This window comes from Faecalibacterium taiwanense, assembly GCF_036632915.2.
Classification (GTDB): domain Bacteria; phylum Bacillota; class Clostridia; order Oscillospirales; family Ruminococcaceae; genus Faecalibacterium; species Faecalibacterium taiwanense.
The window spans coordinates 2522280-2579517 of the sequence record NZ_CP155552.1; the positions used below are offsets into that span (position 1 = coordinate 2522280).

The window sequence follows — 57238 nt, forward strand, 5'->3', positions numbered from 1 at the left end:
GCAACCTCACCCCGGAACAGAAAAAGTACCTTATCGGGAAACAGTATGAAGCCGAAACTCAAGCTCGTGGCTTTCAGGGAAATCAATACACCGTTTTGGTGAATGACACAATGCGTCATTCACCAAAAAACGAATTAACTTGCGAACGAATAGCAAATGAAGCGGGCGTGGGACGCACCTATGTTGTGAAAGCAAAGCAATACGCCAAAGGTGTAGATGCTGCCGAGGAAGCAGTTCCCGGAACACGCAGGAAAGTCCTTTCCGGCGAGGTAAAACCGACCGCAGCCGAGATTGCATCCGTTGCTCGCGCACCGCCCGAAGATCGTCCGGCACTTGTCGAAAAAATCTGTGCTCCCAAAGAAACAAAAAAGTCCAGCAGTAAATCAACATCCAAATCAAAGAAAGTTGAAAAGTCCACTACTTCTATCGCTCCATGTGAAGTCCAAGCAGAGCCAGCAGTCATTGAAGTCCCTCCTGAACCGATCATTCAGTCAAAGCAAAAACAGACTGCATTGCAAACGATTCGCACACTATCTACAAAAATGGAATCAGTTGAACAGGTGGCTGATGCCGAAGGAATGCTCAGCGAAGTGGCATCCGCAGCAGACAGCATGATCTATCGTCTAAATGTTTGCTTTGAACATTACCCAGAGTTCCTCAAAAACCCAAAAATCCGTCAGAAAGTCGTTGGACTTTTGCAGAAAGCAAAGGATTATATCGTAAAATTGGAAGGAGAATTTGCCTATGATTAAACTTGTTCATCACGAAATGGTCATCAACAGCAAGTTTCTGGAAGTTCCGCGCAGCTACTACCAGCGGAACCTCAATGCCAACCGTGTCAAGCGAATCGCCGCCGAGTTTGATGAGCGCATCGCCAATGCCCCCAAGGTCAGCTACCGGGACGGTCACTACTATGTTTTCGATGGTCAGCACACCATCGCCGCCCGCAAGCTGCTGAACAACAACTGCGACTTGAACATCGTCTGCAAGGTTTATTCGGGATTGACGGAACAGCAGGAAGCCTTGCTGTTTGCACAGCAGACCGGCGTTTCTGCCCCGCTGACCGCAGGCGCAAAAATGCGCGCCAAGATTCGCGGCGGCGACCCGGAAGCCATTGCATTTCTGAACGCCACCAACCGTGCAGGCTTTGGTCTGAGCTTTGCTCAGAGCCACGCAAAGTGGAAAATCGCCTGCATCGCTACGGCCTTTGCCGAGTATCGGAAACACGGTGCGCGCATTTACACCGATGCGCTCCGTGTGCTGGCAGAAGCATGGGAGGGCGATATTGATTCCCTCCGTGCCGAGGTATTGCAGGGCGTGACACAGTTTGTCGCTCTGTACGACCACGAGTATGACCCTATTCGCCTGATTCGGCAGCTCCAGCGCACCAGCCCTGTGGCGATTTATCGCAGCGGTCAGGCAATGACCGGGCCGAACTATCAGAAGTATATGCTCCAGATTCTGAAAGCCTACAACGGCTCCAGTCGCACAAAAAGCCTTCCCATCAAGCAGTAAGTCATTTCCCTGCTTATGGCAGATTTCCTTTTCACTGCAAAAGCCGTCCTGCTGGGCGGCTTTTGCTACATATTACAAAGGGGCTTGGTCGTTATCGTTTATGTGACAAGAAATTTCGGCTTCCGCCGTGGAGAAATCTACTTTGCCGATTTAGACCCACACTATGGTTCAGAGCAGGGCGGCAAACGTCCTGTTATTGTTATTCAAAATAATACAGGAAACAAATTTTCGCCGACTGTCATTGTAGCCGCAGTGACCTCTAAGATTTCCAAAAAGCCCAATCAGCCGACCCATGTTCTCATTGATAAGAACCCGGCGTTTAATCGTCCATCTGTTGTACTACTGGAGCAGCTTTTCACCATCGATAAAGAGCGCATCAACAATTTCATGGGGCTGACAAGCGACTGGGAAATGGCGCAAATAGAGAAAGCTCTGAAATGCAGTCTGGCACTGGATCAGGAAAATTTGGTCAAAAACGATTCCAAAACAGCATAACAGACGAAAAAATCACAAATGGTAAACTCGCAATTTTGGCATCCTTGCAATCATGGAGCAATCTGGATATCCTTGGAGCAGGATGGCATTCAATGGCATCTGGAAAGCAATCACTCATAATAGAAAAGAGGTACAATATGGCATTTGCAAGAACTGAAATCAAGGAACTGGAACCCATGGTCAAGTCGGGCAAGAAGCGTTTTGTCCGCTATCAGGAGGGTGCAGAACTCTACTCGATGGGTCTGCATACATTTGAACAGCTCGCAAAGGAAGCAGGAGCAATTTACAAGATTCGCCGCGTGGTGCTGGTGAATCTGGACATTTTTGATGAGTATCTGGACACCTTCCGTATGTGAGCATTTTGCACCTCCGGCGCACCGCCGGAGGTCTTACATAAAACCCTGTTACCTGTTCTTGTGATTCTGGGAAGATTAGAGTATAATGAACATAGTAACATTTGCTGAGATGGGAGGGTGCCGCATGGGCAGTTATCTGAATCCGGGCAGCAAGGGCTTTCAGGAAAGCCTGAACTCTGAGATCTATGTGGATAAGTCCGGGCTGATCGAAAAGACGAACGCTGTCATCAACACCCGGCAGAAGTTCATCTGCGTCAGCCGCCCCAGACGCTTCGGCAAGTCGATGGCTGCGGATATGCTTGCAGCCTACTACGACCGCGGCGAAGATACCGCATCCCTGTTTGACCCTCTGAAAATCAGCAAGACGGGTTCTTATCAGCAGCATCGGAACCAGTACGATGTCCTCAAGGTCAATATGCAGGAATTTCTGAGCATGACGCACAGCATGGATGAAATGCTGACCATGCTGCAAAAGTATCTGGTCTTTGACCTGACCGACCACTTTCAGGAAGTGCGTTTTCGGGATGAGAGCAACCTCATTCAGGTGATGAAGGACATCTACGCAAAAACAAAACGGTCGTTTGTGATCCTGATTGACGAGTGGGATTGCCTGTTCCGGGAATATCAGCAAAATCAGGATGCACAGAAGAAATATCTGGACTTCCTGCGGGCATGGCTGAAAGACAAGGATTATGTTGCACTGGCCTATATGACGGGTATTCTGCCCATCAAGAAATATGGCTCCCATTCTGCGCTGAATATGTTCACGGAGTATTCCATGACCGACCCCGGTGATCTGGCAGAATACTTTGGTTTCACCGAACAAGAAGTGGCTGCTCTCTGTGACAAGTATCAGATGAACTTTGAGGAAGCCAGAGCATGGTACGATGGCTATGACCTGATTGCCCACCGGCAGTCCGGCGATGTGCATTATTCTATGTACAGCCCGAAATCGGTTGTGGAAGCTATGCTGCGGCACAAGTTCGGCACCTACTGGAACCAGACCGAAACCTACGAAGCCCTGAAAATTTACATCCAGATGGATATGGATGGTTTGCAGGATGCTGTGGTCAGAATGCTTGCTGGCGAGCGTGTAAAGATCAACACCGGTACATTCAGCAACGATATGACCACTTTCTCCTGCAAAGACGATGTGCTGACGCTGCTGGTGCATCTGGGCTATCTGACCTACGATAGTTCAAGCGAAACCGTGACGATTCCCAACAAGGAAGTTTCGCAGGAGTACGTCAATGCCATCAGCACGATGAACTGGAAAGGAGTCATGGATTCCGTTGACGCATCCCGCAAGCTGCTCGAAGCATTGTGGGCAATGGATGTGGATGCCGTGGCCGCCGGCATCGACAAGGCACATGAAGAAGTCTCTATCCTGCAATACAACGATGAAAACTCCCTGAGCTGCACCATCAATCTGGCGTTCTATTTTGCGCGGGAGTATTACACGCTGGTGCGTGAACTGCCCGCAGGCAAAGGCTTTGCGGATGTGTGCTTTATTCCCCGCAGGCTGCATCAGGATAAGCCCGCTGTGGTGATCGAACTGAAATGGGACAAGAGCGCATCCGGCGCATTGGCTCAAATCAAGAACAAGAACTATGGGGATGCGTTGAAGGACTATCAGGGAAACCTGCTGCTGGTAGGCATCAACTACGACAAAACCACGAAGAAGCATGAGTGCCTGATTGAAAAGATTCAAAAGTAAATATTCCATACCGGGTCGCCGTTTCATTTGAAACGGCGATTTTTTTGTTTCCCAGAATCCGACATCCTTGCAATGATGGAGAACATAGAGTATCCTTGGAGCAGGACAGCAAAAAGTGATTGCAAAATCTCTGATGCAGTCCATCAGGATATGGCTGTTTTCCTCTAATCTGAAAATGAGGTGAGAAGAATGGCAACAAAAGCAAGAAAAGATTCCCGTGGATACGCTTTGAAAAAAGGCGAATCCCAGCGTAAAGATGGTCGCTATGTGTTCCGCTATACTACGATTCGCGGTGAGCAAAAAGCGGTCTATGCAAAGGAGTTGAGCGAACTAAGAAAAAAGAGGTCAAAATTCGCAGAGCAATCGAGGATGGTCTTGACCCCGACCGTGCAGAGCGCATTACGTTGAACGAACTGTTTGACGAGTACATTTCCCAGAAGTACGACCTGAAGCAATCCACCCTGACCAACTACAAATATATATACAACCACTATGTCCGTGTCGATTTCGGGAAACGGCGCATCAGCAAGATCAAATATACGGATGTGAAGAAGTTCTACTACTCCCTGATCATGGAAAAAGGCTTTAAGCCGAACAGCATGGAGATCGTGAATACTTTGCTGCATCCGACCTTTACAATGGCCGTCCGTGATGGACTGCTGCGTTTGAATCCTACGGAGGGCGTTATGACCGAAATCAAGAAAAGCCATAGTTGGGAAAAGAAAAAGCGTCATGCGCTTACCATTCCTGAACAGAAAGCCTTCACCAATTACATCGCCAACAGCGAGGAGTATCGCGGATGGTATCCACTGTTTACAGTAATGCTGGGTACTGGCTGTCGCATTGGCGAAGTATTGGGTCTGCGGTGGCAGGACATTGACTTCAAGAATCGAACGATCAGCATCAATCACAATCTGGTCTATCGCGTTCAGGAAGATGGCTCCTGCACGAATCATGTCAACTCCCCTAAAACCAGCGCAGGCATCCGTATCATCCCGATGCTGGATGATGTGTTCGACGCATTTCTGGAAGAATATCAGTATCAAAAAGTGATTGGATTCTCCACGGATGAAATTGATGGTTATTCTGGATTTGTGTTCTGTACGGGGGAAGGCAAGGTCTATCTGCCGGGAATGATCAATCGCACGATTCATGCAATCTGTGCAGACTACAATAAGGAGGAAGCAGCCAAGGCTGATGCAGAAAATCGTGACCCGATTCTCCTGCCCAACTTTAGCTGCCATCATCTCCGGCATACGTTCTGCACCCGCTTCTGCGAAAACGAAACCAACCTGAAAGTCATTCAGGAAATCATGGGTCATGCGGACATCACCACCACAATGGATGTGTACGCAGAAGCGACCCAAGAAAAGAAGAAAGCATCTATGACCGCATTGCAGAGTGCGCTGCTCGTGCGGTAAAATCGGATGCGATATAACCGAAATGTTCTCCTCTGCTGGACAAAGAAGCACATCTCGTTTATCACGGTTTGACAGTGACCAACACCCGTTGTCACGTTTTCCGTCACGCTCCATCAAAAAAGGGCCGTGACCAAAACTGTACACAACTTTCGTGGACGCTGTTGGAGCTTGTTGGAGGGTTCATTGAAAAGAGGGTTTACTTCGTGGACGTTGTTGGAGTCTGACGGACGATAACAGAGCCAGTTCTTGCCACATCCCCACGATGAAGCCGATTGAGCAGTAAATTTCCAATTTAAGCGAAACAAAGCCTGAAACTTCTTGATGTACCGAGAAGTTTCAGGCTTTTTCTTTTGATGAATTTCCAGTAAAAACTGCACCATACGCCAAACGTGGAGGACGAATACGGCAACACCCCGGCACAGCGGGCAGAGCTGGACTGGCTGCTCTACAACAAGCCCTTGGAGTATGCCCATCTTGTGCTGGGTGGGGAGATTGAGCATTATCTCTCGCTTGGTTGCGACCACGGCAGGCTGGAAGAGCAATAACATAACAAACACAGCCCCGCTTTGGCGAAGGAGAAGCCAAAGCGGGGCTGTATTCAATGAAGGAGAAATGAAAGGAATATCAGGTTACAAATTCAGCTCAAACTGTTCCACCGTAACAGTTGCTTTGCCGTCTGCGGCAAAGGTGATGCCGTCGGCAGACTGGGGGGTGTAGATCCATGCGGTCATGGTCTGTTCACCGTCGTTGGCGAAAACTTCGATGCTGTTTTTATCCAGCAGGATGCGGAGCTTCAGGGCACCGTTCTGGCTGCGCACCTTGCAGCTGCGGCGGTGAACAATGTCGGCACGGGAACCGGCATAGCTGCGATCCAGCGTCAGCTCGGAGGTGTAGGGGTCGTAGGTCAGGCTGGTGTAATGGTCTGCATCAGCAGCCAGCTTCAGGGTGAAGGAGCGGTATTCGCCGGGCTGCACCGTGACGGTCAGATCCGCCACACGGCCCTTGATGCCTTCCAGAGAAGTTTCGCTTTGCACCGTCACATTTTCGTGCAGGGTACGCTTGCCGTGGACGGCGTCCAGCTCCCGCACCGGGGCCTGAACAATACGTCCATCCTTGATGTGCAGCTCGCGGGGGCAGATGGTCTGCCCGAACCACTTGCAGCCCTGGGGCTTATCCTCGGTGTCCGACCATGTCTGCAGCCATGCGGTCATGATGCGGCGGCCGTCCGGGGCAAGGGTGGTCTGGGTGGCGTAGAAGTCGATGCCGCCGTCCATCAGCTGCACGTTTTCCTTGGTGAAGGTGTGGGTGGCTTCGTCGTAGCTGCCGATGAAGGCAATCACGTTGTGACCGTTGTGGAACTCGCCCTTGGGCAGCATCTCCATGGGGCCGAGCATCAAGACCTGCTTGCCGTCCAGCGGGAAGAAGTCCGGGCACTCCCACATTTTGCCGTACTGATTGTTGCAGCGTTCCAACACCGTGACAAAGTGCCAGTCGAAGCCGTCCTTGCTCTGGAACAGTGCCGCTGCGCCGCTGCCGTCCTCGGCCAGGCAGACGGTGACGGCGGAGTAGGTGCCGTCGGCCTCACGCCAGATCTTGGGGTCCCGGAAATCAAACTTGCTGAAGCCTTCCGGCAGGTCTTTCTGGGTCAGCACCGGGTTGCAGGCAGGCTTTTCGTAGTTGAGACCGTCACCAATGGCGATGCTCTGGGTCTGGATATCCCGCATCTCCCCATTGGGCTGCTTTTCTGCCACCACGCTGGTGTACATCAGCAGCTGCTTGCCGTCATCCATCTCGGTAGCAGAACCGGAGAAGCAGCCGGGGCCGTTGTCCGCCGGGGAATCCGGGGCAAGCGCACAGGGCAGATACTCCCAGTGCAGCAGGTCGGTGCTGACCGCGTGACCCCAGTGCATGGGCGCCCACCGCACATCGTAGGGGTTATACTGATAGAACTGATGATACTTCCCTTTATAATAAGAGAAGCCGTTGGGGTCGTTGAGCCAGCCCACATAAGGAGTCATGTGGTAAGCAGGGCGTTCCGCCGGGGAAATGGCTGCGCCGTGCTCGGCCTCGTAGGCACGGGCTTTTTGTAAAGTTAAATCGTTCATGGAATCCTCCAAGGGAAAGAATTCTTATGCGTAGTAAGCATCCAGATATTTCTGCATAATGCCCAGATAGTCGGACAGACCGTAGTCTTCCAGCTTGCTCAGATATTCGTTCCACTCTGCATCCTTCGTGCCGTTCATGATCCAGTCGGCCTTCTGCGTATTCATGTAGGTCTGCAGATCTGCCTGCAGGTTAGAGACCTGCTCGGTGTCCTCGCTGCTCATAAAGACATTGGGATAGACATAATCGTTGTTCATATCCGGGGTGTAGATCTCCTTGATCCAGTCCAGACGGTACTGTGCATCGTCCGGGCAGGTAACGTATACACCATAGTAATCATCCAGAACCGCCAGAGGTCCACTGACACACTGCGCTTCACGGACTTCCACGGGAGAAGCATCGCCCAGAGGAGCGTGCTTCAGCATGGGCTCGCCCTTATCGTTGGTGGACAGTTCAAAAATGTTAAAGCCTTCCGCATCGCCGTAAGTACCCCAGTTGTTCTGCGGAGACTGGAGGGGTGCGTACATCTGATCCAGCCATGCGCAAACCAGTGCAGGATTAGTCGCCTTTGCGGTGACAACGCATCTGCCGCGGGCAAAGCCGCTGGTGAAAGAACCGTTCTGCGGGGTGATATTGCGGGTATCGGCGGTCAGGGCGGGCAGCGGCTCCCAGTCGGTCAGGTTGTCAATGTTGGCAACATCCCAGCTGAAGCAGACACCATAGCGGCCAGCCTTGCCCTTGGAAACATAGGTGGACCACTCCTGCGTGAAGCACTCCGGGTCAATGAGCTTCTCGGCATACAGCTTGTGCAGCCAGTCCAGACCATCACGGTAGCCCTGCTGGGTGGCGGCACAGATGACTTTCCGGTCGTTGGTAACGGCGATATGGCGGTCTTTGTCTGCATCGCCGTAGCCTTCGCCAAAGCCATTGATGAGGATGCTGGGGTCCTGATCGCCGTTGTTGACGATGCAGGACATGGGGATGATGTCGCCGTCAATGCCATACTCTGCCTTGATAGAAGCGGCGTTATCACGGAATGCAATCAGCACCTGCTCAAACTCGTCCACTGTGGTGGGCATCGACAGACCGAGGAAGTTCAGCCACTTGGTATTGATGAAGCTCATGTTGCCAATGGTCTGGATGGCGGTCTTTTCCGAGCCGAGCTGCTCGATCCAGGGCAGTGCCCAGATGTGGCCATCGCTGTCGGTGCACATGGTGCGGTACTCCGGGTACTGCTCAAAGACCTTCTGGAGATAAGGCATATTGTTGTCAATGTAGTCTTCCAGATTGAGGATGACACCCTGATCTGCGTAGCGCAGCAGATTGCTGTCGGTAAAATCAGCAGTAAAAACGAAATCCGTCAGGGTGTTGGGGTTGGACATATTCAGGGTGATCTTATCGCTCCACTGGTCGGACTGGATGGCGGTCCAGTCGATGTGCACATTGGTCTGCTCTTCCAGACGCTTGAAGATGGTGCGGTTGTTCGGTTCGGGTTCGCTGCCCACAGGGAAGCTGGTCATACCGGTAAAGGTGACCTTTTCGGACAGCGGAAATGTAACGGCACCGGTCACGTCCACATCTGCGGCAGCAGAATTGCCGCTGCCGGTGGATTTGCCGCCACAGGCAGACAGAGCAGCGGCAGAACCCGCCAGAGCGCAGACTTTGAGGAAGTTGCGGCGAGAGATCAGCTTTTTCATGGTATTTTCTCCTTTTTCATGTTTCTTTTTTCGTGTAACAGATGAGCGTACCTGCTTATAAAATTCTGGAATATCCTCAGCCTTTAATGGAACCAGCCATGATGCCGGCATCAAAATACTTCTGGAAGAAGGGATACATCACCAGCAGCGGCAGACTGGAAATAATAATGGTTGCATATTTGAGCAGCTCTGCCATCTTGGCACGTTCGGCAGTGCTCTGGATATCTGCGATCATGCCGGATTCCGGCTGGCTCTGGATCAGGATGGAACGCAGCACCAGCTGCAGCGGCTGCTTCGATGCGCTGTTCAGGTAGATCATGGCGTCAAAGTAGCTGTTCCACATGGCCACGAACTGCCACAGGGCCAGAACTGCCACCACCGGCATACAGACGGGCAGCAGGATCTTGAAGAAGTAAAGCATCTCGCTGGCTCCATCCACATCCGCAGCTTCGCGCAGCTCACGCGGGATGCCTTGATAATAGGTACGGGCAATGATCATGTTCCACACGCTGAATGCTCCCGGCAGAATGACCGCCCACATGGAATCCAGCAGACCCAGATTGTTGATGAGCAGGTAGGTGGGGATCAGACCGCCGCTGAAAAACATCGTGATCACAAACAATGTGTTGAAGATCCCTTTGCCTTTGAAGTCCGGCAGCGACATGGGATAAGCGGCAAGCATCGTCACAGCTACCGAGATGATGGTGAAGATGATCGAGTAAAGCACCGCGTTCCTGAAGCCGACCCAGATCTGCTTGTCCGAAACGACACGCTGGTAAGCATCCAGACTCCACTTGCTGAAATCAAAGGAGATGCCCTTGTTTTGCAGAGTGACCGGGTCCATAAAGGACGCGATGACGATGTAGATCATCGGAACGATGATCGCCAGCAGGAACAAGCCCAGAAGTGCGTAGCCGCAGTACAGGATGATCTTATCTTGTCTGGTGTAGAGGGCCATTTTTGATTTTTTCTGTTTTGCCATGGTAAACCCCTCCTTACAAGCCCTTGCCATCGTTCATTTTGGCAACGATCTTGTTCACTGCGATCAGCAGGATGACGTTGACAACGGTGTTGAACAGACCGACTGCCGTGGAAAAGCTGTAATCGCCGTCCAACAGGCCCTTTTTATAAACGTACGTTGCAATGATCTCGGCAGTGTTCAGGTTCAGGTCCGTTTGCAGGGCATAGGCTTTTTCAAAACCGATGCTCATGATGTTGCCTGCCTGCAGGATAAACTGAATAACGACCATATCCTTAATGGCGGGCCACTCCACCGTCATGATCTGCTGGATCAGGTTTGCGCCGTCGATCATCGCAGCTTCCTTCAGATCTTTGCTGGCGTTAGAAAGGGATGCGGTGTACATGATGGATGCCCAGCCGGCACCCTGCCAGATGCCGCTGATGATGTAGATGGGGCGGAACGCTTCCGGCAGCGTCATGAAGTTGATGCTGGTGTGAAGCAGGCCGTTCACCGGACCGGTGACACTCAGCAGCACCCGGACGATGCCGCACAGCACGATGACCGAGATGAAGTTGGGCATATACAGCACCAGCTGCACCTTCTGCTTGATCTTCTTGCTCTCGATACGGTTGAGCAGGAATGCCAGCAGGATGGGGATCGGGAAGCCCCACAGCAGACCGTAGACGCTCAGCTTCAGGGTGTTGATCAGATAGCGCTGGAAGTCCGGCGAGGACATGAAGCGGGTAAAGTTTTTGAAGCCTACCCACTCGCTGCCCCAGATGCCCTTGAAGGGATTGTACTTCTGGAACGCGATCAGAACACCGCCCATGGGAGCGTACTTGAACACCAGCGTCAGCGCCACGGCAGGCAGCAGGAACAACAGGTAAAGCTGCCAATGCCGTTTGATGTAGACCCATGTGTTGTGCAGCTTGCGTTCTGCTGTCAGCACAGCCGTTTCCGGCGAGGCCGTCTTTGCTTTCATGAATCATTCTCCTCCTTTTTGATTTGCTTGCCGTTTGATTCGCACTTTACATTTGCACCTTTGAATTTTACGTTTTTCACTTCTATTGTGCAAATGTAAAATCCTTTGATTTATTTATACCACTCACGCAAGCGAATGTCAACGATAATTCATGGTATACATCAAAAATTATTGTGGATTTGTACAGATGCACAAATTCAAAAGTGCGCAAATATGCAAAATGATGATTTGCATTTTTGCATTTGACTAATTTGTGCATTTGCACTATACTGGAGTCGCAAAGAATAAGATCCGTCACCGGACTTTATCTATAAAAGAAAGAACACCCGCTCCTATTTATAAAGAAAGAGGATGACTTATGGCAACCAAAGTCACCATTCAGGATATTGCAAACGAACTGCAGCTTTCCCGCAACACAGTTTCAAAGGCCATCAACAACACCGGTGTGCTGGCAGATGCCACACGGGAGAAGATCCTGCGCAAAGCCGCCGAAATGGGCTATAAGCAGTTTGCCTATCTGCCGCTGTTTCAGGAAGACACTGCAAAAGCAGCAGAGCATTCCATTCTGCCGAGTGACAAACGGGAGATCGCCATGCTGACGACCCAGTTTCTGAGCAGCTCTCACTTTTCCTCCATGATGCTGGATCGTTTCCAGTCGGAAATCGAGCATCTGCATAGCTGTACGACCATTCATCGCATTTCTCCCATAGAGCTGAAAGAGAAAAAGCTTCCATCTTCTCTCAACATCCAGCGCACAGCCGGCATCATCTGCATTGAAGTATTCGACTATGACTACGCACAGATGCTGTGCGATCTGGATGTTCCGCTACTGTTTGTAGACACCCCTGTGATGGATATGCGTCCTCCCCTTAAAGCCGACCGCCTTTATATGGAAAACCGCATTGAGGTCCAGAATGCGGTGGCTCACATGGTCCAGCGCGGCAAAAAACGCATCAGCTTTGCGGGGGATAAAAACCACTGTCAGTCCTTCTTTGAGCGTTATATGGCTTATAAGGATGCAGTGGAGTACTTTGGTCTGACAGAAGGCCTGAGCACCTGTGCGATGCCATCTGGACAGCAGAACTATCCGGTATCCCTGTACGAAACCATACGTCGGTTCAAAACGATGCCGGATGCCTTTGTCTGCGCCAATGACTTTGTTGCCATGGATCTGGTCAAGGCATTGAATGAGCTGGGGTATTCGGTTCCCGATGATATCTGGGTCTGCGGCTTCGATGACAGTCAGGAGGCTTCCTACTTTGCCCCCCATCTGACTTCGATCCATATCCATGGACAGATCATGGGCTACACCGCTGCCAATCTGCTTATGACCCGCATCGAAGAGCCATCGCTGAACTATCGCACCGTCTATACGGAAACCAACCTGATCCTGCGCGAATCCACAGGAGATTGAGCGAAAGGAGAACCCCCATGCGTGACCTGTGCAATACGGACAAGCCGCTGTTTGCTGTGCTGACGAAATTGACTTACAGTGCTTACCTGAACATCTTATGGCTCGTGTGCAGCCTGCCCATCGTTACCATAGGAGCTTCTACGACCGCATTGTTCTACGTCACGCTCAAAATGGCGGAAGATCGGGACGATGGTCTGACCCGGATGTTTTTTAAGGCGTTCCGGGAAAATTTTAAGCCTGCCACAAAACTCTGGCTGATCCTGCTGGCAGTCGGCAGTTTGCTGGCTGTGGATGGCTTTGTGCTGCGCCGAATGTGGAGCGAAAACATTTTCTGGACGCTGCTCACTGCAGTGCTTATTGGTGCGGCAGTTCTGTACGGCATCGTTCTGCTGTATGCCTTTCCTCTGCTGGCACGGTTTGAAAACACCACCTTCGGCATCCTGAAAACAGCGTTTCTCGTGGGTGTCCGGTATCTGTTTTGCACCCTGCTGATGGCGGCGATCTATGGCATCATGGGGTACGTCATAGTGTTTGTGTTCACGCCTGCATTCCTGCTGGGCATGGGCTTCTGCGCAATGCTCTGCTCCTTTCTGATGCTTCGGATCCTCTATCTGATCGGTGGAGACCCTGATGCAGTACACGAGGAATACGACCATGACAAAAACTGACCGGGATACGCTCCGCTCCCTCCATGGGCGCAAAAAGTGGGAGCACATCTGGGCATATTACAAGCTGCCCATTGCGATCGTGCTCATCGTCGTCTATATCCTCGGGTATACAGCCTACCGTCATGTGACGAAAAAAGAGGATGTGCTTTACCTTGGTCTGGTAAATATCACTGCCGGGTCTGATCTGACGGAACAGCTTACCACCGGCTTTGCCGAGGCGCAGGGTCTGACCAAAAAGCAACAGGTCGATCTGCTGTCCGGCTTGCTGCTCAGTGAAAGCGAACGCGCAGAGGAGCAGTATGTATATGCTTCGGAGATGAAGCTGCTGGGTGCAGTCAGTGCCCAGCGGTTAGATGTTGTTCTGATGGACGAATATGCACGGGATCGACTGTTGGCAGATGATTATTTTCTCGATCTGCGGACACTGGATGCGTCTTTCCATGCACTGTCGGGTCTGAACGCCGGTGGGACCGTGCTGGATATTTCGGACACGCCGTTTGTCAGGCAGGCAGGTTTTTCTGGCAAGGTCTATCTTGGGGTAGTGCAGAATGCACCGCACCCGGAGCGTGCAGCCGCTTACATTCATTATCTGTTCCAGCGGTGACCGTTGGGTTTTAGCTTATAGGATAAAAATAAGGAGAAAACGCATGGACATTTTAACGATTGGTGAAGTTTTGATCGACCTGACCCAGACCGGCAAGGATGCGCGCGGCATCCCCCAGTTTGCCGCAAACCCCGGCGGTGCACCGGCCAATCTGGCTGTGGCTGCTTCCAGACTGGGCGCACAGACCGCCTTTATCGGCAAGGTGGGTGCGGATGCCTTTGGCCGCTACCTGAAAGAGGTTCTGGCAGAAAACAAAGTGGACGTTTCCGGCATGGCGGTGGATGCAGACCATCCCACCACCATGGCAGTCGTCTCGGTGGATGCCACCGGCGAGCGGGATTTCAGCTTCTACCGCAGCGCCAACGCTGACGTGATGCTGTGCAAGGAGGATATTTCGGACGAGGCTTTGAAAGCTGCCAAAATCGTCCACTTCGGCTCTGTCAGCCTGACCGCTGACCCCTCCCGCACTGCCACGCTGGATGCTGCCGCCCGCGCCAAAAAGCTGGGTGCTACCATCACCTACGACCCCAACTACCGTGCAAACCTCTGGAAGAACAAAGAGGATGCCATTGCCCAGATGAAAACGCCCCTGCCGCTGGTGGATATCCTGAAGGTGTCCGATGAAGAACTTCCCTGCTCACCGGCACCACCGATTGTGAAAGCGGCACGGCACAACTGGCACAGAACGGCATCCGGCTGATTTTTGTCACCTTGGGTGCAAACGGCGTATTCTACCGCTTTGGGGACAAGACCGGCCATGTGGCAGGTGTCCCCTGCAAGGTGGGTGATACCAACGGCGCAGGCGATACCTTCTTTGGGGCTGCCCTGTCCAAGCTCTGCAAGGAGAAGCTGGACACCCTGACCGTGGACAAGTTGGAAGGCATTCTGGCCTTTGCCAACAAAGCGGCCAGCATCACCACCAGCCGCCATGGCGCCATCCCCGCCATGCCCACCCTTGCAGAAGTGGAGGGCTGAACCATGGCAGCAAAACAGGAATTTGCATCCCGATTTGCCAAGCACAAGGACGAGCTGGAATGGCTGTTCATGGAACTGTACCACAACCGGGAAGGGCTGGAGGTTCTGGAGCGGGAGATGGCAGAAGCCTACAACGCCCGCAGTGCTGAGCTGAAAGCACTGGACAAGGCACGCTCTGCCGACCCGGAGTGGTACAAGCGGGGCAATATGTTCGGCATGACCATGTACACCGACCTCTTTGCCGGAAATCTGAAAGAACTGGCAAAGAAGCTGCCCTACCTCAAGGAGCAGAAGCTGACCTATCTGCACCTGATGCCCCTGCTGCAGATGCCCCATTCCCACAACGATGGCGGCTATGCGGTGGAGGATTTTGACACCGTAGACCCGGCCCTTGGCACCAACAAGGATCTGGAAAACCTGACCCGGGAGCTGCGGAAAGCCGGCATCAGCCTGTGTCTGGATTTTGTCATGAACCACACCGCCAGCACCCACCGCTGGGCCATGGCGGCAAAGGCAGGCGACCCGTGGTTTCAGGCCTATTACCACCTCTACGAGGACCGCACCATCCCCGACCAGTACGAGCAGACGGTGCCTCAGGTGTTCCCTAACACCGCACCCGGCAACTTTACATGGTGCGAAGAAATGCACAAGTGGGTACTGACCACCTTCCACGATTATCAGTGGGATCTGAACTACGCAAACCCGGCGGTGTTCGTGGACATGACCAAGAGCATCCTGCACCTTGCCAATCTCGGCGTAGAGGTGTTCCGCATTGATGCCGTACCCTATATCTGGAAGCAGCTGGGCACCACCTGCCGCAATCTGCCGCAGGTGCACACCATCGTGCGGATGCTGCGCATGGTGCTGGAATGCGTCTGCCCGGCGGTCATCCTCAAGGGCGAGGTGGTCATGGCTCCCAAGGAGCTGGCCGCCTATTTCGGCACCCCGGAAAAACCGGAATGCCACATGCTCTACAACGTGTCCACCATGGTCAACCTGTGGGGCGCCCTTGCCAGCCGGGATACCCGGCTGCTGAAGGCGCAGCTGGATGCCCTCCACGCCCTGCCGGACAACTGCTGGTTCGTGAACTATCTGCGCTGCCACGATGATATCGGCTGGGGTCTGGACGAGACGGTGGAAAAACGGCTTGGCATTGACCCGCAAAAGCACAAGGAATATCTGTACCACTTCTATGAGGGCAATTTCCCCGGCAGCTGGGCAAAGGGCGAGCTGTACAACTACGACCCTGCCACCGGCGATGCCCGGAGCTGCGGCACCACCGCAAGCCTGTGCGGCGTGGAGCAGGCACTGGAAAAGGACGATAAAACCGCACTGGACTACGCCGTAAAGCGTGACCTGCTGCTGCACACTGCTATGGCGTTTTTGCAGGGCTTCCCCATGCTGAACTGCGGGGATGAAATTGCACAGCTCAATGGCTGGGACTACAAAAACGACCCTGACCGTGTGGAGGACAGCCGCAATCTGCACCGCAGCAAATTCAACTGGGAGGACGCAAAGCAGCGCACCCGGAAGGGCACGCTGCAAAACCAGCTGTGGCAGGGCATGGAGCAGCTGCGCCAAATGCGTGCAGACCCCTGCTTTGCCCCGGATGCGTGGGTGACCACATGGGACAGCCATAACCCCGGCGTGCTGGCGCTGGTACGCAAGCGCGGTGAGGAAACGCTGGTGGGGCTGTTCAACTTTACCGAGTACCCGGCAGGGGCAAGTCTGGACGCTCTGGGCGGCGAGTATCACACCCCGGAGGGCACTTCCGTCTGGCTGGCGGATGTGGAACTGGAGCCGTATCAGGCACTGCTGGTAAAAACAAATAAGTAAAGCGGAATACTCCGGTAACTTTCTCTTGGTTGGAAAGTTGCCGGAGTATTTTTGTTTCGCGCAAACTGCAAGGTCACTGGATCATTGAAATGTCGGAGATGATTGCCACCGCCAATGCCACGCGTGCCTGCGCAAAAAATTCCCCCGATACCGGGTATCCGGTATCGGGGGGATCTGTCATTCTGAGGCTTTACGGAGGAAGCGCTCAGAGGTTACTTTTTGGGGAACGCCTTGTTCCAGATCTCAATGGTCTTGAACTTGGGCATCCAGCCGTCCGATTCAAACTTGCCTTCCCGTGCATCCAGCAGACCCTGCTCCACGCACCACTGAGCGGCCTTGGCCTGCTCGGCATCGGTGATGTCTGCAAAGGCGGGCTGTGCGGCAGGTTCGGGCTTGCCCTTCTCAGTCCAGATGAGCAGTGCCAGCTGGCCACGGTTTGCCGGGATGGCTGCGCCCTCGGGCAGGAGGTCGTTCAGGATGACGCGGGTGGCGATCTCGTAGCCGCCCCAGATGGCTGCACCGCCCACGGCCACGGCGGCAATGGTGCCACCTGTGGTATCCATGGGTGCAGGTTCTACGCCGAAGTCTTCATCAATAGGTTCGTCCGGGTCGGCCACCGCGCTGGCCGACCAGTGGGCGATCAGTTTGACCGGGTAAACGGGCATCTCAAACGTCGTGGCCGCGCTCTTGGCATTGTCCAGCTTGAGCTGCAGATTTTCCGGAATGCCACCGGGGAATTTCTCGTAGAAGCTATCGGGGTACACGATCTCCCATTCCACGAACTCCATGCCGGGGTATTTCTCGGCATCATACGGGGTAGCTGTGATCTCCACCGTGGTGCCGATCTCTGCGGGGATATCGCTGCCCTCGTCCAGAGTGGACTTTGCCGTGCCGCCCTCAACAGTAACGGTACTCCTCAGCACGGAAGCGGGGATGCTGTAAACGGCGGTCAGCTTCACGCCTTCCTGCGGCATGGTAAAGACGATCTTTTCCGTGCCCTTTTCCGTTTCGGAGCCCAGACTGCCCTCGGTCGGGGCAAAGGCGGTGCTGGTGCCATTTTCCACCTTCCAGTGATGGAACGACTCATTCTCCTTGACAGGCTCATTGGCTTCGATCGTGACGGTCTGGCCCGGCTGTACGAGCACCGTGCCCGTCTGTCTTTCGCCCTTTCCGACGCGGATCGTGCCGTTCTTCACTGTGACTTGCATATCTAATACAGGTGCCGGGAAGCTATAAGAAGCTTTCAGCTCCACCGGGCTGGCCGGCATGGTGAAGATCATATTTTTTTCGGCATTTTTCTGCTCTTCGGTCAGTTCAAAGCTTTCCGGGCTGATCACTTTCCAGCCGCCGAACTTTGTAACACTCGGGTTTTTGTTCTCACCGCTCACTGTGACCTTTTCGCCTGCAAAGGCGGTAGTCAGTTTTCCATCAGTGTCACCAACGACCTGCGCGGTGCCGTTTTTCACGGTAATGCTGTAAGTCTCCCTCGGCTCAATGCGCAGGTATCTTTTATCTATTGTCTCAGGAATCGGGGTAATGCGGGAGTCCTTGTACTCCGAAGATTTGGCGTACTCCGAAGATTTGGCCATGATATAGACATAGGGTTTGCCATTCGCCTGAGTGAAGCTCACTTTGCCAAGGTTATCGTAACTGTAACGGTTACTGTCCAGTTCCACAATACCGCTGCATGTGATCTCTGCGCCGTCCTGACCGATCGAACGATTCACACTGCCGGACGTCACCGTCACATTGTTTGCACTGTTCACCTTCAGCTTCGAAACTGTCGTGCCATGCTCATTACCAAGCTTTATATCGCCAATACAGTCAATAATCGTTTCGCCGCTAATGCCGCCTTCGGTCGTGACCGTGTCTGCCTTCACGGTAAGGCCATTCGTTATCAGGTTTCGGCCGTCACCACGCGAACCGCCCCAATTTTCGAGGATCACATCACCGGAACAGCTGATCTCCGCCTTGCCTTGAATTGCTGCAGCCGCATTGCCACCTGGCTTGGTCACTTTCACATCCTTTGCGCCGTTTACGGTCAGGTCACCGTTCACAACGTGGGACGCATCCGCTTCCAGATCAATGGAAACATCCGCCGGTGCATTGATGGTCAGGCTGCCTTCAAAGAAATTTCCATCCTTCAGCTTCAGGGTCTTTTCCGCAATGTCATAGCAGAGGGCACCGTTTCCAAGGATGTCTTCATAGTTCTTTCTGGTAACAGGCGTATCATTGATTTTGATTTTGAAATACTGTACAATTTCGCCAACCTGATTGCCGTCCTTGTCCAGTTTGGTGATCGTGCCAAGCAGCTTGCTGGGGTCGATTTCAGCTTCCTCTTGACCATTGCCGATATAAATGTCATCGGCATCTACAGTTTTCAGCGTAACATTGCCGCCGGTGATCTGGATGTTTTCGCCTTTGCCATACACTCGCCCGCCGCCGATGGCCGCAACAGGGCCGTTTCCGCCGCCAGACTCTGCATGTACCGTGCCGCCCTCAATGGTAATGTTTTTGCCGTCACCTTGATAGCCGCCGCCAATGCCTGCTGCTTCGCCACCGGGTATCGCCGTTACATTACCATCGCGAATCGTAATATTTTGACCCGCTGCGCTTTGACCTCCGCCAATGCCTGCACCCCATGTACCGCCGTTGGCCTTGATCGTACCGCCTTCAATAACAATATTGCTGGCATTTTTATTCCGTGCGCCGCCAATGCCTGCGCCGCCCTGACCGCCGTAGGCCTCCAGCGAGCCGGTGCCGTCGATGGTCAGGGTCCCGTCATCGTCGGCCTTTTCCACACCGGCGTGGTCCGTGCCGCTTTGCAGGGTATTCGTTCGTGCCTGCAATGATCAGCTCCACATTGCCGCTGACCGAGACTGCCGCATTGGAAGTAGTCTCGATATTGACATTAGACAGTGTGACTTTTGCACCCATGGTGCCGCCTTTGATGGTAATGGTATTGTGCGTCTGGCTGCCGTCCGTTGTGATAGACAGATTGCCCCTTTGCTGGGCTTCATTATTGCCCTGCTGGACATACTGTTTGTCATCAGCCCCAATATAGACTGTGATGCTGCCGTATTTGAGATTCATCTGATACTCAGTTTCTACCTCCGTACCGTTCTCTTCGTCCAGCACGCTCACCGCGCTTTTGGCGGCGGTGCTCTGCTGGAGCAGGGCATCGGTGCTTGCGGCCAGAGCCGGGGCGGAAAGGGTGAACATCATGCATGCTGCCAGCGCAGCGGAAGCCGCCCGCCGGGCCAAAATATTTCGTTTCATAGGGGTTCCTCCTTTGCGAAAATTATTACGGGGGGGGGTATGCATTACGGTACTTTGATTATCTCACACTTTACCGGATTTTGGAAGCAAACCTGCGTGAATCGCCCTAAAAGCAGCGTGAAAAGCATGATTTGTGCCGGTTCTGTTGCAGATGCCCGGCCCGCAGGCACAGCAAAGCCCCCGGCAGGTTTGCGCCTGCCGGGGGCTGTTTGCTGTTTTACTGCTTGGGGAACGCCTTATTCCACACTTCGATCACCTTGAACTTCGGGGTCCAGCCTTCGGGCTCAAAGCGGTCGCCCTTGGCATCCATGGTGCCCTGCTCGGTGCACCACTGTGCGGCCTTTGCCATATCGGGGTCGGTCACATCCGCAAAGGCGGGTGCGCCTGCGGGTTCGGGTCTGCCTGCGGTGTTCCACACCAGCAGGGCCAGCTGGCCGCGGTTTGCCGGGATGGCTGCGCCCTCGGGCAGGAGGCCGTTCAGGATGACGCGGGTGGCGATCTCGTAGCCGCCCCAGATGGCTGCACCGCCAACGGCCACGGCGGCAATTGCACCGCCCGTGGTATCCATGGGTGCAGGTTCTACGCCGAAGTCTTCATCAATAGGTTCGTCCGGGTCAGGCTTGGCCACCGGGCTTGCCGACCAGTGGGCGATCAGTTTGACCGGGTAAACGGGCATCTTAAACGTCGTGGTCGCGCTCTTGGCATTGTCCAGCTTGAGCTGCAGATTTTCCGGAATGCCACCGGGGAATTTCTCGTAGAAGCTATCGGGGTACTTGATCTCCCATTCCACGAACTCCATGCCGGGGTATTTCTCGGCATCATATGGGGTAGCTGTGATCTTCACCTCGGTGCCGATCTCTGCGGGGATATCGCTGCCCTCGCCCAGAGTGGACTTTGCCGTGCCGCCCTCAACAGTAACGGTACTCCTCAGCACGGAAGCGGGGATGCTGTAAACGGCGGTCAGCTTCACATTGCCTTTGGGCATATCAAAGCTGATCTCTGCGGTGCCTGCTTCAGTCGCAGAACCCAGACTGCCCTCGGTCGGGTCAAAGCTGGTGCTTCCCTCTTCCACCTTCCAGTGGTGGAACTTCACGCCCTTGGCGGCATCCTCATCGGTGGGTGCGTTGGCCTTGACGGTGACCGTTTCGCCCTCAAAGGCGGTAGTAATCTGGCCGGTGGTGTCGTCGCCCACCTGAGCGGTGCCGTTCGCAACGGTAATACTGTAGTAAGTCTCCCTCGGCTCAATGCGCAGGTAGCTGCTTTCTACCGTATCAGGGAGCGGATGGATGCGCGGGTCGATCAGCTTTGCATCCTCGGCTTCGCTGGTATAGTAGACGTATTTTTTGCCGTCTGCCTGTGTAAAGTCAACAGTGCCCACAGGGCCACCCTCTGCGGTATTCTTCAGGATCACAGTGCCGGAAGCCGTGATCTTGGTGTTTTCGGAAATCGCTTGTGTGTCCTTGATTATAACAGTAACATTATCAGCCTTGTCGATCGTCAGGTTTTTCGCCGCTCTACCGTCGGTACTCTCAATGGTCACGTCACCCTCGCTGGTGATAGTCGCATCGTAATTCACCGCAGCTGCACAGTTTGTATAAATGTTTACTTTGCTGGAATTTATAATATTCAGGCTTCCGTTCACGGCCATGAATCCGCCGCTGATATCCACCTCGCCGGTGCAGTCGATCGTGCTGGTATCATTTCTGGCCATAATTGCAGCCAGTTCATTGCTGTTGACCTTCACATTACGTGCCTTCTCCACAATCAACTTTGCAGCCACAGCAATCTGATCTTTACCGTCCAGATTTATATCCTTGCCGGGTGCGTTGATTTTCAGAGACGAGCGCTTTATTCTGCCATCCGACTTCAACGTTTGGGTGGTCGGGTCGTAACTCAGCACACCATTTCCTAAAATGTCTTTACAGTTTTTGCTGGTAACGCGGGTTGGTGTAGTGTTCTCGCTGCCCACCGCAATGCCATAATCCTGTACAACATTGTAATTCGGGGTCAGAGTCACGTTATTGCCCGGCATGGTAAAGGTGACTGTGGGGTTCACCTTCTGCTTATCTGTAAGCGTGATGCCCTCAGCAGTCCAGCCGGTAAACTCAGCGTTTTCTTTGCCTGCAGCGGTCACGGTGACCTTTTCGCCCGCAAAGGCCGAGGTCACTGCCTTACCATCCACGGTGATGGTGGCATCGTCTGCCGTAATCGCATAGGAAACTTTCGGCACAATGCGCAGATAGTTTTTAGTTCTTGCCGGAATCGTCCCAGTGCCCGCATCCGTCGGCGTTGCGTCAGGCGCATTGCTGGTATAGTAGACAAAATCGTTCGCACTTACCGGAGCGGCAAACTCAATTCCTTTAATTGCAACTCCCGAATTCGCGCCTGCTTCCGTGTGCTCAAGGGTAACAGGGCAAAGACAGTAGATGTACACTTTTCCATAAACCGGTGCCCAATTACCAGTGCTGGAAACTTTCACGGAACGAGCGTTTTCGATGATCAGATTTTCATTCACAATCATCTCTGTGGATTCCAGCACCACGTCCGTGTTCGGTGCATCGATGGTCAGATAATGGACTGCGCTGGCATTCGGCTTCAGCAGGGTCAACTTTTGCTCATCAGGATCATACTTCAGGAAGCCAAGAATGTTGTTGCAATTATCGCTGTCAACTTCCACCTTACCTCTGTCATAGATTTCAATGGTAATGCCATACTTCGTAGCAACAGACGCATTAGCATCCGTTCCGCTGTTCTCCGCGTCCAGCACGCTCACCGCGCTTTTGGCGGCGGCGTGCTCTGCTGGAGCAGGGCATCGGTGCTTGCGGCCAGCGCCGGAGCGGAAAAGGTGAACATCATGCATCCGGCCAGCGCCGCCGATACTGCACGCCGGATAAGTTTGCCTTGTTTCATGGTACAACCTCCTTTTTCCCCTCGCATTTTTACGGGGGGGGGGTATATATTACAGTATCTTGATTATTTCACACTTTACCGGATTTTGGAAGCAAACCTGCGTGAATCGCCCTAAAAGCAGCGTGAAAAGCACAATTTGTGCCGGTTTTGTTGCAGATGTCCGGCCCGCAGGCACAGCAAAGCCCCCGGCAGGTTTGCGCCTGCCGGGGGCTTTACTATGTTATGAAAGATCAATCCTTCTTCTCTGCTGTGCGGGCAAAGAAGTTGGCGAGGATCGCACCGGAAATGTTATGCCACACGGAGAACACAGCGCCGGGAATGGTAGCCAGCGGATACTGTGCAAAGTGTGCGGCGGCCAGACTGGTTGCAAGGCCGGAGTTCTGCATGCCCACCTCGATGGAGATCGCGCGGCACTTGGTGGAGTCCAGCTTGAGCAGCTTGCCCACGCCAAAGCCGGTGAGGTAGCCCAGCACATTGTGCAGGATGACCACCACAAGGATCAGCAGACCGCTGGTCATGATCTTGGCGCTGTTGGCGGAGACCACGGCGCAGATGATCAGCACGATGGCGGTAGTGGAGACCAGAGGCAGCACGCGGACGGCTTCCTCGGTGAATTTATGGAAGAAGTGATTGACCACAAAGCCCAGTGCGATGGGCACCAGCACCACCTTGACGATGGACATGAACATGCTCATGGGGTTCACGTCAACACGCTGGCCAGCGTACAGCAGGGTGAGCAGCGGGGTGAGCAGCGGAGCCAGCACGGTGGAAACAGCGGTCATGCCAACGGACAGTGCAACGTCGCCCTTGGAAAGGTAGGTCATCACGTTGGAAGAGGTGCCGCCGGGGCAGGTGCCAACCAGGATCACGCCAATGGCCAGCTCGGTGGGCAGGTGGAACACCTGCGTGAGCGCCCATGCCAGAAACGGCATGAGGGTGAACTGTGCAACGCAGCCCACGATCACATCCTTCGGGCGGCTGAACACCACCTTGAAGTCCTCCGGCTTCAGGGTAAGGCCCATGCCGAACATCACGATGCCCAGCAGGTTATTGACCCACGCCGTCTTTACCACGCTGAACGGGCCGGGGAAGAACAGGGCACCCGCGGCCACCACAATAACGATGGCGGCCATGTACTTGCCCACAAAGTCGCTTACTTTTTCCAGTGTTTTCATAATTGTTTCTCCTTTTCCTTCTGACATGCTTTGGGGCAAAAGCATCCGCAAAACAAAACGCCCTTGTCCCCTACGGTCTGTAAGAGACAAAGGCGTGTAAAATCCTCTGCGGTACCACTCTTATTGCCAGCACAACGCTGACCACTCAGTGCACGTCCAACAACGCGCGGCCCGTGATAACGGGGGCCTGCCGTTCCTGCTTACTGGGGCGCACACCGTCCATTCAGCCGGAAAGCTCGGAGAGGATCTTCCCACGGATGCCCTGCACTGCCTTGCACCAACCGGCAGCTCTCTGCAGCATTCCTTCCGGGTACTTTTTCTCGTCATAGCCGTAATATTCTTGGTGACATGGAGTATACTCCCCTGCAAAGGCAAAGTCAATAGAATGAGGCCTTCTGATTTTTCATGCAGTTCATTTCAGGAGTGAAAGTGGTTCACGCAGCAGACAAAGCAGAACGGCATCAGCGCCGACTGCTCCGGCAGGATGACGCGAAGCCATGGTCTAAAGAGTAGGCCGCAATGCCATCCCATCACACAACAAAAGACCGCTCATCTTTTCGGGTGAGCGGTCTTGCTGTTTCTGCGGTTTATTCGCCTTTGGCTTTTGTAAGCAGCATGTGCACGTATTCCGCGCAGGCATCCCAGTCGCGGGCGGCGGCCTTGTCCTTCGGCATCAGGCTGCTGGCAAGGCCCACGCCAAGGCAGCCCGCCTTGCGGAACTCCGGGATGTTCTCCGGCGTTACGCCGCCAATGGCAACATAGTTTGTGTCGTCCTGGAATCCGATAATCTGGGGCAGGAGAAAAACGACCTCTGAGCCGCTTTTCCTGTCTGATACGCAAAAAAGATCCCGTTCACCCAGAAGTGGACGGGATCTTTTATTGCTTATGGGGCTTTACTGCAGCCAATCAGGCTTTGACGAAGGCAGCTGCTTACTTTGCAGCCAGATATTTGCCCAGTTCGCGGCCCAGCGTCAGGCACATACCAATGCTCACACCGGGGATCGGGGTGATATACTCGGGACCGAAGCGCATACCGCAGGTGTTGCCGGAAGCGTACAGGCCCTCGATGGGCTGATAATCCTCGTTCATCACCTGCTGGTCATTGGTGGTCACAAAGCCGCCGGTGGTCACCAGTGCAAAGCCCAGACTCAGGGTGGTGACATGGGCGTAGAAGGGAGCCTTTGCAACTGCATTCAGGAAGTGCGGGTCCTTGGCAAAGTCGCTGTCGTAGCCCTCGGCGCAAACCTTATTGTACTGCTCCACAGTAGCGGAAAGGGCTGCAGGCTCCACACCGATGTACTCGGCCAGCTGCTCGATGGTGTCGGCGCAGTACCAGCCGTTGGCGCCCTCGGCACCAGCAGCCTTTGCGGCCTCAAAGTTGCCCTTCATGGCTTCCACCACAGCGGGCATGTCGTACTCGAATGCCTGATGGCCGGGGAAGCCGCGCAGGATCTGGGTCTCATAGGTGCTGTCGTAGATGGAGGTGATATTGCCGCGCTTTGCACGTGCCATGAAGAAGCCGTTGATCTCCGGGCCGGCAAAGGCTTCGTTCTGGAAGCGCTGGCCATTCTCGTCCACCCACAGGGGGCCGGGCAGATAGTCGGGCACGGCCATGGAGTCGAAGTTCATGGTGGAGATGTCGCCCTCCAGACGGCCGCCTGCCCACACACCCATCTGGATAGTGGAGCCGTCACGGCCAAAGGGAGCAAAGAAGTCCTCATCCTTGGTGAACAGACGCTTGATGTCCGGCAGCAGATCGTCCATCATTTCCTTGTTGCCGCCAAAGCCGCCGCCTGCCAGCACAACGCCATTCTTAGCGTTGATCTTGAGGTAATTGCCGTCGCCGTCCTGTGCGATCACGCCGGTGACCTTTGCACCGTCAATTACCAGCTGCACACCCTTGGTGCCAAACAGAGCGGTGGCATTGTCAGAGAAATTCTCCTCCACATAATTGTAGTTGTCCCAGCTCAGGTCCTTCAGCTCCAGCTGACCGGCGGTGTTGTTGTTCTTCTCGCCGCTGGCGGGGTTCTCCCAGTAGTTTTCCCACCATTCCAGCGTGCCGGTGTAGTAGTGCATGCCGTTGTTCAGCTGGTGCACGGTGTACTCGTTGTCCGGCCAGAACTGGATGCGGGTCTTGGCCAGCGTGTCCGGGTTGATCTTGTCCAGCCACCAGTCCACAGTGCTGCCGCTGTTCTTGGCAAACTTCATCACCAGTGCGGTGTTTGCCTTGCCGTGGGTCTGCATCATCCAGTTGTTCACAAACTCCACTTCGTCCACCTTGGGCACACCGTGGCTCAGCAGGTAGTCCGAGTTGATGTGGCCGATATCGTGGCCGACCGTCCACCAGCTCTCGCGGGGCATGGCTTCCAGCACCAGAACGTTCTTGCCCTCTTCGGCCAGCTCACGGTAGCAGCTCAGGCCGGCATAGCCCATACCGATGATGGCAACGTCAACATCGTAGGTCTTGGTGATCTCACTGTCCGGGATGGCTTCCGGGGCGGTGCGCCAGCTGGCAGCCTGCTCAGAAGCTTCCGGGGCAGACACTGCAGTGCCGCCCATGGCCTGTGTGATGCAGTCGTTCATGCACTGCTTCACAGCATCGCTGGTAATGGTTGCACCGGACACGCCGTCGATGGTGCTGTTCTGGGCTTCCAGCAGCTGCTTGATCAGGTCATCCTTTGCGACCTGACCGATGGAGTCGGTCTCACCGGACAGATCCAGCTGGATGTCAGTAATGGCTGTCTCGCTGAAGGTGGCGGTCATGGTGATATCGCTCATGCCCTTGGCCGTGGCAGTGTAGGTGCCCGGGGTGTACTTTGCAGCGGCAGAAGATGCAGCCGTGCTGCCGGAAGCAGCATTGCAGGCAGCCAGTGCGCTGGCGGTGATGCCGCTCATGGCAGCAGCAGAAGCCAGCTTCAGAAAGCTTTTGCGCGAGATCTTTTTCATCTTGGTGGTTCCTTTCGTTTTTCTCTTTCTTCTCAATGTGCAGAGCTGTGTGCTCCTTTTCGGTTGTTAATTCTATCACAATATCTCGCACTTGAAAAATATTGCTTTCTTTTTATAATTAGAAGTAAAAGTTATAAGCATTTTTTTAAGAGAAAAAGGAGCCGGTCATGACCCTGCAGCAGATGCGCTATTTTATTGCGGTGGCACAGAATTTGAGCTTTTCCAAAGCGGCACAGCAGCACTATGTTTCCCAAACGGCGGTCAGCCAGCAAATCAAGCTGCTAGAAGAAGAACTTGAAACCGAGCTGTTTCAGCGCACACGGCACTCGGTGGCGCTTACCAGTGCCGGGCAGGTATTCTACGAGTATGCGGTGCGCATCACCGACCTTGCGGAAGATGCCGCCCGCCGCACCCGCGCCGCTGCTGCCGAGTGCAGCACCCCGCTTGAGATTGGCATGATGAGCGGCATGGAAAATCTGCCCATTCTGGAAAAGCTGTTGCTGTTCAAGGAGCAGCACCCTGCCATTCCGCTGCACTTTCATCTTGGGGATTTTCCCACCCTGAAAAAACGCCTGCAGCAGAAAAAGCTGGACTTTGCCCTGCAGCTGGAGCTGGTCCCGCTGGAGGATGCCTCCTCCCTGCTGCGTGCTCAAGTAGGCCAGCTGCGCCAGTACGTAGTGCTCAATCGCCAGAGCCACCTGTCCAGCTATGCGTCCCTGCACCGCAGCCAGCTTGCCAGCGAACAATATTATGTACCCGCCATGGACCGGGAGTTGTGGAACCAGTTTGCGCAAGTCCTCACCCGCCACGGCAGCGACCCGCAGAACATCAAATTTGCGTATTCCATGGAGGAGTTGATGCTGCAGCTGGCTTTCTACGGCGGCTATACCATCCTTGCCGAGCCGGTGCTGGCTCAGCTGCCCGCCAACAAAAACCTCACCTTTATCCCGCTGGAAAACGATACCGTTCCCGCTTGGGCCGTATGGAACCGCGAGAACATCTCGCCCGCCCTCCGGCTGCTTCTGCGTGAGCTGGATATTGACCCGTGACATGCTACAGAACGCATTGACGATCTTGCGTAAAAGCACTGCTCTTTTTTCAGAAATTCAGCAAGAAAGGTCTCTCCGGCGCTGCGTGGAGAAATGCAAAGGTCGATCACATGAATCAAAACGATCCTGTCCCGGACGATTTCACTCTTTCGCCGGCCTTTGTGGATGCACTGCCCGCGCTGTTTTTTTGCCTGCAACATGGTACTGGTGGCAGGAATTTTGCTTTTATCATGAATATACAGTGAGCCGGAAGCCTCTGATCTACAGAAGGCTTCCGGCTCATTTGCTATGGATTTTTTACGTAGATGCCATTCGAGTCCTTGATCGAAACAAAAAATTCCACGTCATACGACTTGGGATTTCCTGGTAGCCTATTCTGTTGCTCAAACATCCCACTGGGGTGTTTGTTGCTGTCGCAAACGCAAACTTCCGATAAACAAAAAACGTACCCGAACCCTTTTTCATAAAGAATGGGGTTCGAGTACGAACTGTATGGTGGAGAATTAGGGACTCGAACCCCAGACCCCCTGCGTGTGATGCAGGTGCTCTAACCAGCTGAGCTAATCCTCCATATTTTGTTTTGTGCGTTCCGAACTGGAACGTGATTATTATAGCACGGCCTTTGCCAAAATGCAAGCCCTAATTTTAAAAAAATCACACTTTTTGTATCCGCTTTCCGGTTGCCCTTTGATGCCAAATCGTGTATACTGAACACAGAAACTTTCCCACCGGGAAAAGAGGTACAAAAAATGCTGACACTTCGTGGAATCATTACGCTGATCGTTCTGATCGTTCTGTTTGCACTGGCCGTTGTGTGGATCTCCAAGCAGGGCGGCTGGAAGGGCGAGGGCTGCGGCGGCAACTGTGCATCCTGCCACAGCCACTGCGAAAAACAGGACCCGAACAAAAAAGCCTGAGTTCAAAAATGCCCCCGGACATTGCCTGCTGGCAGCGTCCGGGGGCATTCTGCTTTCAACTTTCCGTCTCGCGGTAAAACACCCCGCGCTCTGCCGCGTACACGGCAATGGTGCTCAGCAGGTCCTGATGGGCTTTCTGGTAAGTAGTGCGGCCGATGTGCAGCTGATCGATCACATCGTCCTCCGTGCGGTGCTGCACATAGCGCAGCTCGAACAGATCCGCACGCAGCGGGTCGGTTTTACGGTAATAGGCAAGGCCCTCCTCAATGGCGGCGCACCAGCTGCGCTCCACCGGGCTTCGTGCACGCTGCCGCATCCCATACCGGTACAGTGCCAGCCGCGTCTGATTTCTCTGCTCGCTTGTCATGTTCTGCCCTCCTCTTTTCATCCGCGCGGCGTGCCAGCACTTCGCGGCGGTTCTGCTCTTCAAAAAAGCAGAGATCCCGCTCGTACATGCTCAGACCAAGCACCGCGCTCAGCCGTTCTGCTTCGCTCAGCTTGAACTGTGTGCGCCCCTGCAGTTTCAGGTTCAGCGCATTGGGGCTGATCTTCAAGGCTCGTGCCACATACTGCATCTTGTACCCACTGGCGCGGATATAATCCCGGATCATTTCAGTATTTGCCATATTCCGCTCTCCTTTTTTCGTATCGGCAATGCCGTTCAACAATCTTTAGTTGTAGTATATTCCTGCATTGATTCAGTGTCAACCCATTTTTGCAAATTCGCAGAAAAAAGTTGATTTTAATGCAATTTTTTGGTATACTTCTGGTAACAGCATTCTTTTTACAGAACAACCATACGTTTTTCAGAGAGGTTTCGCATGTCTGAGCTTTCTACCCGTCTGCATCTGCGCCGCAAAGAACTGGGCCTTTCGCAGGAAGAGCTTGCCCAGCGCATGGGCTATCGGTCCAAATCCTCCATTACCAAGCTGGAAAAAGGCATCAACGACCTGCCGCAGTCCAAGGTGGAAGAGCTGGCAGCCGCGCTGGAGACCACCCCTGCCTATCTGCTGGGGCTGGACGCACCCTGTCCGCCGCCGGGCTTTGAGCCGCTGCCTGCCATGACGCAGGTCCCGCTGATCGGTTCCATTGCCTGCGGCACTCCTATCACGGCAGAGCAGAACATTGAACGCTATATCGGCGTTCCCGCCGCGTGGCGCGCCGACTTTGCCCTGACCTGCCACGGTGACAGCATGTCTCCCACCATCTGCGACGGCGACATCGTATGCATTCGCTGCCAGCCGGAGGTGGAGCAGGGCGAGATCGCCGCAGTGCGCATTGGCGGCGAGGCCACCCTCAAGCACTTCCACCGGCAGGGTGATGCTGTGATGCTGCTTGCGGACAATGCCGCCGTCTGTCCACCCATGATCTTTACCGGCCTGCAGCTGGAAGAGCTGCACATTGAGGGCCGCGCTGTCGGCCTGTGCCGGGGGCTGTGAGCCGCCTGCAGTCTTTCAGGCACGTTTCATAAAAGAAGGAGGCTTCTCATGTTTTTCTCCCGCAAAAAGCCTGCCCGTTCTTACGACCCCGCCACCCAGCAGCCTGCACTGCGGTGCAGCATCTGCACCGGGGAGCAGGTGGCCGGTTTCATCTCCCCGGATGGCCATTTCGAGGACGTTCAGCTCATCCGCACGCCTCAGGAACTGGACGCATTCCGGGCACAGTACGGCATCCCGCCGGAATGCCCCCTGAAAAAGATCTATTAAAAGGAGTTCACCATGCCCACTGCACCTGAAGAGATGACCCTGAAGGTCATTGCCCATATCCATACTGCCTTTCCCACCAAGTTCGGCATCCCGCGCCAGAGCGGCCTTGTGGACGAGCTGCGCGGCGAGGTGATCTTTACGCCCGAATACCGCAATGCCGATGCCGTGCGCGGTCTGGAAGATTTCAGTCACATCTGGCTGGTGTGGCAGTTCTCCGGCGCGGTGCGGGACAGCTGGTCCCCCACTGTACGCCCGCCGCGCTTGGGCGGCAACACCCGCATGGGCGTGTTCGCCACCCGGTCGCCCTTCCGTCCCAATCCTCTGGGCCTTTCCAGCGTGCGTCTGGAAGGCATCGAGAACCGGCCGGACGTTGGCCCGGTGCTCATCGTGCGCGGTGCCGACCTGATGGATGGCACCCCCATCTACGACATCAAGCCTTACATCCCCTATGCCGACTGCCACCCGGATGCCGCCGAGGGCTTTACCGGCCAGACCCAGTTCCACCGTCTGCAGGTACAGTTCCCGCCCGAACTGCTGGCACAGGTGCCGCAGGCCGACCGCGCCGCCCTGACCGGCGTACTGGCAGGTGACCCGCGCCCCTCCTACCAGCACGACCCGCAGCGGGTGTACGGCATGGAGTTCGGCCCGGTAGAGGTGCATTTTACCGTGGATGGCGAGGTGCTCACCGTGACCGGCATCGCCCGCCGCTGAGAGGAAGCGTTTATGGAACTGCGGAACATCAATACCTTTTTGCACATCGCCGAGCTGCACAGCTTTTCCCGCACTGCGCGGCAGCTTGGCTATTCCCAGTCGGCGGTGTCCTCCCAGATCGCACAGCTGGAAGCAGAGCTGGGCGCACCGCTGTTCGACCGCGTGGGCAAGACCGTGCGGCTCACCGATGCGGGCCAGACCTTTTTAGGCTATGCACGCACCCTGCTGGCCACGGCGCAGCAGGCGCAGGCTGCCCTGCAGCCCGCCCGGCAGATCAGCGGCAGTCTGCGCATCGCGCTGGCGGATTCGGTGTGCTCCACCTTCCTGCCCGGTCTGCTCAAACGCTACCACGCCCTGTGCCCGCAGGTGGAGCTGGTGCTGTGCACCGCCACTGCCGACGGAATGCTGCAGATGCTGGGCACAAATCAGATCGATCTGGCCTATACGCTGGACCAGCCCCTGCTGCAGCCCAATCTGGTGCTTGCGGCGGATGTGCCGGAGCCGGTGTGTTTTATTGCACCGTCCGCTCACCCGCTTGCCGGGCAGGAAGTCGTTACGCTGGAAGAGCTGCCCCGGCAGGAATTTCTGCTCACTGAGCGCGGCATGAGCTACCGCGACGCTTTGGATCAGTGCCTTGCCGCCCGCGGCCTTGCCATCCACCCTTATCTGGAGCTGGGCAGCGCTGCGCTGCTGTGCCAGATGGTGGAGCAGGGCATGGGTCTTTCCTTCCTGCCGGAGTACATCGTGCGTCCGGCGCTGGCCGCAGGTCGTCTTGCCCGGCTGAATGTGCCGGACTGCACCGTGGAGATGCACCGTCAGCTGTTTTACCACCGTGACAAATGGCTGACCCCTCAGATGAAAGCCTTTATCGAGCTGGTGCACCAGCCCGCGCCCGGCACTGCCAGCAAATGAAAAGAGCACGGGTCCATTGAAGCGCAAAGCTGAACACACAAACGAAAAACCGCCGAAGGCTTTCCTTCGGCGGTTTCTCTTATGATAGGAGAATCAAAAATGATCGTCGCTAAAAGTTTAGTTCAGGATGGTCAGCTCGGTCTCGACGTCGAACAGGTGGACCTTGTGGGGATCGAATGCAACGCGGACGGTGTCTCCGTTGCGAGCCTTGGAGGTGGGAGCCACACGAGCGGTCATCTTGTTGCCCTTGTACTCCAGATACAGGTAGATCTCAGCGCCCATCATTTCGGAGACGTCCACCTGAGCATCCAGCTGGCAGTCAGTGTGCTTTGCCATAAACTCGGGCTCGTCGTCGATATCCTCGGGACGGATGCCCATCTTGATCTTCTTGCCGACGTAAGCATCCAGCTTGCCGTCTGCGGTCTTCTCCTTGGGCAGGGGGATCACGTCGCCGCCCAGATCAACACCGTACAGCTCACCCTTCTTGATCAGGGTGCCGTCCAGAAAGTTCATCTGGGGGCTGCCGATGAAGCCAGCAACGAACATGTTGCAAGGCATATCGTACAGGTTCTGCGGGGTATCGACCTGCTGGATGATGCCGTCCTTCATAACAACGATACGGTCGCCCATGGTCATAGCCTCGGTCTGGTCGTGAGTAACGTAGATGAAGGTGGTAGCCAGCTTCTTGTGCAGCTTGATGATCTCGGTACGCATGGAGGTACGCAGCTTAGCATCCAGGTTGGACAGAGGCTCGTCCAGCAGGAAGACTGCCGGGTTACGAACCATTGCACGGCCCAGAGCAACACGCTGACGCTGACCACCGGACAGAGCCTTGGGCTTGCGGTCCAGCAGATGCTCGATCTCCAGGATCTTAGCAGCCTCGTGCACGCGCTTATCGATCTCGTCCTTCGGGGTCTTGCGCAGTTCCAGACCGAAAGCGATGTTCTTGTAAACGGTCATGTGGGGGTACAGAGCGTAGCTCTGGAACACCATTGCGATATCACGATCCTTCGGGGGAACGTCGTTGATCAGACGGCCGCCGATGTACATTTCGCCCTTGGAGATCTCCTCCAGACCGGCGATCATGCGCAGGGTGGTGGACTTGCCGCAGCCAGAGGGGCCGACGAAGATGATGAATTCCTTATCCTGGATCTCCAGGTTAAAGTCGGTAACAGAGGGAGCGGTAGCACCCGGATAGATCTTATAGATGTGCTGGCAGCTGATCGAAGCCATAGTCGTTTGCCTCCATAATTTTTAAGGTTCCCACGCTCTTGACGGCGTGTTCATTCGTTGGTACTATAATAACAGATAATTTTGTGATATAAAATAGCATTTTATTGATTAGAGGTGTCAGATATTGCTTTTTGACTGGAACACCATCGCTTTTCCCGCTTCCGTGCAGGATCTGCAGCTGTCTGCCCCCCTCACCCTCTCCGGCGAAGGACTGTGGGTGTGCCTTGTGTCCAGCGGCCAGTGCTCTGCATCCGTACCTGCTGCCGGGCCGCTGCCGCTGGGTGCAGCGCTCATTTTGCCGCCGCAGTCCGTGCCTGCCGGGCACCTGATCCTGAGCCGTGCCCCGCTGGCCCTTGTGCCGGAAAGCATCTGCCATCTGCTCTGCGTCCAGCTTACCGGGCAGGCGGCTTCCCAGTTTCTGGCCGGGCTGCACGAACTGCCCTTCCTTGCCAAGGGCGGTTCCTGCCCGGCCGCTGCCGAACTGATGGACCGCCTTGCTGAGGAAAAGGCCGCCCACAGCCGTGCCCGCAGCCAGTTGGCCTACGCACTGTTGTGTGAGCTGGCCGATGCCGACAGTGCCGCGTCCGCCCTGCCGCCGCTGGTGCAGGCCGCCATTGAGGACATCCGCGCAAACTACGCGGGCCTTTACGGCGTGGAGGAGCTGAGCGAGCGGCTGGGCGTGTCCAAGAGCCATCTAGTGCGCACCTTTACCGCAGCCATTGGCGTGTCGCCGGGCAAATACCTCACCACGGTGCGCGTTGAAGCAGCCCAGCGGCTGCTGCTCCACCGGGAGTACACACTGGACGTGGTAGCCAGCCTGTGCGGCTTTTCCGGTGCCAACTACCTGTGCCGGGTGTTCAAAAAAGAAACCGGCCAATCCCCCGCACAGTGGCGGGCAATGGCCGGTCACGCCGCGCAGAGTGGGCTTTCGCCCGAGGAATCTCTGCGCGAACAGGAGCTTTATATTTAAGGGCTATGCGGTCTGCTTTTTACCGCGCAGCAGCAAAAACAGGGTCAGCACTGCGGTGAGCAGTTCCGATGCCGGGAACGCTGCCCACACACCATTCATGCCAAACAGGCGGCTCAGCACCAGCGAGCAGGCCACGATGGCCACCATGCCGCGGCAGATGGAGGTGACGGAGGCTTCCACCGGGCGGTTGGTCGCGCTCAGGTAGCCCGCCGCCACGATGTTGAACCCGGCAAAGAAGTAGCCCACAAAGTACAGCCGCATGCCCATGTGGGCAAACTGCGCCATCTGGGCGGAGCTTTCGCTGTTGAACACGCCCACCAGTGCATCGGTAGCACCAAAGATGATGCCGTACAGCACCGCTGCCAGCACCAGTGCGGTGCAGCTGCCCAGGATGAGCAGCTTTCTGGCACCGGCCTTGTCGCTTTTGCCGTAGCACTCGCTCACCAGCGGCTGTGCACCCTGTGCTACGCCGTTGAAGATGGCCGTTGCCACCAGCGCAAAGTTCGCCACCACGCCATAGGCCGCCACGGCCACATTGCCCGCCAGACCCAGCAGCAGGAAGTTGAATACGGTGGTGGTAACGCCGGAGGACATCTCACCCACAAAGCCGGAGATGCCAAGCTGGCAGCTCTGGCCCAGCAGCCTTGCCGAGGGGCGCTGGCGCACGAACCGCACGCTGTTCTCCTTTTAAAGAAGTGGCGGCTGCAGATGGAAATGCTGATGATGGGAGACACGGCGGTGGCCAGCGCCGCACCGGCCAGCCCCAGCCCCATGGGAAACATGAAAATATAGTCGAACACCACATTGAACAGGCTGCTGCTCAGGGTAGCCACCATGGCAAGGGAGGGGTCGCCGTCGTTGCGCACAAAGGCCGACACGATATAGTTGCACATGAAGAAGGGCGTGAACATAAGGAAGATACGGGCATACGGGATGCCCAGCGCCATGATCCCCGCGTCACCGCCCATCAGCCGCAGAAGGCCGCCGGGCGCAAAAATGCCCACCAGCAGGAACGGCACGCTGAGCACACAGGCGCAGAAGATGGCATTGGAAAAATAGCGCTGGCAGCGCTCGTCTCCCTGCGCCTTGAGGATGGCGTAGCGGGTGGCCGCGCCAAGGCCGACCATGGAGCCGACGGCAAAGATGAAGTTGTAGACCGGCAGGCAGAGGTTGAGCAGGGTCACGCCGTCGGTACCCGCCGCCTGCGAGATGAAATAGGTATCGGCCAGAATGTAGCACGAGGTGCCCAGCAGGCCGAAGATATTCTGTGATACATATTTAAAGAACTGTTTTGTCAGGTTCATCCAAGTTCCCTTTCATGGCATTTTTTACGCATACCGGCATATTTTAGCACACCCCAAAATGCAAGTCAACACAAAAACGCCCTGTACCGCGCAAAAAAGCATTGACAGTCCGGGCTCTGGCCCTTACACTGGGAGCGGTCACAAAATCATCCCCCTCGCCGGGGGAAGTCTTTTATTACCAGCATCTTAATTTGGGAGGTTCTCTATGTCCGGCAGCACACTGTTTTCCATTGGCGAAGCACTCATCGATATGATCCCGTCCAGGGTGGGCTGTTCTTTTGACGAGGTTCCCTCGTTCAGCCCGCGCACTGGCGGCGCACCGGCCAACGTGTGCGCGGCCTTTGCCCGGCTGGGCGGCAAAAGTGCTTTTCTGAGCCAGCTGGGCGACGACCCCTTCGGCCACAAGATCGCCCGGGAATTGGAAGCCTGCGGCATCGATCTCTCCCATCTGGCCTTTACCGACAAGGCCAGCACAGCCCTTGCCTTTGTCAGTCTGGAAGAGGACGGCAGCCGCACCCTCAGCTTCTACCGCAAACCCTCGGCGGACCTGCTTTATTCTCCGGAGCAGATCGACCCGGCATGGTTCGCCGATGCCTTTGCCCTGCATTTCTGCAGTGTCTCGCTGGTGGACAGCCCCATGCGCTACGCCCACCTTGCGGCCATCTCCGCCGCACGCGAAGCTGGTGCTATCGTCAGCTTTGACCCGAACCTGCGCTTCCCCTCTGGCCGGACCGCGACATGCTGCGCGGGACCGTGCTGCAGTTCCTGCCGCTTTCCAACATCCTCAAAATTTCGGATGAAGAGCTGGAATTTCTCACCGGCACTACGGACATTGAATCCGCCCTGCCGCAGCTGCTTGTGGGCGATGTGCAGCTGGTGCTGTACACCTGCGGCAGCAGCGGTGCCCACGCCTACACCCGCACCGCCCATGGCTTTGCCCCCTGCCGGAAAGTCCGGGCTGTGGACACCACCGGCGCAGGCGACGGCTTCATCGGCTCGTTTTTGTGGCAGCTGGAACGTGATGGCGTGACACTGGAAAAACTGGCAAAGCTCAGCAAAACAAAGCTGAACGAATACCTTGCCTTTTCCAACCAGTTCTGCGGCATCAGCGTGCAGACGAATGGTGCCATCGACAGCTACCCCACCCTTGACCAGATGCAGTAAAACATACAATATGCCCTACGTCACAGAACCGCAGGGCTTCTTTTTCATTTACAATTTGTAGTATTGCGCTGCCATATTCCAATTTTGTCCTGTTTTCGACATCTTTTCTGCCAGTTTAAGATTTGTTTATCCTTTGTACAAGCCTTGTTTTTATTCTCTGCCCGGTTCCATGATACCATAAGGGCAAGAACAACAAGCAGGGAGGCTTTATCCATGTCCTTTGAATTTACCCTTCTGGATGCCTTACAGGCTCTACGCTGTCCGGTGCTGGATGCACTGGCGGTGTTTTTCGATCAGGCCGGTGCCCACGGTGAGATCTGGATCGCCTTCACGGCGGTACTGCTGGCGTTCCGGCGCACCCGCCGGGTCGGGCTGGCCATGGCGCTGGCGCTGGGCCTTTATATGCTGGCGGGCCACTGCGCCTTAAAGCCGCTGTTCGCACGCCCGCGCCCCTGCGACCTCCGGCCGGAGATGCTCACGCTGGTGGCCCGGCCCCATGGCTGGTCCTTCCCTTCCGGACACACATCCTCCGCCTTTGCCGCTGCCTTTGCGCTCTGGCTGCAGAACCGCAGGCTCGGCATCCCGGCTCTTGTGCTGGCCGGGTTCATCGGCTTCACGCGGATGTACCTGTATGTGCATTTCCCCACCGACATTCTGGGCGGCGTAGCACTGGGCCTTGCAGTGGGGGCCTGCGGCTCCATGCTGGCAGATAAGATCAGCAACAAATGGGCGAAACGAAGTGAAGTAAAACGAACTGTATAAACCAATTTCGTCTCGCACTCGTTCTTGCTTTGCTTTTTACATTCAGATGAAGTATATCGCTTCGATCCTATTCGTGAAAAAGAGCCTCGGAAAAATCCGCAGATTTTTCCGAGGCTCAACGAATTATAATAGAATTTCCGCTAAAACAGCCAAAGCGCACGCGGCGGCTATTCCCAATCGTTCTCTTGCATTCAGGTAAAAACAAAAGCAGCCAGCACCGTGGAAAGGAGGATAAAGCGGTGCTGGCTGCGGTATGAGAACTCCCGAACTTTGCGGCGGATCAGGAGGGATTTGGTAGTCTGTCCGCCGTCGTTGGCGATTGCCTGGCATAGGCGGGGGACAGTGTTTTAATAAGTACCTGCTGGGCTGTGCCAGATGCACCAGCCCCCGCAGGTGAAAGCCCTTGTCGGCTTTGGGGAGATGTCTTTGCATCTCCCTGACTGCACCCTTATACTACCAGACAATCGTGGCATTTCTTTGTGGAGTTTTTGAACAATTTGCAAATAGATTTTCAGGTGTTTTCAAAGGAGGCCCCGCCCGGGGGGGTTTCTCCGAAGACCGTCCGCTGGGGTGGGACTGGAGTCCCGGGCTGTTCGCGGAGAAAGCTTCCTACTGGCCTGCATTCATGCTTTTACTGCGCCCCGAAAAATTCCTTGGCGATGTCCGCGCTGCGCTTGGCATCCTTGGCGTACCAGTCCGCGCCGATCTTCTCGGCATATTCCGGGGTCAGCACGGCACCGCCCACCATGATCTTGCAGTCCAGGCCCGCTTCGTGCAGGGCGGCGATGGTCTCCTCCATGCTCTTGAGGGTGGTGGTCATCAGGGCGGAAAGGCCCACCAGATGCACATTCTTTTCCCGCACAGTGTTCACCACCGTCTCCACCGGCACATCACGGCCCAGGTCGATCACCTCAAAGCCGTAGTTCTCCAGAATCACCTTGACGATGTTCTTGCCGATGTCGTGCACGTCGCCCTTGACGGTGGCCAGCACGATGCGGCCCTTGCTGGCGCTGCCCTCGCCCTTCTGGGCAATGACGTTCTTGATCTCCTCAAAGGCGCTCTGGGCAGCACTTGCGGCCTGCAGCAGCTGCGGCAGGAACAGCGTTCCCTTCTCGTACTTGGCGCCCACGATGTCCAGCGCCGGGATCAGTGCTTCGTCCACCACTTCCAGCGGCTGCTTTTCGGCCAGCAGTGCCTTGGTCTGGGCGGCAGCATCACCCTTCAGGCCCTTTTCCACTGCCTTCATCAGTGGAGCGTAAGGGCCGGTAAGCTCTGCACTCTCACCGGATGCGGATGCCGAAGCCGCAGGCACCACCTGCGCGGCCTGCCGGATGGCTGCGGATGCAGGCACATGGTCGGCATACCGCTCAATGTACTTGGTGCTCTGCTGGTCGCGGTTGGTCAGCACGTTGTAAGCATACACCGCCGCCATCATCTCCTCGCTGGAAGGGTTCATAATGGCGAGGTCAAGGCCCGCATACATCGCCATGGTGAGGAAGGTGGTGTTCAGGTACGGGCGGCAGGGCAGGCCAAAGCTGATGTTGGACACGCCCAGAATGGTGCGCACCCCCAGCTCTTTTTTGCAGGCTTCCAGTGCCTGCACGGTGGCCAGAACGTCCTTCTGCTGGGCGCTGGCGGTCAGGGTCAGACAGTCGATGTAGATGTCCTCCCGCGGGATGCCGACGGCAAGGGCCGCCTCCGTGATGCGGCGGGCAATGGCCACCCGGTCCTCGGCGGCGGGCAGGATGCCCCGCTCATCGATGGCAAGGCCCACGATGGCCGCACCGTACTTTTTGCACAGGGGCAGGATCGCGTCCAGCTTTTCCTGCTCGCCGTTGGTAGAGTTGACGATGGGCTTGCCGTTGTACACGCGCAGACCGTTTTCCAGCGCCTCCACATTGGAGGAATCCAGCTGCAGCGGCAGGCTGGTGACGCTCTGCAGGGCCTTGACCACCTTGGGCATCAGGGCAGGCTCGTCCACGCCGGGTGCGCCCACGTTCACATCCAGCACCTGAGCACCGGCTTCCACCTGACTGACCGCCTGCTCCAGAACGTAGTTCATATCCTCTTCCCGCAGTGCCTGCTGGAAGCGCTTTTTGCCCGTGGGGTTGATGCGCTCACCCACCACCGTGATGCCGTCCACATTGACAAAGTCCACCGGCGTACACAGCACCGAGGGCATTTTGTGGGCCGAACGGCCGGGTACGCAGCCTGCAAAAACGCTGTTCAGCAGCTTGATGAACTCCGGCGTGGTGCCGCAGCAGCCGCCCGCCGCAAACAGGTGCAGGTCCCGGTAGGGCTTCATTTCCATGGCGAAGAGCTGCGGAGTGATATCGTAGCCGCTGCCGTCGGCCCGGGGCAGGCCCGCATTGGGCTTGACGAACACCGGAAAGTCGCCGGGCACAGCCTCTGCCAGACGCTTTGCCATGGGGAAGATCTCCTTGGGGCCCAGTGAGCAGTTGATGCCCACCGCGTTGGCACCCAGGCCACGGGCGGTCACGCCGAAGCTTTCCACCGTGCAGCCGGTAAAGGTGCGCCCGCCGGCTTCAAAGCTCATGCTGGCTAAGATAGGCAGGCCGCTGTTTTCCTTTGCGGCCAGCAGAGCGGCTTTCAGCTCGTACAGATCGGTAAAGGTCTCAAAGAAAATGAGGTCGGCCCCGGCGGCAGCGCCTGCCCGGACGATGCGCGCATACTCGCTCACCGCATCCTCAAAGGCCAGCGTTCCGCTGGGTTCCAGCAGTTCTCCCAGCGGGCCGACATCCAGCGCGGTCAGGGCACCGTAGGGCGCACAGGCGCGCTTGCAGTTGGCGATGCCCGCCGCAATGATTTCTTCCAGACTGTAGGCGCTGCCCGCCAGCTTGTGGGCCGATGCGCCAAAGGTGTTGGCGTTGACGATGCGGCTGCCCGCAGCGGCATACTTGGCATGGATGCTCTCGATCAGCTCCGGGTTCGTGATGTTCAGCTCCTCCGGCTTTGCACCCAGCTTCAGGCCCGAAGCCTGCAGCATGGTGCCCATGCCGCCGTCCAGCAGGACGGTATTGCTCTGCTTGAAAAGTTCACTCGCTTGCACAGGTCTTTCCCCTCTTTCTATACTCACACCGGGTGCGCAGCACGCAGTGGCCGCACCCGGCCAGTTTTCCCTTTACCGGGTGGCCGCTGACCCCCAGAATGGCCGTCACGCTCTTGCGCGGGGTCATCAGGTTGGTATCGGTCACACACAGGCCCGCCCGGCGCACCGTATCCAGCGCGTTTGCCACCAGCGGCTGTACTGCAATATCCCAGTCACCGTAGCCGGGCGAAAACCGCCCGGTCAAATACTTTCCCTCTTTTGCGGCCCACTGGCGCAGCTCTGCTTCGGCTGCGTCTGCGGCCTGCTCGGCCAGCGCGCTGCCCAGTGCGTCGGACGCAACGCCCGCCGCGATATCTCCCACACCGGCACGGCGGATCTGTGCATCCACGCCGGGGCCCAGCGTCACAGCCAGCAGCACCGCCTGCGGACAGTTTTCCAGATGCTTCATCACATCCCCACCCCGCAGGATGCCTGCTTCGGCAAGGGCAGCCGTGTCCGCTTCCAGCCAGACCGCCCGGGGCGTTGCCGCCGCCAGCAGCGGCATGGCGCATGTTTCCAACAGGGTCATGGTGCGGTCGTCCGGTTCCCCTCTGGCCCCGAAATACCGCGCTGCCTGTGCTATATCGATCGCCGCCGGTTTTGCCAGCACCAGCGGCTGCGGTGCACCGATCATCCGCCGCACCTCCTTGCTTTTTTGAAATAAAGTGGTCTTAAGTATACCGCACCTGTGGGATTTTATCAATCCCGCAGAGCGGCGGATAAAAGAAAACTCCCTCAGTCACAGCTCACGCCGTGCCAGCTCCCTCAAGGAGGGAGCCTCTGTCGAAAAGGTAAGCTTTTCGGTTTTGCCAAAGGCCCCATCCCAGAGGGGGCTGTCTGTGAAGCAGACTGGGGGAGTTCGTTCTTTATTTGATGCAGCTGGAACAGGGCGTATAGCCTGCTTCCACGGCTTCCTGATAGCTGGAGAAGAGGATCTGGTTCTTCTCTGCCGGCAGGTTCGGGCAGGTAGGCAGATGGAACTTTTTGCTGTTCACATTGCCAATGTACGCCTGCTGGGCCGTGCTGGATGCCGCCGGGTCGGTGGGGTTCAGCGCGGAATCTGCCGCAAAGTGCTCGGTGCCCACGGTGTAGTTCTGGCCGTCGGAACCAATAGTGATGGTGCCCTGCAGGTCGGTGCGGTAGACATCCACCCCGGCGTCCCGCAGGATGCTCAGGGTCTCCTCGTGGGGGTGGCCGTACTTGTTGTTCACACCGCAGGAGATGACTCCCATTTCCGGCAGCACCGCATTCAGGAAGAGGTAGCTGGTGGAGGTGCTGGAACCGTGGTGGCCCACCTGAAGAACATCGGCCCTGAGGTTGGCACCGCTGTTCACAAGGTCGGTCTCCGCCGTCTTTTCCATGTCGCCGGTCAGCAGGAAGCTGGTGGAGCCGTAGTCGATGCGCAGCACGAGGGAGGTATCGTTGGTGTCGCTGTACTGTGCCACTGGCCCCAGCATGGTCACGGTAGCGCCGCCCAGCGGCCACATCGTGCCCACGGCGGGCACCTCTACCTGCAGGCCCTGCTGTTGGGTGTACTTGACAAAATCCTGAAAGCACTTGGTGGAGGCATCGGCCACCGGGCTGTACACATGGTACGCCGGGAAGTAGGCCAGTGCGGCAGCCAAGCCGCCTACATGATCCTCGTGCGCGTGGGAGCAGAACACATATTCCAGCTGTTCCACCCCCTGACTCTGCAGGTAAGAGACAATGAGACTGCCGTCGTCCACATTGCCGCCGTCGTAGAGCATGAACTGTCCGTCGCATTCCACCAGCACACTCAGCGCCTGGCCCACATCGATGAAATGCACCTCCAAGGGTGCGTCCACTGTATCCACAGCCGCCGCAGCAGAAGCGGACGGGTTCGGCACTACATCGGCGCTTCCGCCCGGGACGGACGGCAGCCCGCTGCAGCCCGCAAGGCTCAGCACCAGTGCGGCGGCAGCGGCCAGCGCAGCAAGGCGCTGCCACAGGCCTTTCTTAGGCGCGTTTACTTTTTCTTCTTTCCAGTTTTCCACGTTGTGTTCTCTTTCTGTTGATCGTTTTTTGGCTTGCGCGCTGGTGCCGAATGGGGCGCAAAGCGTGCGCCGGGGCTGGGCGCACGGCCTGTCGGTGCAGCGGCACGGCTCTGGCCGTGGGCAGGCTTGCCGTTATGGCCCTTCTGGTTCGGGCGCACCGTGTAGGTGCCGTCATTGTGGATCGTCACATCGGCGGCTTCGGCCCGGCGGGCAGAGCGCTGCACGGCGCGGCGGCCTGCGGCGGGCACCAGCAGGGGGATTAGGTCCTCCCGGTGGGTCATCTTCAGCGCCTTGACTACCTTCTCGGCGTTGCGAGGCTCGTAGTATTGCAGCAGCGCCCGCTGCAGCGCCTTGCCCTCGGGGGTCTTTTCCACGAACACCGGCTTCAGGGTGTAGGGGTCAAGGCCGGTGTAGAACATGCAGGTGCTCACAGTGCCGGGGGTGGGGTAAAAATCCTGCACCTGTTCCGGGCGCATGTGGTTTTTATAAAGATATTCTGCCAGATAGACCGCATCCTTGAGAGTGCTGCCCGGGTGACTGGACATCAGATAGGGCACCAGATACTGCTTTTTGCCGGCCTTTTTGCTCAGCTCATAGAATTTATCCTTGAACTTGTTGAAGGTCTCGATGGGCGGCTTGCCCATGTAGGCCAGCGTGTTGGGAGCACAGTGCTCCGGAGCCACCTTCAGCTGGCCGGACACATGGTACTCCACCAGTTCCTTGAAGAAGGTATCGTCCGGGTCGGCCATCAGGTAGTCGAACCGGATACCGCTGCGGATGAACACCTTTTTCACGCCCGGCAGCTCCCGCACCCGGCGCAGGATCTTCAGGTAGTCGCTGTGGTCCACGATCATGTGGGAGCAGGTGGTGGGGGCAAGACAGTGCTTGCCGCCGGTGCACATGCCCCGCAGCATCTGCTCCCGGCAGGAGGGAAAGCGGAAGTTTGCGGTGGGGCCGCCCACATCGTGGATGTAGCCCTTGAAATCCGGCTCGTGGGTCATGCGCTCCGCTTCTGCCACGATGCTGTCTGCGCTGCGGCTGGTGACACGCCGCCCCTGATGCAGCTGGATGGCGCAGAAGTTGCAGCCGCCGAAGCAGCCGCGGTTCTGGATGATGGAGAACTGCACCTCCCGGATGGCGGGCACGCCGCCCATGCTCTCGTAGATGGGGTGGTAACGGCGGGTGTAGGGCAGAGCGTAGACCTTATCCAGTTCCCCGCGCACCAGCGGCTTTGCGGGGATGTTCTGCACCAGATACTTCTCGCTCTGCTTCTGCACGATGATCTGGCCGCTGACCACGTCCTGATTGTCCATCTGGATGCGGCAGGCCTTGGCATACGCCGTCTTATCCGACGCCACCTTTTTAAAGCCTGCGCACTCCACGTAGCGCTCGGGCAGATGGTCGAAGTCGGTCATGTAACAGGTGCCGTCCACGTCCGTGATGCTCTCCACCGGTTCCCCGGCGGCAAGGCGGCGGGCGATCTCCACGGTCTGGTGTTCGCCCATGCCAAAGCTGATGATGTCTGCGCCGGAATCCTCAGCAATGCTGGGCAGCACGGTGTCCAGCCAGTAATCGTAGTGGGCAAAGCGGCGCAGGGACGCTTCCAGACCGCCTAAGATCACCGGCAGGTCGGGATAGGCCTGCTTGGCAAGGCGGGTGTACACGGTGGCGCTGCGGTCCGGGCGTGCGCCGCCCTTGCCGCCGAGGGAGTATTCGTCCTCGGCGCGGGGGATCTTTGCCACGGAATAGTGGCTGACCATGCTGTCCACGTTGCCGCCGCCGATGAAGAAGCCGTACTTGGGCTTGCCGAACCGCTTGAAGTCCTCGCAGTCGGTGTAGCGTGGCTGGGCCAGCACGCCGATCTTATAGCCCTCGGCTTCCAGCAGACGGCTGATGATGGCAGTGCCAAAGCTGGGGTGGTCCACATAGGCGTCGCCGCCCACCACCACAAAGTCCAGCTGCTCCCACCTGCGGGCCTCCATATCGGCCCGGCTGATGGGAAGAAATTCGGTGTAGATCTTAGGGGAAGAGTTGTCCATAATGCTCCTTATCTTTATGTTTCATCCGGTTGGTTCATCTGCATTTCCAGCCACTGCTGGCGGCTGATAAGCACAGCGCGGGGCTTGGCACCCTCGTAGGGTCCGATGATGCCTTTTTGTTCCATCTCGTCCATGATACGGGCCGCGCGGGCGTAGCCCAGCTTGCAGCGGCGCTGCAGCAGGCTGGTGGAGGCCTGACCGGCATCGATGACCACCTCCACGGCCTGCTTGAACATCGGGTCGGTATCGGGATCCTCGTCGGAGTCCGCGCCGCCGCTGCCCTTCTTGCCGTCCTGAATGGCGTGCTTTTCCATGGCTTCGATCATGGCTTCGTCATACTGCACGGTGCCGCTCTGCTTGATGAAGTCCAGCACACGGCTGATCTCCTCATCCCGCACGAAAGTGCCCTGAATACGGGTAGGCTTGGGCGCACCCACGGGCATGAACAGCATATCACCCATGCCCAGCAGCTTTTCGGCACCGGAGCCGTCCAGAATAGTGCGGCTGTCCACCTGACTGGACACTGCAAATGCGATGCGGCTGGGGATGTTGGCCTTGATCAGGCCGGTGATCACGTCCACGCTGGGGCGCTGGGTGGCTACGATCAGGTGCATACCGGCGGCGCGGGCCTTCTGGGCGATGCGGCAGATGGAGTCCTCCACATCCTTGCCCACCACCATCATCAGATCGGCCAGCTCGTCGATGATAATGGCGATGTAGGGCATCTTTTCCAGATCAGGCCGTTCTGCGGCCAGCTTGTTGAAAGACTTGATGTCGCGCACATTGTTCTCTGCAAACAGACGATAGCGGCGCTCCATCTCCTGCACCGCGCTGCCAAGGGCACCTGCGGCCTTTTTCGGCTCGGTGACCACCGGCATCAGCAGGTGGGGAATACCGTTGTACTCGGCCAGCTCCACCACCTTGGGGTCGATCAGCAGCAGCTTCACGTCCTCCGGGCTGGAGCGGAACAGCAGGCTCATGATGATGCTGTTCACGCACACGGATTTACCGCTGCCGGTGCTGCCTGCAATGAGCAGATGGGGCATCTTGCACAGGTCTGCCACCTGTGCCACACCGGCAATGTCCTTGCCAAGCGCAATGCCCAGAGGTGAGGTCATGCGCAAAAAGCTCTGGCTCTCGAACACGCTGCGGATATACACCGGGGTCTTTTTGTGGTTGGGCACCTCAATGCCCACGGCAGGCTTGCCGGGGATGGGTGCTTCCATACGCACATCTGCCACCGCAAGGTTCAGGGCGATATCGTCTGCCAGCGAGGTGATGCGGCTGATCTTGACACCCGCCATGGGCTGCACTTCGTACCGGGTGACGGAGGGTCCACGGGAGATATCCAGCACACGGGTGCGCACGCCAAAGCTTTCCAGCGTATCCACCAGCTTCTGGGCGTTGGCTTTCAGCTCTTCCTGCGCGCCGGGGTCGGTCTCGTCCTGCGATTTTTCAAACAGCTCAATGGGCGGATACTGGTACTGATAAGTATCCACCGGTTCGGTCTCGTCCACAGGGGCCGCTGCCGCGGCCTGCTCGGAAGCAGCAGGCTTTTCCATTGCCGCTGCCACCAGCGTGCTGATATCCTTTTCCTCCACCGGTTCGCTGGTAATGCTGATCCAGCCGTCCTCGTCGGGTGTGCCGCGCATGGCAACGGCGTTTTCGGCGCTCACCCGGGCGGGTGCCGCCGGGACTGCGGGCTGGATGGGCACGGCGGGCATCTCCGGCGTGACTGCCGCTGCCGGGCTTTCCGGCTGGGCCGTCGGCATTGCCGGGGTCATGACCGGAGTATCAAAACTTTCCGCTGCCGCAGGCTGCACCGGCTGTGCAGCCTTTGCAAAGAAATCGGATGCATCGGTCTCCACTGCGTCCTGTACGATGGGCTGCGGGGCAGGTCTGGGGGCCGGGCGCAGCGGGTTCTGCCCAAAGGTGCCGCCCGGGCCCACGATGAGCGGCTCGATGGGTTCGCTGCCGCCCTCCTTCACCTCAGTGTGGTCGGGGCCAAGGTCTACGTCAAAGGAAGCCCGGGGCCGGGATACCCGTACCTGCACCGGCGTGATGGCCGGGGCGGCAGGCTCCGGCTGGGCAAGCGGCTGGCCGGAAGTATCTGCGGGCGGCTCCGGCTGCGGGGCGGCCTCCGGCTCCTCCGCCTCCATCTCTTCGGTCACCTTGTGGCCCCAGTGGCGGATGCCGTTCAGCCAGTCCGGCACACCGATGCGGAAAGCCGGAGTTTCCATCTCCTCTTCGGCATCTTCCTCATCCCGGTATTCATCTTCTGCTTCGTCGTAGTCTTCCTCAGCCTCGGCTTCTGCCGCGCGGGCAGCGGCACGTTCAGCGCGGCGGGCTGCGCTCTGCTGCGCCATGGCCGCACCCTTTGCGTGCACGCCGCCAAACGCAGCGCACAGCCATTGCCACACCTCTGCCGGGGTCAGATCAAAAATGTACAGGCTGACACACAGTGCCAGCACGATCATGATAAGGGTTGCCGCAGGCCGTCCGCACAGCAGCAGCAGGCTGCCGCCCAGCAGTGCGCCCAACGCACCGCCGCCGATCCATGCATTCACGCCGTTTGCGTAGCAGGCAGCTGTCATCTGGAATGCCGACATGCCCTGCGGCTGGATATCGGAAAAAACGATCACCGTGCCGCAGGCAAACACCAGCCCAAGAACCAGCTTGAAGATCTTGGGCAGAAGGTCTTCGCCCCGGGTATACTGCACAGCGAGGCAGCACACTGCCGCGCCCAGTACAAAGCTGCCGCAGCCAAAAAGTCCGAACAGCACATCGTGCAGGGCCTTCCATGCCGAATCTCCCTCCACAAAGGCCAGCACCACCAGCAAAAGGCCTGCAAACAGGGTGCCAAGCCCTGCCGGGAGCCGCTGTTCTGCGCGCTTTTTGCGCGATGCTGCGCGCCGTGTTGTCGTTTTACGTTTTTTTGTTGCCATGTTTCTTTGTTCCCCGCGTTTGTAGTAGACACACTATTTGATTTTATTATTGTACCACGCAGGGAAGAAAATGGCAAACCTATTGTTGTACAAAATCGGCCTTCATTTGCGTTCAATCTCTTTATACAGCCACGCCAGCGCATCCGAAAGTCCGCCCAGCTCGTCGATGAGCTTTTCCTTCACGGCCCGGCGTCCATCCAGCACGGTGCCCATGTCCATCACCAGCTCGCCGGTGTGGAGCATCAGGTCGGTGTAGCGTTTTTCGGTCATGCCGCTGTGGGCCGCTACGAAGCCGGTGATGCGCTGCTGCATCTGCTCAAAGCTGCGCATGGTCTGCGGCACCCCCAGAATGACGCCGGAATGCCGCACCGGGTGCACGGTCATGGTGGCTGTGGGCACGATGAAGCTGCGCCGGGCGCTGACGGCAAGTGGGATACCGATGGAGTGCCCGCCGCCCAGCACAAGCGTTGCACTGGGTTTGGACACGCTGGCGATCAGCTCCGCCAGCGCAAGGCCTGCTTCCACATCCCCGCCTACCGTGTTCAGCAGCACCAGCAGGCCCTCGATGCGAGGATCTTCCTGCGCGGCCACCAGCTGCGGGATGACATGCTCATACTTCGTGGTCTTCTGGCCCTGCGGCGCTTCCGAATGGCCTTCGATCTGGCCGATGACGGTCAGGCAGTGGATCACATGCTCCCCGCGGGCCAGCGTGACCGTGCCCAAATCCTCGATCTCTTCTTTTTCCAGCCGACGCGCGTCGGTCAGCTGCGTTTCATCGTTCATATGCTTTCCTCCTGCGTTTTCTGTCAGCATTCCCCAGCCTGTGCCGGGCTATGCAGACCCGCTGCAGCAAAAAAGCGGTAACATTTCATAAAAATTTTTTGAGAATGATTTGACATTCTCCATCGGTGCAGTATACTTTAAATAATTGACTGTAATATCTGCAATATGAACCCGTAAACGGATCGGGGTTTCTTTGTGCCGCATCTGTAAAGCAGGCAGCTGCGGCAAGTACTGCGATAGAGCGAAAGGAGAAAGTATTCTATGAACACTCCTGCAAGGGCTTCGCTTCCCGTTATCAAGCGTCTTCCCAAATATTACCGCTATCTGTGCTCTCTGCAGGCGGACGGCATCAACAGCATTTCTTCCCGCGAGCTGGCTGCTCAGATGGGCACCACCGCTTCGCAGGTACGGCAGGACTTCAACTGCATCGGCGATGTGAATGGCCGGCAGGGCATTGGCTACTCGGTGGAAAACCTGCTCTCCATTCTGGAAGGCCTGCTGTTCGGCAACGGCGACCGCCTGCCCACCATCCTGATCGGCTGCGGCCGTCTGGGCAAGGCAGTGAGCCGCTTTATCACCACCGACACCAACGGCTACCGCCTGATCGCCGCCTTTGATGTGGCACAGAGCGAGGTGGGCAAGGAGATCAGCGGCATCCAGATCCGCCATATCGACGAGCTGGAGTCTTTCTGTGCCGAGCATCACCCCAAGGTCGCAGTGCTCTGTGTGCCCCGCGACGGTGCGGAACAGGTCAGCGGCCGTCTGGTGGATCTGGGCATCGAGGGCTTCTGGAACTTCTCCCACTATGACCTCTCTGTGCCGTATCCCGATGTGGTGGTGGAGAACGTCCATCTGGGCGACAGCCTGATGAGCCTTGGCTACCGCCTGCGCAATCAGGACTGAACGTACCTATTGTAAGTAATAAGAGAACCCTCTCAGTCAAAGCCTGAGATGCCGCTGAACCCTCTCAGTCTCGCATACGCTCGACAGCTCCCCCGAAAGGGGAGCTTTATGAGTGGGGACGGGAAAGTTTCTGCTTCTCCGGCGAAGGACAGCCTGCCCGGAAGATGCAGAAAAGCTCCCCCATCGGGGGAGCTGGCAAAGCCGTCAGGCTTTGGCTGAGAGGGTTCTTTCTGTAAGGAGAGTTTTTCAAATGGCAAAACTGTATTTCCGTTACGGCGCGATGAACAGCGGCAAGAGCACCGCCCTGATGCAGGTAGCCCACAACTACGAAGAACAGGGGATGCGGGTGCTGATCCTCAAGCCACAGGTGGACACCAAGGGCGGCGGTGAGCTGGTGAGCCGTCTGGGCGTGCGCCGCAAGGCTGATCTGCTGATCCCGCCGGAGACGGACGTGTTCGAGGCCGTGCGCACGGCCAACGCTGACGGTGCGCCGCTGGCCTGCGTGCTGTGCGACGAGAGCCAGTTTTTCACTGCGCAGCAGGCAGAACAGCTGTTCATGGTCACGGTGGATTTGAACATTCCGGTGATCTGCTACGGCCTGCGGGCAGATTTTTCGCTCAAGGGCTTTCCCGGCTCTACCCGCCTGCTGGAGCTGGCCCACACCATCGAGGAGATGAAGACTATCTGCACCTGCGGCCGCAAGGCCATCTGCAACTGCCGCAGGGTGAACGGCAGATTCGTCTTTGAGGGCGAGCAGGTGGCCATCGATTTGGAAAACGATGTGCAGTACGTGAGCATGTGCCCCCAGTGCTATTTCAAGGCAAAGCGCGCGTTCTACGCCGAAAAAGCTGCTTCGCGGGTCGAATAAGCTTGTATACAAGGCTGCTGTGTCCAACGACACGGCAGCCTTTCTTTTTTATTCCCGGCCCACAGGCGCAGTCCACGCAGCAGCGCAAAATATGTTGCTGTCGGTGCTTCTTCACCTCCCAAAAGGGCGAAAAAGCACCGATTTCCATGCCCGAAGACCGGTGCCGGATGCCCGCCGCAAACAATTGATATATCAGAGTGAACATTTTTTGCGCTATTGATATATCAGTTCAAAGACTCCCATCCGGGCTTTTTAAGCTGGTGTTCGTCCACAATGTATGCAACGCTTCCACGTTCTGAAACGGAATGTTTACAAAATTATTGCAAAATTCGACGTTCCCCCTATGATGCATCCCAGTTTTCTATGCAAAATGGCGAAGTATACATGTTGCACAGTTTTTCGAGCCAAGTTTATTCATTTCAGCAAAGGCGTCAATTCTCGCGCGAAAACAAGAGCAATATTTGTACGTTTTTTGTTTAGATATCTGCAATTTGCGTCTTTCTTTTTGGTTGTTGTTTTGTTATCATAATTGTATACAACGGGGTATGTGCAGAACCCCGTGCGAGATGATGTTTTCTGTATTTAGGAGGAGAACGAAAATGAGCAAGGCAATTTCTCGTCGTGATTTCATGAAGGTCACCGGCGCTGTGGGCGCTGCCGGCCTTCTGGCTGCCTGCGGCGGCAACTCTGCCGCATCCAGCTCTGCTGCTTCCACCGCTTCTTCCGCTCCCGCTGCTTCTGCAGACGAGAGCCTGGCACTGTCTGACGGCCCTGTTTCCATGACCATCAGCTGGTGGGGCGGCGACAGCCGTCACGAGGCTTACCAGAACGCCATCAAGGAGTTCCAGGCTGAGCACACCAACATCACCATCGAACCCACCTTCGCCGCATGGTCCGGCTGGGAAGAGAAGATGGCAGCTGCCTTCATCGCTGGCAACGCACAGGATGTGTGCCAGGTGAACTGGAACTGGCTGTACAACTACTCTGCCGACGGCAGCAAGTTCGTGGACCTGAACACTGTTTCCAAGTTCCTGGATCTGACCCAGTGGGATGACGCTGCCATGGACGCCTGCTACGTTGCAAACAGCCAGCAGTGCGTGCCCGTTTCCATGACCGGCCGTATCTTCTTCTGGAACATGACCACCTTCAACAAGGCTGGCATCACCGAAGTTCCCAAGTCTCTGGATGATCTGATGGCTGCCGGCAAGGCATTCAAGGAGAAGCTGGGCGACGATTACTACCCCATGCATCTGGGCGCATACGACCGTATGATCCTGATGGTGTTCTACCTCGAGTCCAAGTACGGCAAGGACTGGGCTGACCCCGTCACCTCTACCCTGAACTACACCGAGGACGAGATCGCTGAGGGCATCGACTTCATCAAGAGCCTGGTGGATGGCCACGTCATGATGAACCTGAAGACCTACTACTCCGCAAACTCTGATACCGCTACCCACCAGTCCAACGAGTGGATCACCGGTAAGATCGCAGGCATCTTCGAGTGGGATTCCGCTGCTTCCAAGTACTCCTCCGCTCTGGATGATGCCAACAAGGACGGCTTCACCGTTGGCGAAGAGATCAAGTTCGGCGACAACAACGGCGGCTTCTCCAAGGTCTCCATGGGTCTGGCCATCACCAAGACCAGCAAGTGCGTTGCCGAGGCTGCTACCCTGATCAACTTCCTGCTGAACGAGGAGAAGGGCGCTTCCATCATGGGTTCCGAGTGCGGCATCCCCGCTTCCAAGGCTGGTCTGGCTGCTGCTCAGGCTGCCGGCGCTGTCAAGGATCTGGTGGCTGAGGCAAATGCCAAGGTCATGGCCTTCACCACCAACAAGCTGGATCCCCTGTTCGAGAACAACGACCTGAAGGCTTCCGGCACCGGCATCTATCAGGAAGTGTTTGATACCGTTGACTACGACGGCGTTGCCGGCGCAGACGTTGTTGACACCCTGCTGGACGGCATGGAGTCTGTTGGTTACACCATCGGCTAAGTTACATTTTTGAGTGCCGCCGTGTGCGGTCACGCACAGAAAAGGGCACCCTTTGACTGAACCTGAGGGGCACCTGCCGCCCGACCGGCAGATGCCCCTTTTTTGTCAAAGATATATTACAAAATCTTGACAAAGCTGTATCCAGTCTGTTACCCCTTCGTCCGTCTCATGCTCCGAAATTCCTTAAAAAGGAGGATTTCCCAGATGAAAGAAAGCAATGCTCCCGCCATCGGGCGTACCCCGTTCCAGAAATGGCTGGACAAATATCAGGGTCTGTTTTATCTGATCCCCTGGATCATCGGCTTCGTCGTCTTTAAGGCAGTTCCCTTCGGTCAGTCGCTGTACTACAGCTTCACCGATATGAACTTCTTCAAGAGCGGCACCCAGTTCGTTGGTCTGGCCAACTACATCACGGCCTTTACCACCACCAAGATCACCAAGGCACTGCTCATCACCTTCAAGTACGCTTTCATCACCGTGCCTCTGAAGCTGGTCTTTGCGCTGTTCATCGCATACATCCTGAACTTCAAGATCGCATGCGTCAACCTGTTCCGCACGGTGTACTACATTCCCTCCATTCTGGGCGGCTCTGTTGCAATCGCCGTTCTGTGGAAGGCTGTGTTCAGTGTGGACGGCCTGCTCAACACCGTGCTGCGCGCTGTCACCTTTGGTCTGGTGCAGGGCCCCGAGTGGCTGTCTGACCCCAGCTACGCGCTGTGGATCATCTGCTTCCTGCGTATCTGGCAGTTCGGTTCCGCCATGGTGCTGTTCCTGGCCGCTCTGAAGGGCGTGCCTGCAGACCTGTACGAAGCCGCTACCATTGATGGTGCCGGCAAGTGGCGTCAGTTCTTCTCCATCACCGTTCCGATGATCACCCCCATCATCTTCTACAATCTGGTCACTCAGATCTGCCAGGCTTTCCAGGAGTTCAATGGCCCCTACATCATCACCAACGGCGGCCCCCGTGGTTCCACCACGCTGATCTCTCTGCTGGTTTACAACTACGCATTCAAGTCTTATGACATGGGTATGGCATCCGCTCTGGCATGGATCATGTTCATCATCGTCTGCATCCTGACGATCATTGCATTCACCAGCCAGAAGAAGTGGGTCTACTACTCTGACGAAAGGTAAGGTGACCAGTATGGGAATGAAAGCATCGAACAAAATCGCGACCTTCTTCAAGTATTTCGTCCTGATCCTGGTCGGCATCATCATGATCTATCCTCTGCTGTGGATGATCAGCGCTACCTTTAAGGACAACAGCGAGATCTTTGCAGGCATCAGCCTGTGGATCAAGCACCCCACTCTGGATGGCTACCGCGGCGCACTGAACAACTTTGGCGGTTCCATCAACATCCTGCAGGCCATGCTGAACACCTACAGCTACGTCATCCCCAAGGTGATCTGCACGGTGGTCTCCGCCTGTGTGGCTGCCTACGGCTTTGGCCGCTTCGATTTCCCCGGCCGTAAGCTGATGTTCAACATCATGCTGGCCACCCTGTTCCTGCCGCAGGTCGTTCTGAATGTGCCGCAGTACCTGCTGTACAACAAGTTCGGCTGGCTGGACAGCCCCTTCTATCTGGCTATCTGGGTGCACTGCGCATTTGCGACCGAGACCTACTTCGTCTACCAGCTGGTGCAGTTCATGCGCAATGTCCCCCGTGATCTGGACGAAGCCGCTGCCATCGACGGCTGCTCTTCCTTCCAGACCCTGTACAAGGTCATCGTGCCCATGCTTGGCCCCGCTCTGGTGTCCTGCGCACTGTTCCAGTTTATGTGGAGCTGCAACGACTTCATGGGTCCGCTGCTTTACGTCAGCACTCCCGGTAAGTACCCGATGTCCCTGTTCGTCAAGCTGTCCATGGACGGTGATACCGGTTTCGCATGGAACAAGATCCTTGCTCTGTCCCTCATCTCTATCCTGCCGCAGCTGATCGTCTTCTTCTGTGCACAGGACCAGTTCGTTGAAGGTATCTCTGCCGGTGCCGTCAAGGGCTAAGCCCTTTCCCCGCACAGCGTAAGATCATCTGATACAAACAAACACCCCCTGTGCCGTTCCCGTAGATGGCGCAGGGGGTGTTTCTTATTTCTTATGTCCTTTGCGGTACTGCAGTGGGCCAGTACCCATCACCTCGCGGAACACCCGGCGGAAATGGGCGGCGCTGGCAAAGCCGGTCTGCTCGGCTACCGCACTGATGGAAAGCTCGGTCGTTTCCAGCAGCTTCTGGGCCGCTTCGATGCGGCGGTTGTTGATGTAATCCACGATGGACTGGCCCGTTACCCGCCGGAACAAACGGCTCAGGTAGTAGGGCGAAAGATAAAACTGCGCCGCCACCTCGGTGAGGGAAAACTTCTGCCGGTAATTGGCCGCAAGGTAGGCGCAGATCTGCTCCACCGTTTCGTTGTGGGGACGCGCCACGGCGCTGCTCTCGGCAATGCACTCCTGCTCCACATAGTGCAGGATCAGCAGCAGGTACAGCGGGCCGGGGTAATCCTGCTCGGTGCTGGCGCTGGCCATCATTTCCAGCAGGGTACGGATGCGGCTCTGCCACTGCACCGGTGCGTACAGCACTGTGCGCTCCCCGGGCGCAAACAGGCGGCCGAAATCCCGCCCGGCTGTGTTTTTCAAATCATGCAGCATCCCCAGCGGAAAGTGGCACCCCACGATCTGCGGCACGGCGCTGCCGGTCTGTGCAAAGCGGCAGCCGCCGGGGCCAAGCAGCACGGCGCTGCCGGGGTTTACCAGCACATTCCCGCCCTCGTATTCCAGCGTGACGCTGCCCTCCGACACCAGCAGCAGATAGCAGGTGTCCTCATCCGGCGGCAGCTCGTAGCGGCCAATATTCAGCCGCAGGATGGCAGCGGCCACCTTGCCGGTGATCTTTTCACGTTCTGATCTCATAGGTAACTCCTTCAGTCGCGACTGATGCCGCGCCAGCTCCCTCAAAGAGGGAGCCTCTGGCGAAGAGGAAAAGCTTTCCGGTATGCCAAAGCCTCCATCACGGATGGAAGTGGCAAACCCGCGAGGGTTCGACGGAAGGGGTTCCCTTCATTCTAATCTTTATCATATCATGTCCGCTTCCTGCGGGCAAGACAAAACCATCAGGAGGTTCTCCCATGAATCTGTCGCTTATCCGTTCCATGACGCGCAGCGCTGTTTTCGAGCTGGAAAACGGCCTGTGCTATCGTCCGGCCCACCCGTTCACCGTTACCCTGAACGGAAAGACCGTCTACGGAGCCTGCCAGACCAACGTGTTCTCCCTGTTCTCCCTGCTGCCCGGTACGGAGTACACGGTGGGTGTGCAGGCCGAGGGCGAAAGCCTGACCTGCACCTTTACCACCGAGGCCGAGACCTTCTTTGTGGATGCTTCCCGCTACGGTCTGGTGGCTGACGGCACCACGGACAACACCCTCAAGCTGCAGGCGGCTCTTTCCACCTGCCCCAAGGGCGGCACAGTGTACGTGCCCGCAGGCCGCTACCGCACCTGCAGCCTGTTCCTGAAAAGCAACACCACCCTCTATCTTGAAAAGGGCGCTGTGCTGCTGGGCGACAATGACCGCACCCACTACCCCATCCTGCCCGGCGTGATCCCCAGCGAAAACGAGGTGGATGAATACTACCTGACCGGCTGGGAGGGCAACCCGCTGGACAGCTTTGCGGGTCTGTTGAACATCACGCAGGTGCACGATGTCGTTGTGACCGGCGAGGGCACGCTGGACTGCGATGCTGAGAACGGCGACTGGTGGGTGACTCCCAAGATCAAGCGCATCGCATGGCGGCCCCGCGCTGTGGCTGCTGTGGACAGCGAGAACATCTGCCTGCACGGCATCACGGTGCAGAACAGCTATTCGTGGACGATCCACCCCATCTTTGTCAAGCACCTTGACCTGCTGAACTTCAACATCAACAATCCTTACAATGCCCCCAACACCGACGGCATCGACCCCGAAAGCTGCGAGTATATCCGCATCATCGGCGTGAACATCCATGTGGGCGACGACTGCATTGCCATGAAGGCCAGTAAGGTATTCCTTGGCATGAAGCTGAAAAAGAGCTGTGAGCACACCGTTATCCGCAACTGCCTGTTGGACAAAGGCCATGGCGGCATCGTCATTGGCAGCGAGATGAGCGGCGGTGTGAAGGATATGGTGGTCACCCAGTGCCTGATGGATCACACCGACCGCGGCCTGCGCGTCAAGACCCGCCGTGGCCGCGGCAACACCGCCGTCATCGACGGGCTGGTGTTCCGCAACGTGGAGATGCGCGGTGTCAAGGCACCCTTCGTCATCAACATGTTCTACTTCTGTGACCCGGACGGCCACGGCCCCTATGTGCAGTGCCGCGATGCCATGCCCGTGGACGAGTACACCCCGAAGCTGGGCAGCCTGACCATGGAGGACATCGTCGCCACCGACGCTCAGTTCGCGGGATGCTACTTCGACGGCCTGCCGGAGCAGCCCATTGAGCGCGTTTCCATGAAGAACGTCACGATCACCTTTGACCCCAATGCCGAGGCCGGTCAGGCCGCTATGGCGGATAACCGCCCTCTGGTGAAGAAGCTGGCCATCTACGCCGAGAATGTCAAGGAGATCGACCTGCACAACGTGAAGATCGAGGGCTACGAGGGCGAACGCCTGCACTTTGCAAATGTCGGCCATTTTGAGGAGGACTGATACCATGACCCATGAAGAAATTCTTGCCATGCTGGGCGATTACGTGGACTACCTGATCGCCAATTCCAGCGCCGAAGCACCCATGTGGAACATCGAGAAGGTGCGCAGCGGCAAGCCCAACAAGTG

52 protein-coding genes, 1 tRNA gene, 2 pseudogenes and 1 other annotated feature (2 of these 56 only partly in view) are annotated in these 57238 nt (G+C 56.6%); of the genes and pseudogenes, 32 read left to right on the forward strand and 23 right to left on the reverse strand.

The window, feature by feature from the left end:
* The 8 genes and pseudogenes from PXT33_RS12485 to PXT33_RS12520 all read left to right on the forward strand — a co-directional run.
* Positions 1-752 carry the 3' portion of a hypothetical protein gene (locus PXT33_RS12485; protein ID WP_291017575.1) on the forward strand. 274 nt of this gene lie to the left of the window's left edge, so the window shows 752 of its 1026 coding nt (coding positions 275-1026); the start codon falls outside the window, past its left edge; it ends in the stop codon at positions 750-752.
* Positions 745-1515, forward strand: coding sequence for a DUF6551 family protein (locus PXT33_RS12490; protein WP_298637533.1), 771 nt, complete (start codon positions 745-747; stop codon positions 1513-1515). The genes PXT33_RS12485 and PXT33_RS12490 overlap by 8 nt, the downstream gene beginning before the upstream one ends.
* Positions 1516-1530: 15 nt before the next feature.
* The gene (locus PXT33_RS12495) at positions 1531-2010 is read left to right on the forward strand and encodes a type II toxin-antitoxin system PemK/MazF family toxin (protein ID WP_347070348.1); all 480 of its coding nucleotides are present in this window, start codon (positions 1531-1533) and stop codon (positions 2008-2010) included.
* A gap of 137 nt (positions 2011-2147) precedes the next feature.
* Positions 2148-2366 (forward strand): DUF6462 family protein, encoded by a 219-nt coding sequence (locus PXT33_RS12500; protein WP_113993144.1) that lies wholly within the window; start codon positions 2148-2150, stop codon positions 2364-2366.
* 124 nt (positions 2367-2490) lie between these two features.
* Positions 2491-4083: an AAA family ATPase gene (locus tag PXT33_RS12505; protein WP_291017564.1), complete on the forward strand. Its 1593-nt coding sequence runs from the start codon at positions 2491-2493 to the stop codon at positions 4081-4083.
* A 189-nt stretch (positions 4084-4272) separates the two neighbouring features.
* Entirely contained in the window at positions 4273-4491 is a 219-nt protein-coding gene (locus PXT33_RS12510) for an integrase DNA-binding domain-containing protein (protein ID WP_347070349.1), read from the forward strand.
* Positions 4488-5504: a tyrosine-type recombinase/integrase gene (locus PXT33_RS12515; RefSeq protein WP_347070350.1), complete on the forward strand. Its 1017-nt coding sequence runs from the start codon at positions 4488-4490 to the stop codon at positions 5502-5504. The genes PXT33_RS12510 and PXT33_RS12515 overlap by 4 nt, the downstream gene beginning before the upstream one ends.
* Before the next feature lie 389 nt (positions 5505-5893).
* A pseudogene (locus tag PXT33_RS12520) lies at positions 5894-6049 on the forward strand (DUF6061 family protein); the annotation flags it as partial.
* A gap of 84 nt (positions 6050-6133) precedes the next feature.
* Here PXT33_RS12520 and PXT33_RS12525 read toward each other — a convergent pair.
* From PXT33_RS12525 to PXT33_RS12540, 4 genes are all read right to left on the reverse strand, one after another.
* The gene (locus PXT33_RS12525) at positions 6134-7609 is read right to left on the reverse strand and encodes a glycoside hydrolase family 32 protein (protein WP_332376709.1); all 1476 of its coding nucleotides are present in this window, start codon (positions 7607-7609) and stop codon (positions 6134-6136) included.
* A 24-nt stretch (positions 7610-7633) separates the two neighbouring features.
* Positions 7634-9304: an extracellular solute-binding protein gene (locus PXT33_RS12530; RefSeq protein ID WP_347070351.1), complete on the reverse strand. Its 1671-nt coding sequence runs from the start codon at positions 9302-9304 to the stop codon at positions 7634-7636.
* Between the two features lie 76 nt (positions 9305-9380).
* Positions 9381-10316, reverse strand: coding sequence for a carbohydrate ABC transporter permease (locus PXT33_RS12535; RefSeq protein WP_405002387.1), 936 nt, complete (start codon positions 10314-10316; stop codon positions 9381-9383).
* The gene (locus PXT33_RS12540; RefSeq protein WP_005945026.1) at positions 10300-11247 is read right to left on the reverse strand and encodes a sugar ABC transporter permease; all 948 of its coding nucleotides are present in this window, start codon (positions 11245-11247) and stop codon (positions 10300-10302) included. Before PXT33_RS12540 ends, PXT33_RS12535 begins: the two co-directional genes overlap by 17 nt.
* Before the next feature lie 358 nt (positions 11248-11605).
* Between PXT33_RS12540 and PXT33_RS12545 the strand changes: the two genes are divergently transcribed.
* From PXT33_RS12545 to PXT33_RS12570, 6 genes are read left to right on the forward strand one after another with little or no spacing between them, the layout of a single operon-like run.
* Positions 11606-12661: a LacI family DNA-binding transcriptional regulator gene (locus PXT33_RS12545; RefSeq protein ID WP_097781456.1), complete on the forward strand. Its 1056-nt coding sequence runs from the start codon at positions 11606-11608 to the stop codon at positions 12659-12661.
* Between the two features lie 17 nt (positions 12662-12678).
* A complete protein-coding gene (locus PXT33_RS12550; RefSeq protein ID WP_332376712.1) occupies positions 12679-13329 on the forward strand; it encodes a DUF624 domain-containing protein in 651 nt (216 codons plus the stop codon).
* Entirely contained in the window at positions 13316-13933 is a 618-nt protein-coding gene (locus PXT33_RS12555; protein WP_332376713.1) for a hypothetical protein, read from the forward strand. Before PXT33_RS12550 ends, PXT33_RS12555 begins: the two co-directional genes overlap by 14 nt.
* A gap of 43 nt (positions 13934-13976) precedes the next feature.
* Positions 13977-14633: a carbohydrate kinase gene (locus PXT33_RS12560; protein WP_347070352.1), complete on the forward strand. Its 657-nt coding sequence runs from the start codon at positions 13977-13979 to the stop codon at positions 14631-14633.
* The gene (locus PXT33_RS12565) at positions 14633-14908 is read left to right on the forward strand and encodes a carbohydrate kinase family protein (RefSeq protein ID WP_405002408.1); all 276 of its coding nucleotides are present in this window, start codon (positions 14633-14635) and stop codon (positions 14906-14908) included. The genes PXT33_RS12560 and PXT33_RS12565 overlap by 1 nt, the downstream gene beginning before the upstream one ends.
* Before the next feature lie 3 nt (positions 14909-14911).
* Complete coding sequence (locus tag PXT33_RS12570; protein ID WP_332376715.1) at positions 14912-16744, forward strand: amylosucrase; 1833 nt, start codon at positions 14912-14914, stop codon at positions 16742-16744.
* 212 nt (positions 16745-16956) lie between these two features.
* On the opposite strand, the gene PXT33_RS12575 is transcribed toward PXT33_RS12570, so the two are convergent.
* From PXT33_RS12575 to PXT33_RS12595, 5 genes are all read right to left on the reverse strand, one after another.
* Complete coding sequence (locus PXT33_RS12575) at positions 16957-19593, reverse strand: hypothetical protein (RefSeq protein WP_347070353.1); 2637 nt, start codon at positions 19591-19593, stop codon at positions 16957-16959.
* Positions 19526-20023 carry a hypothetical protein gene (locus tag PXT33_RS12580; RefSeq protein WP_347070354.1) on the reverse strand — a complete coding sequence of 166 codons (498 nt, stop codon included), beginning with the start codon at positions 20021-20023 and terminating at the stop codon, positions 19526-19528. The genes PXT33_RS12575 and PXT33_RS12580 overlap by 68 nt, the downstream gene beginning before the upstream one ends.
* A 217-nt stretch (positions 20024-20240) precedes the next feature.
* Complete coding sequence (locus PXT33_RS12585) at positions 20241-22790, reverse strand: InlB B-repeat-containing protein (RefSeq protein WP_347070355.1); 2550 nt, start codon at positions 22788-22790, stop codon at positions 20241-20243.
* Between the two features lie 2 nt (positions 22791-22792).
* Positions 22793-22933, reverse strand: coding sequence for a hypothetical protein (locus PXT33_RS12590; protein ID WP_347070356.1), 141 nt, complete (start codon positions 22931-22933; stop codon positions 22793-22795).
* A gap of 230 nt (positions 22934-23163) precedes the next feature.
* A complete protein-coding gene (locus tag PXT33_RS12595; RefSeq protein ID WP_097777253.1) occupies positions 23164-24108 on the reverse strand; it encodes a bile acid:sodium symporter family protein in 945 nt (314 codons plus the stop codon).
* A gap of 79 nt (positions 24109-24187) precedes the next feature.
* Positions 24188-24444: a binding site (T-box leader), on the reverse strand.
* Between the two features lie 281 nt (positions 24445-24725).
* Between PXT33_RS12595 and PXT33_RS12600 the strand changes: the two genes are divergently transcribed.
* Entirely contained in the window at positions 24726-24923 is a 198-nt protein-coding gene (locus PXT33_RS12600; RefSeq protein WP_347070357.1) for a hypothetical protein, read from the forward strand.
* A gap of 115 nt (positions 24924-25038) precedes the next feature.
* On the opposite strand, the gene PXT33_RS12605 is transcribed toward PXT33_RS12600, so the two are convergent.
* Positions 25039-27054, reverse strand: a complete 2016-nt coding sequence (locus PXT33_RS12605) for an FAD-dependent oxidoreductase (protein WP_332376718.1) — start codon at positions 27052-27054, stop codon at positions 25039-25041.
* 167 nt (positions 27055-27221) lie between these two features.
* On the opposite strand from PXT33_RS12605, the gene PXT33_RS12610 reads away from it, so the two are divergent.
* Positions 27222-28103, forward strand: coding sequence for a LysR family transcriptional regulator (locus PXT33_RS12610; protein ID WP_223388642.1), 882 nt, complete (start codon positions 27222-27224; stop codon positions 28101-28103).
* Positions 28104-28213: 110 nt separating this feature from the next.
* Positions 28214-28348, forward strand: a complete 135-nt coding sequence (locus PXT33_RS12615; protein ID WP_347070358.1) for a hypothetical protein — start codon at positions 28214-28216, stop codon at positions 28346-28348.
* A 248-nt stretch (positions 28349-28596) separates the two neighbouring features.
* Here PXT33_RS12615 and PXT33_RS12620 read toward each other — a convergent pair.
* Positions 28597-28673: transfer RNA gene (locus tag PXT33_RS12620), tRNA-Val, on the reverse strand.
* A 179-nt stretch (positions 28674-28852) separates the two neighbouring features.
* Here PXT33_RS12620 and PXT33_RS12625 point away from each other — a divergent pair.
* The gene (locus PXT33_RS12625; protein WP_044953787.1) at positions 28853-29020 is read left to right on the forward strand and encodes a FeoB-associated Cys-rich membrane protein; all 168 of its coding nucleotides are present in this window, start codon (positions 28853-28855) and stop codon (positions 29018-29020) included.
* Positions 29021-29075: 55 nt separating this feature from the next.
* On the opposite strand, the gene PXT33_RS12630 is transcribed toward PXT33_RS12625, so the two are convergent.
* Together PXT33_RS12630 and PXT33_RS12635 are read right to left on the reverse strand one after the other, a co-directional pair.
* Positions 29076-29312: a hypothetical protein gene (locus tag PXT33_RS12630; RefSeq protein ID WP_332376720.1), complete on the reverse strand. Its 237-nt coding sequence runs from the start codon at positions 29310-29312 to the stop codon at positions 29076-29078.
* Complete coding sequence (locus PXT33_RS12635; protein WP_005942847.1) at positions 29284-29646, reverse strand: helix-turn-helix transcriptional regulator; 363 nt, start codon at positions 29644-29646, stop codon at positions 29284-29286. Before PXT33_RS12635 ends, PXT33_RS12630 begins: the two co-directional genes overlap by 29 nt.
* Positions 29647-29841: 195 nt before the next feature.
* Here PXT33_RS12635 and PXT33_RS12640 point away from each other — a divergent pair, with 195 nt between their 5' ends.
* The 4 genes from PXT33_RS12640 to PXT33_RS12655 are packed head-to-tail and all read left to right on the forward strand — an operon-like array spanning position 29842 to position 32349.
* The gene (locus PXT33_RS12640; protein ID WP_120120483.1) at positions 29842-30459 is read left to right on the forward strand and encodes a LexA family transcriptional regulator; all 618 of its coding nucleotides are present in this window, start codon (positions 29842-29844) and stop codon (positions 30457-30459) included.
* Between the two features lie 48 nt (positions 30460-30507).
* Positions 30508-30726 carry an aspartate dehydrogenase gene (locus PXT33_RS12645; RefSeq protein ID WP_097773793.1) on the forward strand — a complete coding sequence of 73 codons (219 nt, stop codon included), beginning with the start codon at positions 30508-30510 and terminating at the stop codon, positions 30724-30726.
* A gap of 12 nt (positions 30727-30738) precedes the next feature.
* On the forward strand, positions 30739-31437 hold the full coding sequence (tsaA, locus tag PXT33_RS12650) for a tRNA (N6-threonylcarbamoyladenosine(37)-N6)-methyltransferase TrmO (RefSeq protein WP_332376721.1): 699 nt from the start codon (positions 30739-30741) through the stop codon (positions 31435-31437).
* A 12-nt stretch (positions 31438-31449) separates the two neighbouring features.
* The gene (locus PXT33_RS12655) at positions 31450-32349 is read left to right on the forward strand and encodes a LysR family transcriptional regulator (protein ID WP_120020387.1); all 900 of its coding nucleotides are present in this window, start codon (positions 31450-31452) and stop codon (positions 32347-32349) included.
* Between the two features lie 117 nt (positions 32350-32466).
* Here the strand turns inward: PXT33_RS12655 and PXT33_RS12660 are convergent, their stop codons facing one another.
* Positions 32467-33582, reverse strand: coding sequence for a sn-glycerol-3-phosphate ABC transporter ATP-binding protein UgpC (locus PXT33_RS12660; protein WP_332376722.1), 1116 nt, complete (start codon positions 33580-33582; stop codon positions 32467-32469).
* A gap of 124 nt (positions 33583-33706) precedes the next feature.
* Here PXT33_RS12660 and PXT33_RS12665 point away from each other — a divergent pair, with 124 nt between their 5' ends.
* The gene (locus PXT33_RS12665; RefSeq protein ID WP_347070359.1) at positions 33707-34552 is read left to right on the forward strand and encodes an AraC family transcriptional regulator; all 846 of its coding nucleotides are present in this window, start codon (positions 33707-33709) and stop codon (positions 34550-34552) included.
* A gap of 3 nt (positions 34553-34555) precedes the next feature.
* On the opposite strand, the gene PXT33_RS12670 is transcribed toward PXT33_RS12665, so the two are convergent.
* Entirely contained in the window at positions 34556-35086 is a 531-nt protein-coding gene (locus PXT33_RS12670; RefSeq protein WP_347070557.1) for an MATE family efflux transporter, read from the reverse strand.
* Positions 35017-35856 carry an MATE family efflux transporter gene (locus tag PXT33_RS12675; RefSeq protein WP_347070360.1) on the reverse strand — a complete coding sequence of 280 codons (840 nt, stop codon included), beginning with the start codon at positions 35854-35856 and terminating at the stop codon, positions 35017-35019. Before PXT33_RS12675 ends, PXT33_RS12670 begins: the two co-directional genes overlap by 70 nt.
* 250 nt (positions 35857-36106) lie before the next feature.
* Between PXT33_RS12675 and PXT33_RS12680 the strand changes: the two are divergent.
* Both PXT33_RS12680 and PXT33_RS12685 read left to right on the forward strand, forming a co-directional pair.
* A pseudogene (locus PXT33_RS12680) lies at positions 36107-37020 on the forward strand (carbohydrate kinase family protein).
* A 213-nt stretch (positions 37021-37233) separates the two neighbouring features.
* On the forward strand, positions 37234-37782 hold the full coding sequence (locus tag PXT33_RS12685; protein ID WP_332376726.1) for a phosphatase PAP2 family protein: 549 nt from the start codon (positions 37234-37236) through the stop codon (positions 37780-37782).
* Positions 37783-38413: 631 nt separating this feature from the next.
* Here the strand turns inward: PXT33_RS12685 and PXT33_RS12690 are convergent.
* From PXT33_RS12690 to PXT33_RS12715, 6 genes are all read right to left on the reverse strand, one after another.
* Positions 38414-40852 (reverse strand): homocysteine S-methyltransferase family protein, encoded by a 2439-nt coding sequence (locus tag PXT33_RS12690; RefSeq protein ID WP_332376727.1) that lies wholly within the window; start codon positions 40850-40852, stop codon positions 38414-38416.
* Positions 40839-41525 (reverse strand): methionine synthase, encoded by a 687-nt coding sequence (locus tag PXT33_RS12695; RefSeq protein WP_207698502.1) that lies wholly within the window; start codon positions 41523-41525, stop codon positions 40839-40841. The genes PXT33_RS12690 and PXT33_RS12695 overlap by 14 nt, the downstream gene beginning before the upstream one ends.
* 232 nt (positions 41526-41757) lie before the next feature.
* The gene (locus PXT33_RS12700) at positions 41758-42906 is read right to left on the reverse strand and encodes an MBL fold metallo-hydrolase (protein WP_207698503.1); all 1149 of its coding nucleotides are present in this window, start codon (positions 42904-42906) and stop codon (positions 41758-41760) included.
* The gene (locus tag PXT33_RS12705) at positions 42879-44945 is read right to left on the reverse strand and encodes a YgiQ family radical SAM protein (RefSeq protein WP_347070361.1); all 2067 of its coding nucleotides are present in this window, start codon (positions 44943-44945) and stop codon (positions 42879-42881) included. The genes PXT33_RS12700 and PXT33_RS12705 overlap by 28 nt, the downstream gene beginning before the upstream one ends.
* A gap of 14 nt (positions 44946-44959) precedes the next feature.
* Complete coding sequence (locus PXT33_RS12710; protein ID WP_332376729.1) at positions 44960-47890, reverse strand: DNA translocase FtsK; 2931 nt, start codon at positions 47888-47890, stop codon at positions 44960-44962.
* 102 nt (positions 47891-47992) lie between these two features.
* Entirely contained in the window at positions 47993-48703 is a 711-nt protein-coding gene (locus tag PXT33_RS12715) for a ClpP family protease (protein WP_390509639.1), read from the reverse strand.
* Between the two features lie 231 nt (positions 48704-48934).
* On the opposite strand from PXT33_RS12715, the gene PXT33_RS12720 reads away from it, so the two are divergent.
* The 5 genes from PXT33_RS12720 (at position 48935) to PXT33_RS12740 (ending at position 54437) form a co-directional block, all read left to right on the forward strand.
* A complete protein-coding gene (locus PXT33_RS12720; protein WP_005942917.1) occupies positions 48935-49576 on the forward strand; it encodes a redox-sensing transcriptional repressor Rex in 642 nt (213 codons plus the stop codon).
* Positions 49577-49826: 250 nt separating this feature from the next.
* Positions 49827-50444 carry a thymidine kinase gene (locus PXT33_RS12725; protein ID WP_005942920.1) on the forward strand — a complete coding sequence of 206 codons (618 nt, stop codon included), beginning with the start codon at positions 49827-49829 and terminating at the stop codon, positions 50442-50444.
* Between the two features lie 599 nt (positions 50445-51043).
* Positions 51044-52435, forward strand: a complete 1392-nt coding sequence (locus PXT33_RS12730; RefSeq protein WP_049935300.1) for an ABC transporter substrate-binding protein — start codon at positions 51044-51046, stop codon at positions 52433-52435.
* A 204-nt stretch (positions 52436-52639) separates the two neighbouring features.
* Positions 52640-53569: a carbohydrate ABC transporter permease gene (locus PXT33_RS12735; RefSeq protein WP_120079897.1), complete on the forward strand. Its 930-nt coding sequence runs from the start codon at positions 52640-52642 to the stop codon at positions 53567-53569.
* A 10-nt stretch (positions 53570-53579) separates the two neighbouring features.
* Entirely contained in the window at positions 53580-54437 is an 858-nt protein-coding gene (locus PXT33_RS12740) for a carbohydrate ABC transporter permease (RefSeq protein WP_097773851.1), read from the forward strand.
* Positions 54438-54521: 84 nt separating this feature from the next.
* Here PXT33_RS12740 and PXT33_RS12745 read toward each other — a convergent pair whose 3' ends face one another.
* On the reverse strand, positions 54522-55340 hold the full coding sequence (locus tag PXT33_RS12745) for an AraC family transcriptional regulator (RefSeq protein ID WP_332376730.1): 819 nt from the start codon (positions 55338-55340) through the stop codon (positions 54522-54524).
* A 215-nt stretch (positions 55341-55555) separates the two neighbouring features.
* Between PXT33_RS12745 and PXT33_RS12750 the strand changes: the two genes are divergently transcribed.
* Positions 55556-57112: a glycoside hydrolase family 28 protein gene (locus PXT33_RS12750; protein ID WP_332376731.1), complete on the forward strand. Its 1557-nt coding sequence runs from the start codon at positions 55556-55558 to the stop codon at positions 57110-57112.
* A gap of 4 nt (positions 57113-57116) precedes the next feature.
* On the forward strand, positions 57117-57238 hold the beginning of the coding sequence (locus PXT33_RS12755; protein WP_097780804.1) for a glycoside hydrolase family 105 protein. 1024 nt of this gene lie beyond the right edge of the window; 122 of the gene's 1146 nt are visible here — the first part of the coding sequence; its start codon is at positions 57117-57119; the stop codon falls past the right edge of the window.

Excerpts from the sequence above, each read along its gene's own strand:
- PXT33_RS12490 (WP_298637533.1), top strand. The coding sequence starts at position 745 with ATGATTAAACTTGTTCATCACGAAATGGTCATCAACAGCAAGTTTCTG.
- PXT33_RS12495 (WP_347070348.1), top strand. The coding sequence starts at position 1,531 with ATGGCAGATTTCCTTTTCACTGCAAAAGCCGTCCTGCTGGGCGGCTTT.
- PXT33_RS12500 (WP_113993144.1), top strand. The coding sequence starts at position 2,148 with ATGGCATTTGCAAGAACTGAAATCAAGGAACTGGAACCCATGGTCAAG.
- PXT33_RS12505 (WP_291017564.1), top strand. The coding sequence starts at position 2,491 with ATGGGCAGTTATCTGAATCCGGGCAGCAAGGGCTTTCAGGAAAGCCTG.
- PXT33_RS12510 (WP_347070349.1), top strand. The coding sequence starts at position 4,273 with ATGGCAACAAAAGCAAGAAAAGATTCCCGTGGATACGCTTTGAAAAAA.
- PXT33_RS12525 (WP_332376709.1), bottom strand. The coding sequence starts at position 7,609 with ATGAACGATTTAACTTTACAAAAAGCCCGTGCCTACGAGGCCGAGCAC.
- PXT33_RS12530 (WP_347070351.1), bottom strand. The coding sequence starts at position 9,304 with ATGAAAAAGCTGATCTCTCGCCGCAACTTCCTCAAAGTCTGCGCTCTG.
- PXT33_RS12535 (WP_405002387.1), bottom strand. The coding sequence starts at position 10,316 with ATGGCAAGGGCTTGTAAGGAGGGGTTTACCATGGCAAAACAGAAAAAA.
- PXT33_RS12540 (WP_005945026.1), bottom strand. The coding sequence starts at position 11,247 with ATGAAAGCAAAGACGGCCTCGCCGGAAACGGCTGTGCTGACAGCAGAA.
- PXT33_RS12545 (WP_097781456.1), top strand. The coding sequence starts at position 11,606 with ATGGCAACCAAAGTCACCATTCAGGATATTGCAAACGAACTGCAGCTT.
- PXT33_RS12550 (WP_332376712.1), top strand. The coding sequence starts at position 12,679 with ATGCGTGACCTGTGCAATACGGACAAGCCGCTGTTTGCTGTGCTGACG.
- PXT33_RS12555 (WP_332376713.1), top strand. The coding sequence starts at position 13,316 with ATGACAAAAACTGACCGGGATACGCTCCGCTCCCTCCATGGGCGCAAA.
- PXT33_RS12560 (WP_347070352.1), top strand. The coding sequence starts at position 13,977 with ATGGACATTTTAACGATTGGTGAAGTTTTGATCGACCTGACCCAGACC.
- PXT33_RS12570 (WP_332376715.1), top strand. The coding sequence starts at position 14,912 with ATGGCAGCAAAACAGGAATTTGCATCCCGATTTGCCAAGCACAAGGAC.
- PXT33_RS12580 (WP_347070354.1), bottom strand. The coding sequence starts at position 20,023 with ATGAAACGAAATATTTTGGCCCGGCGGGCGGCTTCCGCTGCGCTGGCA.
- PXT33_RS12590 (WP_347070356.1), bottom strand. The coding sequence starts at position 22,933 with ATGAAACAAGGCAAACTTATCCGGCGTGCAGTATCGGCGGCGCTGGCC.
- PXT33_RS12595 (WP_097777253.1), bottom strand. The coding sequence starts at position 24,108 with ATGAAAACACTGGAAAAAGTAAGCGACTTTGTGGGCAAGTACATGGCC.
- PXT33_RS12605 (WP_332376718.1), bottom strand. The coding sequence starts at position 27,054 with ATGAAAAAGATCTCGCGCAAAAGCTTTCTGAAGCTGGCTTCTGCTGCT.
- PXT33_RS12610 (WP_223388642.1), top strand. The coding sequence starts at position 27,222 with ATGACCCTGCAGCAGATGCGCTATTTTATTGCGGTGGCACAGAATTTG.
- PXT33_RS12615 (WP_347070358.1), top strand. The coding sequence starts at position 28,214 with ATGAATCAAAACGATCCTGTCCCGGACGATTTCACTCTTTCGCCGGCC.
- PXT33_RS12625 (WP_044953787.1), top strand. The coding sequence starts at position 28,853 with ATGCTGACACTTCGTGGAATCATTACGCTGATCGTTCTGATCGTTCTG.
- PXT33_RS12635 (WP_005942847.1), bottom strand. The coding sequence starts at position 29,646 with ATGGCAAATACTGAAATGATCCGGGATTATATCCGCGCCAGTGGGTAC.
- PXT33_RS12640 (WP_120120483.1), top strand. The coding sequence starts at position 29,842 with ATGTCTGAGCTTTCTACCCGTCTGCATCTGCGCCGCAAAGAACTGGGC.
- PXT33_RS12645 (WP_097773793.1), top strand. The coding sequence starts at position 30,508 with ATGTTTTTCTCCCGCAAAAAGCCTGCCCGTTCTTACGACCCCGCCACC.
- tsaA (WP_332376721.1), top strand. The coding sequence starts at position 30,739 with ATGCCCACTGCACCTGAAGAGATGACCCTGAAGGTCATTGCCCATATC.
- PXT33_RS12655 (WP_120020387.1), top strand. The coding sequence starts at position 31,450 with ATGGAACTGCGGAACATCAATACCTTTTTGCACATCGCCGAGCTGCAC.
- PXT33_RS12660 (WP_332376722.1), bottom strand. The coding sequence starts at position 33,582 with ATGGCTTCGATCAGCTGCCAGCACATCTATAAGATCTATCCGGGTGCT.
- PXT33_RS12675 (WP_347070360.1), bottom strand. The coding sequence starts at position 35,856 with ATGAACCTGACAAAACAGTTCTTTAAATATGTATCACAGAATATCTTC.
- PXT33_RS12685 (WP_332376726.1), top strand. The coding sequence starts at position 37,234 with ATGTCCTTTGAATTTACCCTTCTGGATGCCTTACAGGCTCTACGCTGT.
- PXT33_RS12695 (WP_207698502.1), bottom strand. The coding sequence starts at position 41,525 with ATGATCGGTGCACCGCAGCCGCTGGTGCTGGCAAAACCGGCGGCGATC.
- PXT33_RS12705 (WP_347070361.1), bottom strand. The coding sequence starts at position 44,945 with ATGGACAACTCTTCCCCTAAGATCTACACCGAATTTCTTCCCATCAGC.
- PXT33_RS12710 (WP_332376729.1), bottom strand. The coding sequence starts at position 47,890 with ATGGCAACAAAAAAACGTAAAACGACAACACGGCGCGCAGCATCGCGC.
- PXT33_RS12715 (WP_390509639.1), bottom strand. The coding sequence starts at position 48,703 with ATGCTGACAGAAAACGCAGGAGGAAAGCATATGAACGATGAAACGCAG.
- PXT33_RS12720 (WP_005942917.1), top strand. The coding sequence starts at position 48,935 with ATGAACACTCCTGCAAGGGCTTCGCTTCCCGTTATCAAGCGTCTTCCC.
- PXT33_RS12725 (WP_005942920.1), top strand. The coding sequence starts at position 49,827 with ATGGCAAAACTGTATTTCCGTTACGGCGCGATGAACAGCGGCAAGAGC.
- PXT33_RS12730 (WP_049935300.1), top strand. The coding sequence starts at position 51,044 with ATGAGCAAGGCAATTTCTCGTCGTGATTTCATGAAGGTCACCGGCGCT.
- PXT33_RS12735 (WP_120079897.1), top strand. The coding sequence starts at position 52,640 with ATGAAAGAAAGCAATGCTCCCGCCATCGGGCGTACCCCGTTCCAGAAA.
- PXT33_RS12740 (WP_097773851.1), top strand. The coding sequence starts at position 53,580 with ATGGGAATGAAAGCATCGAACAAAATCGCGACCTTCTTCAAGTATTTC.
- PXT33_RS12745 (WP_332376730.1), bottom strand. The coding sequence starts at position 55,340 with ATGAGATCAGAACGTGAAAAGATCACCGGCAAGGTGGCCGCTGCCATC.
- PXT33_RS12750 (WP_332376731.1), top strand. The coding sequence starts at position 55,556 with ATGAATCTGTCGCTTATCCGTTCCATGACGCGCAGCGCTGTTTTCGAG.